At 37.5% G+C, this 57671-nt stretch carries 68 protein-coding genes, 1 rRNA gene and 2 other annotated features (1 of these 71 running past the window's edge); of the genes, 1 reads left to right on the top strand and 68 read right to left on the bottom strand.

Going from position 1 to position 57671, the window contains the following annotated elements:
* Together J5Y03_RS18190 and J5Y03_RS19915 are read right to left on the bottom strand one after the other, a co-directional pair.
* Positions 1-1025 carry the 5' end (the start) of a bifunctional YncE family protein/alkaline phosphatase family protein gene (locus J5Y03_RS18190; protein WP_322099601.1) on the bottom strand. It extends 1711 nt beyond the left edge of the window, so 1025 of the gene's 2736 nt are visible here — the first part of the coding sequence; its start codon is at positions 1023-1025; its stop codon lies off the left edge, out of view.
* A 243-nt stretch (positions 1026-1268) separates the two neighbouring features.
* On the bottom strand, positions 1269-4166 hold the full coding sequence (locus tag J5Y03_RS19915; RefSeq protein WP_245208959.1) for an alkaline phosphatase family protein: 2898 nt from the start codon (positions 4164-4166) through the stop codon (positions 1269-1271).
* A gap of 458 nt (positions 4167-4624) precedes the next feature.
* On the opposite strand from J5Y03_RS19915, the gene J5Y03_RS18180 reads away from it, so the two are divergent.
* Positions 4625-5512 (top strand): LysR family transcriptional regulator, encoded by an 888-nt coding sequence (locus J5Y03_RS18180; RefSeq protein WP_209407428.1) that lies wholly within the window; start codon positions 4625-4627, stop codon positions 5510-5512.
* Between the two features lie 355 nt (positions 5513-5867).
* On the opposite strand, the gene rpsI is transcribed toward J5Y03_RS18180, so the two are convergent.
* The 66 genes from rpsI to rrf form a co-directional block, all read right to left on the bottom strand.
* On the bottom strand, positions 5868-6260 hold the full coding sequence (rpsI, locus tag J5Y03_RS18175) for a 30S ribosomal protein S9 (RefSeq protein WP_209407427.1): 393 nt from the start codon (positions 6258-6260) through the stop codon (positions 5868-5870).
* Between the two features lie 21 nt (positions 6261-6281).
* Entirely contained in the window at positions 6282-6719 is a 438-nt protein-coding gene (gene rplM, locus J5Y03_RS18170) for a 50S ribosomal protein L13 (protein WP_209407426.1), read from the bottom strand.
* A 157-nt stretch (positions 6720-6876) separates the two neighbouring features.
* On the bottom strand, positions 6877-7620 hold the full coding sequence (gene truA, locus J5Y03_RS18165) for a tRNA pseudouridine(38-40) synthase TruA (protein WP_209407425.1): 744 nt from the start codon (positions 7618-7620) through the stop codon (positions 6877-6879).
* Between the two features lie 12 nt (positions 7621-7632).
* Positions 7633-8427, bottom strand: coding sequence for an energy-coupling factor transporter transmembrane component T family protein (locus tag J5Y03_RS18160; protein WP_209407424.1), 795 nt, complete (start codon positions 8425-8427; stop codon positions 7633-7635).
* Positions 8424-9290 carry an energy-coupling factor ABC transporter ATP-binding protein gene (locus J5Y03_RS18155; RefSeq protein WP_209407423.1) on the bottom strand — a complete coding sequence of 289 codons (867 nt, stop codon included), beginning with the start codon at positions 9288-9290 and terminating at the stop codon, positions 8424-8426. Before J5Y03_RS18155 ends, J5Y03_RS18160 begins: the two co-directional genes overlap by 4 nt.
* Positions 9266-10108, bottom strand: coding sequence for an energy-coupling factor ABC transporter ATP-binding protein (locus J5Y03_RS18150; protein WP_209407422.1), 843 nt, complete (start codon positions 10106-10108; stop codon positions 9266-9268). The genes J5Y03_RS18155 and J5Y03_RS18150 overlap by 25 nt, the downstream gene beginning before the upstream one ends.
* Positions 10109-10217: 109 nt before the next feature.
* A complete protein-coding gene (gene rplQ, locus J5Y03_RS18145) occupies positions 10218-10580 on the bottom strand; it encodes a 50S ribosomal protein L17 (protein WP_209407421.1) in 363 nt (120 codons plus the stop codon).
* Between the two features lie 85 nt (positions 10581-10665).
* Positions 10666-11610 (bottom strand): DNA-directed RNA polymerase subunit alpha, encoded by a 945-nt coding sequence (locus J5Y03_RS18140; protein WP_209407420.1) that lies wholly within the window; start codon positions 11608-11610, stop codon positions 10666-10668.
* A 168-nt stretch (positions 11611-11778) separates the two neighbouring features.
* The gene (rpsK, locus tag J5Y03_RS18135; protein ID WP_209407419.1) at positions 11779-12168 is read right to left on the bottom strand and encodes a 30S ribosomal protein S11; all 390 of its coding nucleotides are present in this window, start codon (positions 12166-12168) and stop codon (positions 11779-11781) included.
* A gap of 25 nt (positions 12169-12193) precedes the next feature.
* The gene (gene rpsM, locus J5Y03_RS18130; protein WP_209407418.1) at positions 12194-12559 is read right to left on the bottom strand and encodes a 30S ribosomal protein S13; all 366 of its coding nucleotides are present in this window, start codon (positions 12557-12559) and stop codon (positions 12194-12196) included.
* 21 nt (positions 12560-12580) lie between these two features.
* Positions 12581-12694: a 50S ribosomal protein L36 gene (gene rpmJ / locus J5Y03_RS18125; RefSeq protein ID WP_000868344.1), complete on the bottom strand. Its 114-nt coding sequence runs from the start codon at positions 12692-12694 to the stop codon at positions 12581-12583.
* A gap of 38 nt (positions 12695-12732) precedes the next feature.
* The gene (infA, locus tag J5Y03_RS18120) at positions 12733-12951 is read right to left on the bottom strand and encodes a translation initiation factor IF-1 (protein ID WP_056467475.1); all 219 of its coding nucleotides are present in this window, start codon (positions 12949-12951) and stop codon (positions 12733-12735) included.
* Positions 12952-13208: 257 nt separating this feature from the next.
* On the bottom strand, positions 13209-13859 hold the full coding sequence (locus J5Y03_RS18115; RefSeq protein WP_209407417.1) for an adenylate kinase: 651 nt from the start codon (positions 13857-13859) through the stop codon (positions 13209-13211).
* Positions 13860-13914: 55 nt separating this feature from the next.
* Complete coding sequence (gene secY / locus J5Y03_RS18110; protein WP_209407416.1) at positions 13915-15210, bottom strand: preprotein translocase subunit SecY; 1296 nt, start codon at positions 15208-15210, stop codon at positions 13915-13917.
* A complete protein-coding gene (gene rplO, locus J5Y03_RS18105; protein WP_209407415.1) occupies positions 15210-15650 on the bottom strand; it encodes a 50S ribosomal protein L15 in 441 nt (146 codons plus the stop codon). The genes secY and rplO overlap by 1 nt, the downstream gene beginning before the upstream one ends.
* Positions 15651-15681: 31 nt before the next feature.
* Positions 15682-15864, bottom strand: a complete 183-nt coding sequence (gene rpmD / locus J5Y03_RS18100; protein ID WP_209407414.1) for a 50S ribosomal protein L30 — start codon at positions 15862-15864, stop codon at positions 15682-15684.
* A gap of 12 nt (positions 15865-15876) precedes the next feature.
* A complete protein-coding gene (gene rpsE, locus J5Y03_RS18095) occupies positions 15877-16380 on the bottom strand; it encodes a 30S ribosomal protein S5 (RefSeq protein WP_209407413.1) in 504 nt (167 codons plus the stop codon).
* A gap of 20 nt (positions 16381-16400) precedes the next feature.
* Positions 16401-16763: a 50S ribosomal protein L18 gene (gene rplR, locus J5Y03_RS18090; RefSeq protein WP_209407412.1), complete on the bottom strand. Its 363-nt coding sequence runs from the start codon at positions 16761-16763 to the stop codon at positions 16401-16403.
* Positions 16764-16794: 31 nt separating this feature from the next.
* On the bottom strand, positions 16795-17331 hold the full coding sequence (rplF, locus tag J5Y03_RS18085) for a 50S ribosomal protein L6 (RefSeq protein ID WP_209407411.1): 537 nt from the start codon (positions 17329-17331) through the stop codon (positions 16795-16797).
* A 30-nt stretch (positions 17332-17361) separates the two neighbouring features.
* Positions 17362-17760, bottom strand: coding sequence for a 30S ribosomal protein S8 (gene rpsH / locus J5Y03_RS18080; protein ID WP_209407410.1), 399 nt, complete (start codon positions 17758-17760; stop codon positions 17362-17364).
* Positions 17761-17793: 33 nt separating this feature from the next.
* Complete coding sequence (locus J5Y03_RS18075; RefSeq protein ID WP_069716795.1) at positions 17794-17979, bottom strand: type Z 30S ribosomal protein S14; 186 nt, start codon at positions 17977-17979, stop codon at positions 17794-17796.
* Between the two features lie 34 nt (positions 17980-18013).
* A complete protein-coding gene (gene rplE / locus J5Y03_RS18070) occupies positions 18014-18553 on the bottom strand; it encodes a 50S ribosomal protein L5 (protein ID WP_209407409.1) in 540 nt (179 codons plus the stop codon).
* A gap of 28 nt (positions 18554-18581) precedes the next feature.
* The gene (gene rplX / locus J5Y03_RS18065) at positions 18582-18893 is read right to left on the bottom strand and encodes a 50S ribosomal protein L24 (protein WP_209407408.1); all 312 of its coding nucleotides are present in this window, start codon (positions 18891-18893) and stop codon (positions 18582-18584) included.
* Positions 18894-18936: 43 nt separating this feature from the next.
* Entirely contained in the window at positions 18937-19305 is a 369-nt protein-coding gene (rplN, locus tag J5Y03_RS18060; protein ID WP_209407407.1) for a 50S ribosomal protein L14, read from the bottom strand.
* A 48-nt stretch (positions 19306-19353) separates the two neighbouring features.
* On the bottom strand, positions 19354-19617 hold the full coding sequence (gene rpsQ, locus J5Y03_RS18055; protein WP_209407406.1) for a 30S ribosomal protein S17: 264 nt from the start codon (positions 19615-19617) through the stop codon (positions 19354-19356).
* A 22-nt stretch (positions 19618-19639) separates the two neighbouring features.
* Positions 19640-19840 (bottom strand): 50S ribosomal protein L29, encoded by a 201-nt coding sequence (gene rpmC / locus J5Y03_RS18050; protein WP_209407405.1) that lies wholly within the window; start codon positions 19838-19840, stop codon positions 19640-19642.
* Positions 19830-20264, bottom strand: a complete 435-nt coding sequence (rplP, locus tag J5Y03_RS18045; RefSeq protein WP_098809309.1) for a 50S ribosomal protein L16 — start codon at positions 20262-20264, stop codon at positions 19830-19832. Before rplP ends, rpmC begins: the two co-directional genes overlap by 11 nt.
* Positions 20265-20266: 2 nt before the next feature.
* Positions 20267-20926, bottom strand: a complete 660-nt coding sequence (gene rpsC, locus J5Y03_RS18040) for a 30S ribosomal protein S3 (protein WP_209407404.1) — start codon at positions 20924-20926, stop codon at positions 20267-20269.
* 3 nt (positions 20927-20929) lie between these two features.
* Positions 20930-21271 (bottom strand): 50S ribosomal protein L22, encoded by a 342-nt coding sequence (gene rplV, locus J5Y03_RS18035; protein WP_209407403.1) that lies wholly within the window; start codon positions 21269-21271, stop codon positions 20930-20932.
* 17 nt (positions 21272-21288) lie between these two features.
* Positions 21289-21567, bottom strand: a complete 279-nt coding sequence (gene rpsS, locus J5Y03_RS18030; protein WP_209407402.1) for a 30S ribosomal protein S19 — start codon at positions 21565-21567, stop codon at positions 21289-21291.
* A 57-nt stretch (positions 21568-21624) separates the two neighbouring features.
* Positions 21625-22455, bottom strand: coding sequence for a 50S ribosomal protein L2 (gene rplB / locus J5Y03_RS18025; protein ID WP_209407401.1), 831 nt, complete (start codon positions 22453-22455; stop codon positions 21625-21627).
* 26 nt (positions 22456-22481) lie between these two features.
* A complete protein-coding gene (gene rplW / locus J5Y03_RS18020; protein WP_209407400.1) occupies positions 22482-22772 on the bottom strand; it encodes a 50S ribosomal protein L23 in 291 nt (96 codons plus the stop codon).
* Positions 22772-23395: a 50S ribosomal protein L4 gene (rplD, locus tag J5Y03_RS18015; RefSeq protein WP_209407399.1), complete on the bottom strand. Its 624-nt coding sequence runs from the start codon at positions 23393-23395 to the stop codon at positions 22772-22774. Before rplD ends, rplW begins: the two co-directional genes overlap by 1 nt.
* 27 nt (positions 23396-23422) lie before the next feature.
* Positions 23423-24052 carry a 50S ribosomal protein L3 gene (gene rplC / locus J5Y03_RS18010; RefSeq protein WP_209407398.1) on the bottom strand — a complete coding sequence of 210 codons (630 nt, stop codon included), beginning with the start codon at positions 24050-24052 and terminating at the stop codon, positions 23423-23425.
* 34 nt (positions 24053-24086) lie between these two features.
* Positions 24087-24395, bottom strand: a complete 309-nt coding sequence (gene rpsJ, locus J5Y03_RS18005) for a 30S ribosomal protein S10 (protein WP_188389998.1) — start codon at positions 24393-24395, stop codon at positions 24087-24089.
* A 362-nt stretch (positions 24396-24757) separates the two neighbouring features.
* A complete protein-coding gene (gene tuf, locus J5Y03_RS18000; protein WP_209407397.1) occupies positions 24758-25945 on the bottom strand; it encodes an elongation factor Tu in 1188 nt (395 codons plus the stop codon).
* A 122-nt stretch (positions 25946-26067) separates the two neighbouring features.
* Positions 26068-28146, bottom strand: a complete 2079-nt coding sequence (fusA, locus tag J5Y03_RS17995) for an elongation factor G (protein WP_209407396.1) — start codon at positions 28144-28146, stop codon at positions 26068-26070.
* Positions 28147-28378: 232 nt separating this feature from the next.
* Positions 28379-28849 carry a 30S ribosomal protein S7 gene (rpsG, locus tag J5Y03_RS17990; RefSeq protein ID WP_209407395.1) on the bottom strand — a complete coding sequence of 157 codons (471 nt, stop codon included), beginning with the start codon at positions 28847-28849 and terminating at the stop codon, positions 28379-28381.
* Positions 28850-28881: 32 nt separating this feature from the next.
* Positions 28882-29304 (bottom strand): 30S ribosomal protein S12, encoded by a 423-nt coding sequence (rpsL, locus tag J5Y03_RS17985; RefSeq protein ID WP_209407394.1) that lies wholly within the window; start codon positions 29302-29304, stop codon positions 28882-28884.
* Between the two features lie 245 nt (positions 29305-29549).
* Complete coding sequence (gene rpoC, locus J5Y03_RS17980; RefSeq protein ID WP_209407393.1) at positions 29550-33158, bottom strand: DNA-directed RNA polymerase subunit beta'; 3609 nt, start codon at positions 33156-33158, stop codon at positions 29550-29552.
* 45 nt (positions 33159-33203) lie between these two features.
* Positions 33204-36737, bottom strand: a complete 3534-nt coding sequence (gene rpoB, locus J5Y03_RS17975; protein WP_209407392.1) for a DNA-directed RNA polymerase subunit beta — start codon at positions 36735-36737, stop codon at positions 33204-33206.
* Between the two features lie 239 nt (positions 36738-36976).
* A complete protein-coding gene (locus tag J5Y03_RS17970; protein WP_209407391.1) occupies positions 36977-37576 on the bottom strand; it encodes a class I SAM-dependent methyltransferase in 600 nt (199 codons plus the stop codon).
* Positions 37577-37691: 115 nt separating this feature from the next.
* Complete coding sequence (gene rplL, locus J5Y03_RS17965; protein ID WP_209407390.1) at positions 37692-38051, bottom strand: 50S ribosomal protein L7/L12; 360 nt, start codon at positions 38049-38051, stop codon at positions 37692-37694.
* A 49-nt stretch (positions 38052-38100) separates the two neighbouring features.
* A complete protein-coding gene (gene rplJ, locus J5Y03_RS17960; protein ID WP_209407389.1) occupies positions 38101-38601 on the bottom strand; it encodes a 50S ribosomal protein L10 in 501 nt (166 codons plus the stop codon).
* 44 nt (positions 38602-38645) lie between these two features.
* Positions 38646-38784: a sequence feature (ribosomal protein L10 leader region), on the bottom strand.
* A gap of 54 nt (positions 38785-38838) precedes the next feature.
* On the bottom strand, positions 38839-39528 hold the full coding sequence (gene rplA, locus J5Y03_RS17955; RefSeq protein WP_209407388.1) for a 50S ribosomal protein L1: 690 nt from the start codon (positions 39526-39528) through the stop codon (positions 38839-38841).
* A gap of 110 nt (positions 39529-39638) precedes the next feature.
* Positions 39639-40064, bottom strand: a complete 426-nt coding sequence (gene rplK, locus J5Y03_RS17950; RefSeq protein ID WP_142283142.1) for a 50S ribosomal protein L11 — start codon at positions 40062-40064, stop codon at positions 39639-39641.
* Positions 40065-40234: 170 nt separating this feature from the next.
* Positions 40235-40768, bottom strand: coding sequence for a transcription termination/antitermination protein NusG (nusG, locus tag J5Y03_RS17945; protein WP_209407387.1), 534 nt, complete (start codon positions 40766-40768; stop codon positions 40235-40237).
* Positions 40769-40905: 137 nt separating this feature from the next.
* Positions 40906-41088 carry a preprotein translocase subunit SecE gene (secE, locus tag J5Y03_RS17940; RefSeq protein ID WP_209407386.1) on the bottom strand — a complete coding sequence of 61 codons (183 nt, stop codon included), beginning with the start codon at positions 41086-41088 and terminating at the stop codon, positions 40906-40908.
* Positions 41089-41183: 95 nt separating this feature from the next.
* Positions 41184-41330: a 50S ribosomal protein L33 gene (gene rpmG, locus J5Y03_RS17935; RefSeq protein WP_209407385.1), complete on the bottom strand. Its 147-nt coding sequence runs from the start codon at positions 41328-41330 to the stop codon at positions 41184-41186.
* Positions 41331-41415: 85 nt separating this feature from the next.
* Positions 41416-42066 (bottom strand): RNA polymerase sporulation sigma factor SigH, encoded by a 651-nt coding sequence (gene sigH, locus J5Y03_RS17930; protein ID WP_209407384.1) that lies wholly within the window; start codon positions 42064-42066, stop codon positions 41416-41418.
* Between the two features lie 65 nt (positions 42067-42131).
* Positions 42132-42611 carry an NYN domain-containing protein gene (locus tag J5Y03_RS17925; protein WP_245208963.1) on the bottom strand — a complete coding sequence of 160 codons (480 nt, stop codon included), beginning with the start codon at positions 42609-42611 and terminating at the stop codon, positions 42132-42134.
* A 34-nt stretch (positions 42612-42645) separates the two neighbouring features.
* The gene (gene rlmB, locus J5Y03_RS17920) at positions 42646-43389 is read right to left on the bottom strand and encodes a 23S rRNA (guanosine(2251)-2'-O)-methyltransferase RlmB (RefSeq protein WP_209407382.1); all 744 of its coding nucleotides are present in this window, start codon (positions 43387-43389) and stop codon (positions 42646-42648) included.
* A 1-nt stretch (position 43390) separates the two neighbouring features.
* Positions 43391-43807, bottom strand: a complete 417-nt coding sequence (locus J5Y03_RS17915; RefSeq protein ID WP_209407381.1) for a Mini-ribonuclease 3 — start codon at positions 43805-43807, stop codon at positions 43391-43393.
* Positions 43808-43811: 4 nt separating this feature from the next.
* Positions 43812-45212 (bottom strand): cysteine--tRNA ligase, encoded by a 1401-nt coding sequence (gene cysS, locus J5Y03_RS17910; RefSeq protein ID WP_209407380.1) that lies wholly within the window; start codon positions 45210-45212, stop codon positions 43812-43814.
* A 4-nt stretch (positions 45213-45216) separates the two neighbouring features.
* A complete protein-coding gene (gene cysE, locus J5Y03_RS17905; protein ID WP_209407379.1) occupies positions 45217-45855 on the bottom strand; it encodes a serine O-acetyltransferase in 639 nt (212 codons plus the stop codon).
* 71 nt (positions 45856-45926) lie between these two features.
* Positions 45927-46151: a binding site (T-box leader), on the bottom strand.
* A 46-nt stretch (positions 46152-46197) separates the two neighbouring features.
* A complete protein-coding gene (gene gltX / locus J5Y03_RS17900; protein ID WP_209407378.1) occupies positions 46198-47658 on the bottom strand; it encodes a glutamate--tRNA ligase in 1461 nt (486 codons plus the stop codon).
* A 44-nt stretch (positions 47659-47702) separates the two neighbouring features.
* On the bottom strand, positions 47703-48182 hold the full coding sequence (ispF, locus tag J5Y03_RS17895) for a 2-C-methyl-D-erythritol 2,4-cyclodiphosphate synthase (protein WP_209407377.1): 480 nt from the start codon (positions 48180-48182) through the stop codon (positions 47703-47705).
* A gap of 13 nt (positions 48183-48195) precedes the next feature.
* A complete protein-coding gene (gene ispD, locus J5Y03_RS17890) occupies positions 48196-48882 on the bottom strand; it encodes a 2-C-methyl-D-erythritol 4-phosphate cytidylyltransferase (protein WP_209407376.1) in 687 nt (228 codons plus the stop codon).
* A 29-nt stretch (positions 48883-48911) separates the two neighbouring features.
* Positions 48912-49979, bottom strand: coding sequence for a PIN/TRAM domain-containing protein (locus J5Y03_RS17885; protein WP_209407375.1), 1068 nt, complete (start codon positions 49977-49979; stop codon positions 48912-48914).
* A gap of 78 nt (positions 49980-50057) precedes the next feature.
* Positions 50058-51131: a DNA integrity scanning diadenylate cyclase DisA gene (gene disA / locus J5Y03_RS17880; protein ID WP_209407374.1), complete on the bottom strand. Its 1074-nt coding sequence runs from the start codon at positions 51129-51131 to the stop codon at positions 50058-50060.
* Positions 51132-51133: 2 nt separating this feature from the next.
* Positions 51134-52510, bottom strand: coding sequence for a DNA repair protein RadA (gene radA, locus J5Y03_RS17875; RefSeq protein ID WP_209407373.1), 1377 nt, complete (start codon positions 52508-52510; stop codon positions 51134-51136).
* A gap of 180 nt (positions 52511-52690) precedes the next feature.
* Positions 52691-55129, bottom strand: coding sequence for an ATP-dependent protease ATP-binding subunit ClpC (clpC, locus tag J5Y03_RS17870; RefSeq protein WP_209407372.1), 2439 nt, complete (start codon positions 55127-55129; stop codon positions 52691-52693).
* A gap of 24 nt (positions 55130-55153) precedes the next feature.
* Positions 55154-56221 (bottom strand): protein arginine kinase, encoded by a 1068-nt coding sequence (locus tag J5Y03_RS17865; RefSeq protein ID WP_209407371.1) that lies wholly within the window; start codon positions 56219-56221, stop codon positions 55154-55156.
* A gap of 3 nt (positions 56222-56224) precedes the next feature.
* Positions 56225-56776: a UvrB/UvrC motif-containing protein gene (locus J5Y03_RS17860; protein WP_209407370.1), complete on the bottom strand. Its 552-nt coding sequence runs from the start codon at positions 56774-56776 to the stop codon at positions 56225-56227.
* 16 nt (positions 56777-56792) lie between these two features.
* A complete protein-coding gene (locus tag J5Y03_RS17855) occupies positions 56793-57254 on the bottom strand; it encodes a CtsR family transcriptional regulator (RefSeq protein ID WP_209407369.1) in 462 nt (153 codons plus the stop codon).
* A gap of 304 nt (positions 57255-57558) precedes the next feature.
* Positions 57559-57671 (bottom strand): 5S ribosomal RNA (rrf, locus tag J5Y03_RS17850); the annotation flags it as partial.

Here is a 57671-nt window from a genome sequence, read left to right as displayed (position 1 = left end):
ACTACTAATTGATTACCGTTAATCATTTTAACAGCGTTCGGTGCAGAACCAAGCGGTGCATCCGGGTATGGTTTAATATCGATCGTTTGTACGACGTCATTGGTTTCTGTGTCGATAACCGACACCGTATCACTGTTTGTATTTGTTACAAAGAGATACTTTCCAGAGAGCGTCATTCGCTCAGGCTGAAGCCCGACTGGAATTGTCTTCGTAACTGTATTCGTAGTAAGATCAACCACCGATACAGTTCCGGTAGTTGAAGTACCCAATTTAGGATCTACGACAACCGGCGTACCAGAGGAATTTATGGTGAAGTCTCCTGTAGTAGCTTTTCTACCACCTTTATTTGTCACGTATGCTGTATTACCATTAACCATTACACTTGTTGGAGCGTTTCCTACAGGTATTTGGGCAGAAAGTTTTCCCGATTGCAGGTCAATAATACCAAGACTATTGCTTCGGTTGAGAGCCACAAGGAGCGTATTCCCCTGAGGTCCAACAGCCATGTCTAACGGATTAATATTACCACCCACGCTAGCTGCTGGTAGTGACAAAGTCGATGTCACTGAGGGAATTCCGTCGGCAGCCACTGACATAGTGACAATTTTTCCTACTCCTCCATTTGAACCGGTTACATAGAGTGTATTACCATCAGGAGAATAAGCTAGTCCCCGCGCACTGGAAATACCCAGTGCGACATTCGATCCTATCAGCTTACCGGTTGTCAAATCCACAATGTGAAGAGCATTCCCACCACCTTGTCCAATTAAGGCTGCAGCAGTCTTTCCATTAGGATTAACCGCAACGGAAATTGGGCTTCCGGGAATTTCAATTTGCTTCCCAGCTGGTGTGAGCAGATGATTATCAGCAGTTTGAACTGACCCGTTAGGTTGTCTACCGACTAAGTTACTCCCAAATGCACCGTCCTTCGCTGCATAAGCACTAACAGAGCCAAGTAATACAGTGCTTACTGCAAGTCCAGCAATCAATTTTTTCTTCTTTTTAAATTTCCCCAAATTGTTCACTCCCTTTTTTAGTGAATCTAATTTTCCCCTTACAGCCCTTGAAATGACAGGAATCGTAGCACACAAACCATGGCAATTGGTGGAACAGCCCCAAAATTATGAAAATCAAAAGTTAAGGGCTATTGCATTGAACATCGCTTAGCATTTCTTCCCTTTTTGCAGTATCCTCCAGAAAGGTTTACCTTTGGGACATTCTCTTCGTTTTATTCGATATTCATGAAATGCTAATGTAAAAGAGAATTTTTATTTATGGCTTTCAGGTTGCTTTTCAACTTCATCTGGTGTTAAGACCTTATCTTCACCCGGATATGGTTTATCATATCCCTTTGTAGCGTACCAAACTGCATGGTCCATCTCGTTCGTGTTCGTGTCAATCTTCGAGTTTTGCCCGAAATCATCCTTATGCTGGTCGGACCAGGAATCCCAATCATTTTGCATCTGCTGCGTTGCAGGTGTTGCTGCTGGTGTCGCTGCTGATGTTGCTACCTGTGGTGCAGGCTGCCCGTTCATCCAATTTAACGGTATTTTATTTGGAACCAAATTATACGGAGTAAAGTCCGGTTGATCGGTAAAGATCTCGCTCATCGGATCAGCCGCAGCATCGTTCTGATTCATAGGCGGTAGGCCAAGTATTTGTTCCATACTTCTAATCATATTATTAGTGGTCCAGTAGTGGCTATCGATTACCCCTCTCTTTGCCCACGGACTAATGACAAATGCTGGTTCACGGTGACCATCTACGTGATCTGTACCATTTTGAGTATCATCTTCGGTAATGAAGATGGCTGAGTCTTTCCAGTATGGACTGTGAGAGATGGTGTCTACAATCTTTCCGACAGCCTGATCATTGTCCGCTACCATTGCCTGCGGTGTTGGGTACCCTTTGGTAATTCCAGATGTATGGTCGTCAGGTAAGTAAATGGTAGTGAATTGTGGTAAATCATTGTTCTTTACATACTCATTAAACTTGTCCTGGAAGATTTGAGCCCGGTACACATCAGGAATTGCTAGGGAGTCGTTAGGATACGACTTGTACATGATAGAATCCATTACTGGAAAATCACTCTTTGCTTTATAATCCCCAACAGGCACATGAGGTGAACCTTGCTTTTGGCCCGACAAGATCAAGTAATCGTTATACCAAGAAGTCCAGTTGCCAAATGGCTCAGGACCGCTAAAAACATTTGCGGTTTCTCCGAAATTAACAGTCGTTACATTATGTGCTAAGGCGTTATTCCAGATAGCCCCGGTTGGTGCATTCGACATAGGGTCATGCCAGTAGCTTCGAATGTCTCCTCCACCTGCAGTTTTCTCCTCATAGTCAGTGTCGGTAGCCTGTGTAACCCATTGATGCCCCTCAGCTGAATGAAAGCCAGGAGTATAGAGATTGTCCAACAACGGGAATGTATTGGCTAACTGATGGGCGTTTGGTGTAACATCCTGACCGAACGAAGTCAGAGTTGGATCGCTGTTGCCTCGACCAAGGTCTCCAAGTACCTGATCATACGTACGGTTTTCTTTGATGATGTAAAATACGTGTTTGATGGTAGAAGGCTCACCGATTCTCTCTGGCATTGCTACAGGCTTCTTATTGTGGCGAGGCTTGGCGTTTAGATCTTTCAACCCGAACCAGTTGTTATCTTTGTAAACTTGGTCCGTCCATTTCTCGAGATCTTGTTCCGTCCAAATCTCGAAATCTTTGTCCTGCCGTTTCTCAAGATCTTCGTCCGTCCATTTCTCGAGATCTATGTCCGTCTGTCTCTCGATATTTTTGTTCGAAGTGAACGGAATCATTGATATAGAGCCTACTTGTTGCCAATCTTGGCGACCTGATTTATCGTATCCCCCCCCTATATTAACCGGGCGATCTGGTCCGAGCGCGCCTACTCCATTCATATTTAAGACAATTAGTTGATTGTTAGCAGGATCAATTGCCATATCAACAGGGAACGAAGCAGTCGGTACAAGTCCCTTTAGGCGAGGTTCTTTATTCGGTCCGTTCCAGTCATATACGGCGAGGGCGTTATCTTGTCCCAAGCTAACTACTAATTGATTCCCGTTAATCATTTTAACAGCGTTCGGTTCAGAGCCAAGCTTTGCATTCGGGTATGGTTTGATATCAATCGTTTGCACACCCTCATTGGTTTGTGTGTCGATAACCGACACCGTGTCACTGTTTGTGTTTGTTACAAAGAGATATTTTCCAGATAGCGTCATTCGCTCTGGCTGAACTCCGACAGGAATTGTCTTCGTAACGGTATTCGTGGTGAGATCAACCACCGAGACGGTTCCAGTAGTTGTAGTACCCAATTTAGAGTCTGATACAACTTGCGTACCTGAGGAATTCATAGTGAAGTCTCCTGAATTAGCTTTTCCACCACCTTGATTTGTCACGTATGCAGTATTCCCATTAACCATTACACTTGCCGGAGCGTTTCCTACAGGTATTTGGGTAGAAAGTTTTCCCGATTGCAGGTCAATAACACCAAGACTATTGTTTCGATTGAGAGCTACAAGGAGCGTCTTTCCATCAGGTCCAAAAGCCATGTCTAGCGGGTTAATATTACCACCTACGCTAGCTCCTGGTAGTGACAAAGTCGAGGTCACTGTAGGAGTTCCGTCGTCAGCCACTGACATAGTGACAATTTTCCCTACTCCTCCTTTTGAACCTGTTGCATAGAGTGTTTTACCATCAGGAGAATAAGCAAGTCCCCACTCATTGGTAAGACCCAGGTCGACATTCGTGCCTATCAGCTTTCCGGTTGTCAGATCCACAATGTTAAGCCCATTTCCACCTACTTTTCCTCCATCTAAAGCTACAGCAGTCTTTCCGTTTGGATTAACGGCAACGGAAATTGGGTTTCCGGGAAATTCAACTTGCTTCCCGGCTGGTGTAAGCAAATGATTACTAGCAGTCATAACTGAGCCGTTGGGTTGTCTACCGACTAAGGTACTCCCAAATGCACCATCCTTTGCTGCATAAGCACTAACAGAACCAAGTAATACAGTGCTTAATGCAAGTCCTGTAATCAGTTTTTTCTTCTTTTTAAATTTCCCCAAATTGTTCACTCCCTTTTCTAGATGCATCGTTTTGTTAGCCGGTTTATTGGTGTGTGGATTACCATTTGTTACCTTTTCCATTTCACTCTTTTCATTTTTTCTCCCTCCCTTGTATAAACGTTGACTTCAAGTAAGGAGAAAGTGAACCTTGTCATAAAGAAGCTTATCATGGTTCGAAATCTTAATTAAATTCAAAAAACTGAATACCGTATTAAGTAAAACTTAAAATGGCCTTTAGGTACTACTCGCAATGCAATTTAATCTTTTTACCACAGAACCTAATTACAAAACTTTTACATTCGATTTACCCTCTATTAACATTTTTCACTTACAATTTAGACACAATCCAAATTTGATTTTGAAGGTTGTGATTTAAAATAAAGGTAGGCCGTTTGTAATAAAGTTGCACCATTTATCAACACCATCGATGGAACCCGGTTAAAATAATTGGAATTGATCAATTCCAAAGCATTGCATGGCTGGCTCCTGTAGAATGTATGAAGATATAATGATGTAATCAGCAAAGATGAGGCGACATGATGAACTTTGAACAAATGGAGTATATTGTAAATGTTGCAAACGAAATGTCAATTTCAAAGGCAGCGGAAAAATTATTTATTTCAACTTCAGGGATGAGTCAATCTATTACCCAGTTGGAAAATGAGCTTGGTATAAAAATCTTTAACCGCTCAAAACAAGGAGTCACTCCTACTTTTGAAGGTAAAATCGTTATTTCTAAAGCAATGAGTTTACTAAACACCATTAAAGAACTAAATACAGAAATTCTTGAGCATAAAAATAGTAATCAAACTCATTTAAAAATCTTAAATGCACCTTGCTTTACTTTTATACTCCAAGAAACAATGGTAAAGTTTAATTCGGAAAATAAAGATATTACCTTCGAATTAATAGAGCAAAACCCTACAGAAATTATGCAGAATTTCAACAAGGAAAATTATGACTTTGCTTTAATTCCCGCTTCATTAGAAGAGGTAAAAAAAGAAAAAAATATTCGTTTTGAACATATTCATACAGGGCATATTTGTATAGCGGTTGGTAAAAAATCACCTTTTTATCATCTTGATTATGTAACACTTAGTGAATTAAAAGATTCAAAATTATTGATGTATAATTCATCTGACTATAAAAAGGTATTAAAATTAACAAAACTGAATTTAAATCAAGTGTTAGTTAGATCAAATAGCAGCAGCCTTATTTATAAGCAGGTAAAAGAAAGTCAAGCCATCTTGTTTTTGCATGATTTTTCTATTAAAAAAAGTTTAATGGTTATGAATGGAGATGTAAAAATTATCCCAATAAAGGAAGAAAAGCATTTTCCTGTTGATTTCTGGCTTATTTATTTAGAAACGAAGAATTTAACGAAAGTAGCTAAGGAATTTATGGATGCCTTTTTAGATAATTTTTAAAAAGCATTTTATTTATAGAGTGCTAAAGAATCCTTATTACAGGCCTGAAGAAGTAATGTGTCGAAAGCAATATTTCCGATTCTATTATAACCACCGTTTTTTAGAGAAAAATTACCTCAAGTAAAAAGCCTAGCAATTATTGCTAGGCTTTTTAAAATTAAAGTATATGATTATGCCTCTTCCAAAGAGGGTTCAACAAAGTCAAAAGTTACTATACGCACGTAACAACCACTTTAGAAGAGCAAACTGCTACGAAGTTCCAACGGTACATTGAAATATGATTAGTGGTCAAAAGTTTTTTTGCATAAAAAAGACCCCCAGCCAAAATGACTGAGAGTCTTGAAACGTATAAAAATTAACGTTTTGAGAACTGAGGAGCTCTACGTGCACCTTTAAGACCGTATTTTTTACGTTCTTTCATACGTGCATCACGAGTTAATAAACCAGCGCGTTTTAAAGTACCGCGGAATTCTGGATCAGCTTGTAATAAAGCGCGAGCGATACCGTGACGAATTGCACCAGCTTGACCAGTGTATCCACCACCACCAACGTTTACTAATACATCATAACTACCTAAAGTTTCAGTTGCAACAAGAGGTTGTTTAACAACTTCTCTTAATGCTGCGAATGGAATGTAATCTTCAAAATCGCGACCATTGATGATCACGCGTCCTTCGCCAGGAACTAAACGTACACGAGCTGTTGAGCTTTTACGACGTCCTGTGCCATAGTATTGTACTTGTGCCATGTGAATGCCCTCCTTTTATAATTATCCGCGAAGTTCGTAAACTTCTGGTTTTTGTGCTTGATGTGGATGCTCGTTACCTGCATAAACATGTAACTTTTTGATTTGTTGACGACCAAGGCGCCCTTTTGGAAGCATACCTTTAACTGCTAATTCAAGCATTTTAACTGGGTAGTTTGTACGCATTTCAAGAGCAGTTCTTTCTTTTAAACCACCAGCATACATTGTGTGACGGTAGTAAATTTTGTTGTTTAATTTATTTCCTGTTAATTCAACTTTCTCAGCGTTGATGATGATTACGTTATCACCAGTGTCAATGTGTGGTGTGAAAGTTGGTTTGTGTTTTCCACGAAGTAATGTAGCTACTTCTGTTGCAAGACGACCTAAAGTTTTGCCTTCAGCGTCTACAACGAACCATTTACGGTCAACTTCGTTAGCTTTTGCCATATAAGTTGTGCGCATTTTATTTTCCTCCTAATACAATATACATAAAGTAAAATTGCTTTTATTGTTTATTTTTAACACGACTCGTTCCGGGGCTAATCGTGGTTCTTAAAACAATACCGTATTTAATATTAAACGTTATATACTCTAATGTCAAGCACATGTTACACCAGGATTAGTTGTTATAATTAACTTCCCATAAAACAAGACCATGAGGAGGTGCTGTCTTCCCTGCTAGCTTCCGATTAGCACCATTTAGTGCCTCTTTAATACTATGCATTTCTCTTCGTCCATTTCCTATTTCAACCAATGTTCCAATGATAATTCGAACCATATTGTGCAAAAAACCACTTCCAACAAGAGAAATCACAATCTCTTGATTCACTTCCTCTAAAGTAGCTGAGTAGATTGTGCGAACTTTATTTTCTTTTTCTGTTTTTGCTGAGCAAAATGATGTGAAATCATATGTTCCAACAAAATGCTGAAGAGCTTCCTTCATTAACTCAATATTTAGTTGATATGGATAATGGTAATGGTAATGGCGACGAAATACATCTTCATCCTTATGATTCCAGATTGCATATCGATACTCTTTTCTTTCAACATTGTAACGTGCATGGAAATCTTCGCTTACCTCTTCTACCTTTTTGATAAAAACATCTGAAGGCAGTTGCGTATTCAATGCTCTTTTCCATTGTTCACTTGTTAATGAAAGTGTCGTATCAAAATGAATCGCTTGTCCATTTGCATGAACGTTTGTATCCGTTCGACCTGAAGCTTGAATAATAATTTCTTCACCTTTATGCACTTTTTTTAAAGCTTTCTGAATTTCACCTTGAACAGTTCGCTGATTCTGTTGAATTTGAAATCCATTAAATTGAGTCCCATCATAAGCAACAATACATTTAAAACGTTTCATTCAATCTCTCCATTACGCACGTACCTTTAAAATAATTAAAAATGTTAAAAGTAAAAGGACTAAACTAATCGTATCTCTCATTTCCCATTTCGATATACGAAATTTCGTTCTACCTTCTCCTCCTTGATATCCTCTAGCTTCCATCGCAATTGCTAGATCTTCTGCACGCTTAAAAGAATGAATAAATAGCGGAACCAATAATGAGATAAGAGCTTGCAGACGTTCTTTCAAAGGACCAGAAGAAAAATCTACCCCACGTGAGGCCTGTGCCTTCATAATTTTTTCTGTCTCTTCCATTAGTGTTGGAATAAATCGTAATGAAATAGACATCATTAGTGCCATTTCATGCACTGGCAAGCCAATCTTCTTTAACGGATTAAATAAGCTCTCTAGTCCATCTGTAATTTCAATTGGATTAGTTGTCAGTGTAAGCATTGTTGTAATTGAAACTAATAATAAAAATCTCATAGAGATATAAAAACCTTCTACGATTCCACCGGTATGAATATCAATCCACCAAAAGTTTACAATCGTACTTCCTTGTTTATTTGTAAACACATGTAGGAAGAAGGTAAATAAGATTAAAAACCATAATGGTTTAAGACCTTTAAAAACGTAGGTTAAAGGCACTTTCGATAAACCGATCGCACACAATACAAAAAATAATAACGCACCATAGGAAAATAGATTGTTAGCGAAAAAAACAATAATGATAAATGAGAACATCATTAGTAATTTCGCTCTAGCATCAAGTCGATGAATGATTGATTCAATGGGAATATATTTTCCTAAAATTAATTCTTTCATATCTTTTCCTCACGATACAAGTTAACAATATAGTCTGCAAGCTGCTCATTTGTTAAACAAGTGGCTTCTTCATCGCGTCCTAGTTTCTTTAACAAGTTTTTTTGGAACTGTAATGCCATAGGGAGCTGTAATCCGATTGAGGCAAGCTCTTTCTCCCTAGAAAACACTTCTAATGGTTTTCCTTGTAAAAAAGTAGTCCCTTGTTGTAATACATGTATATAATCTGCGTAGCGTGCCGCATCTTCCATGCTATGTGTCACTAATATTGTAGTTAACCCTTTTTCTTTATGGAGCTCGTAAAACATCTCCATTAATGAACGTTGACCAATTGGATCTAATCCTGCAGTTGGTTCATCCAAAACAAGTACTTCAGGTTCCATTGCTAATACACCAGCAATGGCTACCCTTCTCATTTGGCCCCCACTTAATTCAAATGGAGATTTAGTAAGAATATCCTCAGATAATCCAACTAACTTAATCAAATCTCTGGCACGTTCCCTTGCAATGTCTTCTTTGACTCCAAAATTTATTGGGCCAAAACAGATATCTTTTTCAACCGTTTCTTCAAACAATTGCTGTTCAGGAAATTGAAAAACAAGCCCAACTTTTTTACGGAGTGGTTTTAATTGCTTAGCTTTTTTTAGACTGTTCAATTCGAAGTCACCAACCTGGATCTTTCCAGCTGTTGGTTGAATGAGTCCATTTAAATGCTGCAAAAAGGTAGACTTCCCACTTCCTGTATGACCTATTACAGCATAATAAGTTCCCTCTGCAATCTCTACATCAATATCATGCAAAGCACGGAAGGCAAATGGACTTTTCGACTGATAGGTATAGCCTACTTTTTCAAAAGTAATGTGCATAATTCATTCACCAAACTTTCTTGCATTAGATGATTATCATGTAGAGGAATCCCTTTTTCCAAGAGTTTAGAAGCAAGCTGAGTAGTAAAAGGGGATGCTAATCCAATCTCTTCTAAAGAGTTATTGCGTTTAAATACGTCTGATGGTTTTCCCGTTTGAATAAGCCTTCCATCATGCATAACAACAACACGGTCAGCATGAATCGCTTCTTCTATATCATGCGTAATTGAAATAACCGTCATTTTTAAGCTTTTATGTAAATTACGAATCGTTTCGATTACTTCTTTTCGTCCAATCGGATCTAGCATAGACGTTGCTTCATCAAGAATAAGTAAAGAGGGTTGTATTGCTAATGCCCCTGCAATAGCGACTCGTTGTTTTTGGCCACCAGAAAGAGAATGTGGCTCATGCAAAGTAAACTTCTCCATATCTACAATTTTAAGTACTTTAGCAATGCGCCGATCCATTTCTTGCTTTTCTATTCCATGATTCTCAAGACCAAAAGCGATGTCATCAATAACAGTCGTTCCTACAAATTGATTATCAGGATTTTGAAATACCATTGCTACTAGTTTTCGAACATCCCATACTGTATCTTCTTGAATACGGAGTTCTTCCTGAATCACAATTTCCCCTTCGTCAGGAAGAATAAGACCATTTAACAATTTAGCTAATGTTGATTTACCCGATCCATTCCGTCCAACAATCGCAATCCATTCTTCCTCGTAAACCGAAAATGTTAAGTCATTCAATGCGTTCGAATGAGCATTTGGATATTTATATGAAACTTGATTAACTTTCACTATTTCCTTTTGCATCTTTTCACCTTTACTTATTCATAAGAGTATATTTCTATTCTAGTCGAAAAGACGATATAAAAAAAGGGCATTGACCAGTTTGTAACTGTCATGCCCTTTTATTCAGTAATTAAACTAATTCAATTACAACCATTGGTGCAGCGTCGCCACGACGCGGACCAATTTTAGCAATACGAGTGTATCCACCTTGACGCTCAGCATAGCGAGGAGCGATGTCAGCAAATAACTTTTGTAAAGCATCTTGACCGTTTTCAACGTTTGCTACTTCCTTACGGATGTAAGCACCAGCTAAACGACGAGCGTGAATATCTCCACGTTTACCTAACGTAATCATTTTTTCAACAACTGAACGTAACTCTTTCGCACGAGTTTCAGTTGTTTGAATACGTTCGTTGATGATTAAGTCTGTAGCTAAGTCACGTAACATAGCTTTACGTTGTGAACTAGTACGTCCTAATTTTCTGTATCCCATTTCTAGTTCCCTCCTTTGTAGGTAGTATCAAAATTGGGTAATATGACTAGATGAAGAGAACGCCTCTCCCTTTAAAATGCTAAAATCAGTCTTCTTTACGTAGACCTAAGCCTAACTCATCTAACTTATTTTTAACTTCTTCTAAAGATTTACGTCCTAAGTTACGAACTTTCATCATGTCTTCTTCTGATTTATTTGCTAATTCTTGTACTGTATTAATTCCAGCACGTTTTAAGCAATTATAAGAACGAACAGAAAGGTCAAGTTCTTCAATAGTCATTTCAAGAACTTTATCTTTTTGATCTTCTTCTTTTTCATACATAATTTCTGCATTTTTAGCTTCATCCGTTAAACCAACGAAGATGTTTAAATGCTCAGTTAGAATTTTTGAACCTAGAGCGATTGCATCTTTTGGTCCAATGCTTCCATCTGTCCATACATCTAAAGTTAATTTATCGAAATTTGAAACCTGCCCTACACGTGTATTTTCCACTTGGTAAGTAACACGTGAAACCGGCGTGTAAATCGAGTCAATAGGAATAACACCTATCGCTTGATCCTCTCTTTTATTACCATCTGCAGGTACATATCCACGACCACGTTTAGCGATTAAACGCATACGAAGATGTGCATCTTTCGCAAGAGTTGCAATGTGAAGATCTGGATTTAGAACTTCAATATCGCTATCATGCGTAATATCTGCAGCAGTAATAGGGCCTTCACCACGAATATCAATTTCTAATGTTTTTTCTTCATCTGAATAAATTTTCAGAGCAAGTTTTTTCACATTAAGAATGATCGTTGTAACATCTTCTACTACACCATCAATTGTAGAGAATTCATGTAACACACCATCAACTTGAATTGCAGTTACAGCAGCACCAGGAAGTGAGGATAAAAGGATACGACGTAAGGAGTTACCTAGTGTTGTACCATATCCACGCTCAAGCGGTTCAATAACGAATTTTCCATACTTGGAATCGTCACTGATCTCAACCGTTTCGATTTTTGGCTTTTCGATTTCAATCATTTTATAAACCCTCCTTCAAAACGTCGAAACCTCGGTTAGACATCAGTCTAACCGAAAGTCCCCATTAGGCAGTTCCTAATTGTGCACAACTAAAGATGTCTGTTAATTTCTGTCAAACATTATATCATAAAACATTATAGACAAAATTTGAAAATTTATACAGACAAATTATACACGACGACGTTTTGGTGGACGGCATCCGTTATGTGGAACTGGAGTTACGTCTTTAATAGCAGTAACTTCAAGACCAGCAGCTTGAAGAGCACGGATTGCAGCTTCACGACCAGCACCAGGTCCTTTAACAGTTACATCTAAAGTTTTTAAACCGTGTTCCATAGAAGCTTTTGCAGCTGTTTCAGCAGCCATTTGCGCAGCAAAAGGAGTAGATTTACGAGAACCTTTGAACCCTAATGAACCAGCACTTGACCATGCAATTGCATTACCATGAACATCAGTAATAGTTACGATTGTGTTATTGAAAGTTGAACGAATATGAGCTGTACCAGCTTCAATATTCTTTTTCACACGACGTTTACGTACGTTTGTTTTACGTGCCATGTTGAATACCCTCCTTTACTTGATATTATTTCTTCTTATTCGCTACTGTACGGCGTGGGCCTTTACGAGTACGAGCGTTGTTTTTCGTATTTTGACCACGAACAGGTAAGCTACGGCGGTGGCGGATACCACGATAAGAACCGATTTCGATAAGACGTTTAATGTTTAATGATACTTCACGACGAAGATCACCTTCAACTTTTAATTTGTCTACTAATTCACGGATTTTACCTAATTCTTCTTCTGTTAAATCACGCACACGTGTGTCTTCAGAAACACCAGCTTCAGCTAAAATTTTCTCAGCAGTAGAACGGCCGATACCAAATACGTAAGTTAGAGAAATTACCACGCGTTTGTCGCGAGGAATATCTACACCAGCAATACGAGCCATTAGGGTGCACCTCCTTCTTTATTAACCTTGTTTTTGTTTATGTTTTGGATTTTCACAAATTACCATTACTTTACCACGTCTGCGGATAACTTTACATTTCTCACAGATAGGTTTTACAGATGGTCTCACTTTCATGATTTCAACCTCCTTATAGATTACGGAGTGCATAGTTATTATTTAAAACGGTACGTAATACGCCCACGAGTTAAATCATATGGAGATAGTTCAACAGTTACTTTGTCACCTGGAAGAATACGGATAAAGTTCATACGAATTTTACCAGATACATGTGCAAGAACAACATGACCATTTTCTAACTCAACTTTAAACATTGCATTAGGCAGTGTTTCGGTAACAGTACCTTCTATTTCAATTACATCATCTTTCGCCATTAGGGGCATTCTCCTTTCTTCAAATCAGCAGCTTGCTTGTTCGGCAGTTAGTACTCAATAGGAACATTGTGCCTAAGTGCTCTGAAATGTTGGAGATTAATTGAGGATCTAAGTAAGATTAGTCTCAATATTACTTGTATCCTATTTAAAAGCAATCGCTCCAAGCAAAGCTCTGTTCAAGCTTTATATTATAATAATCAGTTTTGACGAAACGACAAAACGTCATACACATGGAACGACTATCTTCTCGTTCGTTATTAAACTAACTCTTTCAAAAGATTATCAACGTCTTCAAAGACTTTGCCAATCTCTTGTTCACCATCTATTGTTCTAACATAACCAAGGTTATTATAGAAATCTAATAGAGGCTGAGTTTGTTTGATATTAACTTCTAAGCGATTTGCAACTGTCTCTTCATTGTCATCCGCACGTTGGTAAAGCTCTCCACCGCACTTCGGACATACGCCTTCTTCCTTTGGAGGATTATAGATCAGATGATAAGTTGCTCCACACTCTTTACAAATGCGACGACCTGTTAAACGATCAATTAAAAGTTGTTGGTCTACATGAATGTTTAACACGAAGTCAATTTTACGGTTCATACCTTTTAATGTTTCTTCCAAAGCTTCTGCCTGCGCAACAGTTCTTGGAAACCCATCAAGTAAGAAACCTTTTTGGCAATCATCTTTTGCTAATCGATCACGGACAATACCAATTGTTACTTCATCAGGAACAAGATGACCTTGATCCATAAAAGATTTCGCTTTAAGACCTAGTTCTGTGCCTTCTTTAATTGCAGCACGGAACATATCACCAGTTGAAATATGCGGAATATCGTATTTTGCAACGATTTTTTCTGCTTGTGTGCCTTTGCCTGCACCAGGAAGCCCCATTAATATTAAATTCATGGTTGTTCCTCCTTGAAGTTAAGTGAGCTAAGGGAAACTGAATTCCCTATGCCCGTTATTTTATAAAGCCTTTGTAGTGTCTTTTTACTAGTTGACTTTCTAATTGTTTCATTGTTTCAAGAGCAACGCCGACAACAATTAGTAAACTTGTTCCACCTATTTGTGCAGTAGGTGGTAAGTTAGCAACTTTACCGAATATAATCGGTAAAAGTGCGATCACTGCTAAAAAGATTGAACCTACAAAAGTTAATCGATATAAAACTTTTGTTATATACTCTTGTGTGCTCTTACCTGGACGAATACCAGGGATGTAGCCACCTTGCTTTTGCAAGTTTTCTGCCATTTGTTCTGGATTAACCTGAACAAATGTATAGAAATAAGAGAATGCAATGATTAAAGTCAAGTAAATAGCCATGCCCCAAGGATTGGAGTAGTTAAATACTTCTTTAATCCATGCTGTTACATCATTTTGTGGAAAAAATGATGCAATTGTCGAAGGAGTAACCAGGAATGACACAGCAAAGATTACTGGAATAACTCCCGCACTATTTACTTTTAAAGGTAAATGAGTAGATTCTCCTCCAACATAACTATTTCCACTGTTACGTTTTGCATATTGAATTGGAATCTTTCTATTTGCTTGTTGGATAAAGATTACCGCAACAATAACAACTATTAAGACTAATACAACTAAGCCAACTTTAACAGAGTTTAGAAATAACGCATCTCCAGCATCTTTAAATTGCTGCAGATATACTTGGTTAATTGTAGTTGGAATCGCAGCAATAATCCCTGCAAAAATGATAATTGATATACCGTTCCCAACACCTTTTGCAGTAATTTGCTCGCCTAACCACAATAAGAAAGCTGTACCAGCTGTTAGTACAGTAGCGATATATAAGTAAGTAGACCAACCTGGGCTTGTAATAAGTACACCACCAGTTGCATTGTTCATACTTACTGAAAGTCCAATTGCCTCAATAAACCCTAAACCAATGGTTACATAACGGGTTAATTGATTCAATTTACGTCGACCAATCTCACCTTGCTTCGACCATTCCGTTAGCTTTGGAACTACGTCCATTTGCAGTAACTGAATTACGATTGAAGCAGTAATGTAAGGCATTATACCCATTGCAAAAATCGAGAACTTTTTAAGAGCTCCTCCACCAAATGTATTTAACACACCGAAAGCACCTAAGGAGCTATCTTGTGACGCTAATACATCCGCGTTGACGTTTGGAACAGGTATAAACGTCCCAATACGAAATACAATTAACATTAATAATGTGAAGAAAATTTTCCTTCTTATATCTGCAACGCGCATAAAGTTGGAGATTGTCCGGAACATTAGATCACCTCAGTTTTTCCACCAGCTGCTTCGATAGCTTCTACCGCAGTAGCTGAGAACTTGTGAGCCTTAACAGTAAGTTTAACTTCTAACTTACCTTTTCCTAAGATTTTGATTCCAGCTAATTCTTTACGAACAATGCCAGTCTCGATTAGTAACTCAGGAGTTACTTCTGTTCCATTCTCGAAGCGATTTAATGTTTCAACATTAACGATTGCATATTCTTTGCGGTTAATGTTAGTGAAACCACGTTTTGGTAAACGACGGAATAAAGGAGTTTGACCACCTTCAAATCCAAGACGAACACCGCCGCCTGAACGAGCGTTTTGTCCTTTATGACCTTTACCAGCAGTTTTACCGGTACCAGAACCAATACCACGTCCGATACGTTTAGATACTTTACGAGAACCTTCTGTAGGTTTTAATTCATGAAGTTTCATCAGGGCACCTCCTTAACTTATTGATGTTTCATTAAATTTCTTTAACTGATACAAGGTGAGAAACTTTGTTAATCATCCCACGCATTGCAGCGTTATCTTCTTTCGTAACAGTTTGATTAGTTTTAGTTATTCCTAATGCGCGAACTGTTGCGATTTGATCTTGTTTACGACCAATAACACTACGAGTGAGGGTAATTTCTAACTTTTTCGCCATCGTTATCCCTCCTTATTTACCTAGTAACTCTTCAACAGATTTACCACGTAATTTTGCAACTTCATCAGCACGTTTTAAGTTGCTTAATCCTTCGATTGTAGCACGTACGATGTTAACCGGTGTGTTAGAACCTAGTGATTTAGATAAGATATCATGTACACCAGCAAGTTCTAATACCGCACGAACTGGACCTCCAGCGATAACCCCAGTACCTTCTGATGCAGGTTTTAAGAAAACTTCACCTGCTCCGAAACGACCTGTGATTTCATGAGGAATAGTTGTGCCAACGATTGGTACATTAATTAGGTTTTTCTTTGCATCTTCTACTGCTTTACGGATAGCATCTGGTACCTCTTGGGCTTTACCAGTTCCGAACCCTACATGACCGTTCTTGTCACCAACAACCACTAATGCTGCAAAGCGGAAACGACGTCCACCCTTAACAACCTTTGCAACACGGTTGATAGTAACTAGGCGTTCTTCAAGCTCTAATTTATTAGGATCAATGCGACGCATGTATGTCCCTCCTTCTTCGATTAAAATTGTAATCCAGCTTCACGAGCAGCTTCAGCTAAAGCTTTTACGCGACCATGATATAAGTAACCACCGCGGTCAAATACTACTTCAGTAACACCTTTTTCAGTTGCGCGTTTTGCAACTAAAAGGCCAACTTGTTTAGCAGCTTCAACGTTGCCAGTACCATTTAAAGATAAATCTTTATCTAAAGTTGATGCGCTTGCTAATGTTACACCATTAACATCATCAATTACTTGAGCATAGATATGTTGGCTAGAACGAAAAACGTTTAAACGTGGACGTTCTTGAGTACCAGATAATTTTGTACGTACACGACCATGTCTTTTCTTACGTACAGCATTTTTATCAGCTTTTGTGATCATCTTGGTCACTCCTTTCTGTTATCTAGTTAAATTACTTCGCAGTTTTACCTTCTTTACGACGAACAGTTTCGCCTTCGTAACGAATACCTTTACCTTTATAAGGCTCTGGTGGGCGTACTTGACGGATATTAGCTGCAACTGCACCTACACGCTCTTTATCGATACCTTTAACGATAACTTTTGTGTTTGCAGGAACCTCAATCTCAATACCTTCTTCTGGAGTAATCTCAACTGGGTGAGAGTATCCAACGTTTAGAACTAATTTATTACCAGCTTTAGAAGCACGGTAACCAACCCCGATTAAGTCAAGGCTACGAGTATAACCATTAGTTACACCTTCAACCATGTTTCCAAGGATTGCACGAGTAGTACCATGAAGAGCACGGTGCTCTTTGTTATCAGTTGGACGTGCAACTGTTAATACGTTCTCGTTAAGTTCGATTTGCATGTCAGCATGGAAAGTACGAGTTAACTCTCCTTTAGGACCTTTTACTGTTACAGTATTGTTGTTATTAGTGATTGTAACTCCAGCTGGAATTACAAGTTCTTTTTTACCAACACGAGACATTCATTACACCTCCATTCTCTCTGTCGTTTATTACCAAACGTATGCTAAGATTTCGCCACCAGTTTTAGCTTGGCGAGCTTCTTTATCTGTCATTAAACCTTTCGAAGTTGAAAGGATTGCAATACCTAAACCGTTCAGTACGCGAGGTACTTCATCAGTTTTAGCGTAAACACGTAAACCAGGTTTAGAAATTCTTTTTAGACCAGTGATAACACGTTCGTTGTTAACACCGTATTTTAAGAAGATACGAATAATACCTTGTTTGTTGTCTTCAATGTACTCCACGTCGCGGATGAAACCTTCACGTTTAAGGATTTCAGCAACTTCTTTTTTAAGGTTAGAACCTGGTAGTTCTAACTTCTCGTGACGTACCATGTTCGCATTACGAATGCGAGTAAGCATATCTGCAATAGGATCTGTCATGACCATGTTCAGATAACCTCCTTCCTAATTCTCAATATATTACCAACTAGCTTTTTTAACGCCAGGGATTTGTCCTTTATAAGCAAGTTCACGGAAACAAATACGGCAAAGTTTAAATTTGCGTAATACAGAGTGTGGACGTCCGCAACGTTCGCAACGTGTGTACTCTTGTACTTTAAACTTTTGTTCACGTTTTTGTTTCGCAATCATTGATTTTTTAGCCACGTTTTCGCCTCCTCTTCTTTAGCGCTGGCTTTCATTATTTTTGAAAAGGCATTCCGAATAATGTTAGCATTTCACGAGCTTCTTCATCAGTGTTTGCAGTAGTTACAATAACGATGTCCATACCACGTACTTTGTTCACTTTATCATAATCGATCTCTGGGAAGATTAATTGTTCTTTAACACCTAAAGTATAGTTACCACGACCATCGAATGATTTTTTAGAAATCCCACGGAAGTCACGTACACGAGGTAAAGTAACTGACACTAATTTATCAAAGAATTCATACATACGCTCACCACGTAATGTAACTTTCGCACCGATCGGCATTCCTTCACGAAGACGGAAACCAGCGATTGATTTTTTAGCTTTTGTTACTACAGGTTTTTGACCTGCGATTTTTGTTAATTCCTCAACTGCTGTATCTAGTGCTTTAGAGTTTGAAACAGCCTCACCAACACCCATGTTGATGACGATTTTTTCAATCTTAGGCACTTCCATAACTGATTTATAGTTAAACTTGCTCATTAGAGCAGGAGTAATTTCACTTTGATATTTCTCAACTAGGCGGTTCATTCAGAAGACCTCCTTTCATTTATTTCTATTATTTATCAAGTAATTCGCCTGATTTTTTTGCAACACGTACTTTTTTACCATCCACTAATTGGTAACCTACTCGGGTAGGTACGCCAGTTTTTGGATCTAATGCCATAACATTAGAAACATGGATTGGTGCTTCTTTTTCGATGATGCCACCTTGTGGGTTAGCTTGTGTTGGTTTCGCGTGTTTTTTAACGATGTTAACACCTTCAACTAGTACGCGGTTCTTCTTTGGAAAAGCAGCAAGGATAACGCCTTGTTTTCCTTTGTCTTTACCAGAGATAACTTGAACTTTATCACCTTTTTTTACATGCATCTTCTTCGTGCACCTCCTTAATAAGGCTTTTTGAAGTTTTTAATTAAAGAACTTCTGGAGCTAATGATACGATTTTCATGAAGTTGCTATCACGTAATTCACGTGCAACTGGTCCGAAAATACGAGTTCCACGAGGGCTCTTATCGTCTTTGATGATAACAGCTGCGTTTTCATCAAAACGGATATAAGAACCATCAGGACGACGCATACCACGTTTCGTACGAACGATAACGGCTTTAACTACGTCACCTTTTTTAACAACGCCACCTGGTGTTGCTTGTTTTACTGTACATACGATAATGTCACCGATATTAGCAGTTTTACGTCCTGAACCACCTAATACTTTAATAGTAAGTAATTCACGAGCACCTGAGTTATCTGCAACTTTCAAACGAGATTCTTGTTGGATCATATCTGTTGACCTCCCTTCGGAATATAAATATTATCCGAGCATATCTATTTAGATAATAACAGCTTCTTCTACAATTTCAATTAAACGGAAACGTTTTGTAGCTGATAATGGACGAGTCTCCATGATTTTTACGATATCGCCAACTTTTGCTTGGTTAAGCTCATCGTGCGCTTTATATTTTTTAGAATATCTAACGCGTTTTCCGTATAGTTTATGCTTTTTATAAGTTTCAACCACAACTGTGATTGTCTTATCCATTTTATCAGAAACTACACGTCCTGTGTAAACTTTACGTTGGTTACGTTCGCTCACTGTGCAAACCTCCCCTCAATGATTAGTTGTTAGAGCTGATTTCTCTTTCACGTACTACAGTTTTCATACGAGCAATAGCTTTACGTACCTCACGGATACGAGCAGTGTTCTCTAATTGTCCTGTAGCTAGTTGGAAACGAAGGTTAAATAACTCTTCTTTAAGAGATTTCACTTTTTGTTCAATTTCAGCAGTGGTAAGATCGCGAATCTCATTAGTTTTCATTAGAATCACCACCATTGTCTTCACGTTTTACAAACTTACATTTAACTGGTAATTTGTGTGCTGCTAAGCGTAATGCTTCGCGAGCGATTTCTTCAGAAACACCAGCGATTTCAAACATAATTTTACCTGGTTTAACGACTGCAACCCAACCCTCTGGAGCACCTTTACCGCTACCCATACGTACTTCTAATGGTTTAGCTGTGTAAGGTTTAGAAGGGAAGATTTTAATCCATACTTTACCGCCACGTTTCATGTAACGAGTCATCGCACGACGCGCTGCTTCGATTTGACGGTTAGTGATCCAAGAAGCTTCAGTTGATTGTAAACCGAATTCACCAAATGCGATTTCTGTGCCACCTTTAGCACGACCACGCATTTTTCCACGGTGTTCTCTACGATATTTAACACGTTTAGGCATTAACATAATTAATTTCCTCCTTCCTCAGAAGCTTTCTTTTTAGTAGGAAGAACTTCACCACGATAGATCCAAACTTTAACGCCTAGTTTACCGTATGTTGTATCTGCTTCTGCAGTTGCATAATCGATATCTGCACGTAAAGTGTGTAGTGGTACTGTACCTTCACTATAAGATTCAGCACGAGCAATATCTGCGCCGCCAAGACGACCAGAAACTTGCGTTTTAATTCCTTGTGCACCAGCACGCATTGAACGTTGTAATGATTGCTTTTGAGCACGACGGAAAGAAACACGGTTTTCTAATTGACGAGCAATATTCTCAGCTACTAATTTAGCATCTAAATCAGCTTTTTTAATTTCAATGATGTTGATATGAACGCGTTTGCCTGTTAGGTTGTTTAAAGCTTTACGAAGTGCTTCAACTTCGCTACCACCTTTACCGATTACCATACCAGGTTTAGCAGTGTGAACTGTAACGTTAACACGGTTTGCAGCTCTTTCAATTTCTACTTTAGAAACCGCAGAATCAGCAAGACGAGCGTTAATGTATTCACGAATTTTTAAATCTTCATGTAATAGATCAGCATAATCTTTTTCAGCGTACCATTTAGATTCCCAATCACGGATAATACCGACACGAAGTCCGACTGGATTTACCTTTTGACCCATCGATTATCCCTCCTTCTTCTCAGATACCACTAATGTAATGTGGCTTGTGCGTTTATTGATTGCGCTAGCACGTCCTTGAGCACGTGGGCGGAAACGTTTTAAAGTTGGACCTTCATCAACGAATACTTTTTCAACGTATAAGTTGTTGATATCCATATCATAGTTGTGTTCTGCGTTAGCAATAGCAGATTTTAATAGTTTTTCTACAACTGGAGAAGCAGTTTTAGGTGTATGACGAAGGATTGCGATCGCTTCACCAATTCCTTTTCCTCGGATTAAATCGACTACAAGACGAACTTTACGAGGAGCGATTCGAACTGTTCTTAATACAGCTTTAGCTTGCATTGGAGTGCCTCCTCTCATTATCTTCTAGTTTTTTTGTCATCCGCATCGTGACCTTTGTAAGTACGAGTTGGAGCAAATTCGCCAAGTTTGTGACCTACCATATCTTCTGTTACGTATACAGGTACGTGTTTACGTCCATCATACACTGCAATAGTATGTCCGATAAATTGTGGAAAAATTGTTGAACGACGTGACCAAGTTTTAACAACTTGTTTAGATTCAGTCTCGTTTAATTTCTCAACTTTTGCCAATAAATGATCATCAATAAATGGTCCTTTTTTCAGGCTGCGTCCCATTGTGGTACCTCCCTTCGTGATTGACCTACGGTTCTAGTGAACCGTAGCACAACCGCGTTATTTTTTACGACGACGTACGATAAACTTGTCTGACGCTTTGTTTTTCTTACGAGTTTTATAACCAAGAGTTGGTTTACCCCATGGAGACATTGGTGATTTACGTCCGATTGGAGAGCGTCCTTCACCACCACCGTGTGGGTGATCAACTGGGTTCATTACAGATCCACGTACAGTTGGACGTTTACCCATCCAACGAGAACGACCTGCTTTACCGATGTTAATAAGTTCGTGATGCTCGTTACCTACTTGACCTACAGTAGCGCGACAAGTAGCTAAGATCATACGTACTTCACCAGAGTTTAAGCGAACTAATACGTAACGGTCTTCTTTACCTAATACTTGAGCAGAAGTACCAGCAGAACGTACTAATTGTCCACCACGACCTGGTTTTAACTCGATATTGTGGATAGTAGTACCAACTGGAATGTTAACAAGTGGTAATGCATTACCGATTTTAATGTCAGCTTCTGGGCCAGACATAATTTCAGTTCCAACTTCTAAGTTTTTAGGAGCTAGGATGTAGCGTTTTTCACCATCAGCATAGTTAATTAACGCAATGTTAGCAGAACGGTTTGGATCGTACTCAATAGTAGCAACGCGTCCTGGTATACCGTCTTTATCACGTTTGAAGTCGATGATACGGTATTGACGTTTGTGTCCACCACCTTGGTGACGAACAGTAATTTTACCTTGGTTGTTACGGCCAGCTTTTTTGTTAAGTGGTGCTAATAACGATTTTTCTGGTTTATCAGTAGTGATTTCAGCAAAATCGTTAGTAGTCATATTACGGCGACCGTTAGTGGTTGGTTTATACTTTTTGATTGCCATCGTTGTTTCCCTCCTTTTCTACTAAATTATACGCCTTCGAATAATGTGATTTCTTGGCTATCAGCAGTTAATTTAACGATTGCTTTTCTACGACGGTTTGTATAACCAGCATGTTTACCCATGCGCTTAAACTTACCTTTGTAATTCATAACGTTAACTTTTTCTACTTTTACACCGAAGATTGCTTCAATAGCATCTTTCACTTCAGTTTTATTAGCTCTTACATCAACTTCGAAAGTATATTTTTTCTCAGCAACAGCTTCCATAGAAGCTTCAGTAATAACTGGGCGTTTGATAATATCACGAGGATCCTTCATTACGCAAGCACCTCCTCTACTTTTTCCACCGCTGCTTTAGTCATGATTAAAGTATCATGATGTAAAACATCTAGTACGTTAACTTCGTCAGCAGCAATAACAGTAATCCCTTGGATGTTACGAGCTGATAAAGCAACATTTTCATTTACGTCTGCTGTTACGATAAGAACTTTCTTTTGAACAGATAAGCCTTGTAGTACAGCAACCATATCTTTAGTTTTTGGTGCATTTAACATTAAATCTTCTAAAACAAGCATGTTTTGCTCTAATACTTTCGTAGATAAAGCAGATTTAATCGCTAAACGACGAACTTTTTTAGGTAATTTGTAAGCATATGATCTTGGAGATGGACCGAATACGATACCACCACCACGCCATTGTGGAGAACGGATCGAACCTTGACGAGCACGTCCAGTTCCTTTTTGACGCCATGGTTTACGACCACCACCGCGTACTTCAGAACGAGTTTTTACTTTATGTGTACCTTGACGTAAAGATGCACGTTGCATCATTACTGCGTCAAATAGTACGTGTTCATTTGGTGCAATACCGAATACTGACTCAGCTAATTCGATTTCACCAACTTGAGAACCTGTTTGGTTATACATAGTAACTTTAGGCATTTGGTTTCCTCCTTTCTTCTATGTTAATTAGTTAGATTTAACCGCAGAACGGATTGTAACGTAAGATTTTTTAGCACCTGGTACATTACCTTTTACTAATAGTAAGTTGCGTTCAACGTCAACTTTAACGATTTGTAGGTTTTGTACTGTGATTTGTTCTCCACCCATGCGTCCAGGTAATGCTTTATTTTTGAATACGCGGTTTGGAGCTACAGGACCCATTGAACCAGGACGACGGTGGTAACGAGAACCGTGAGACATTGGTCCGCGAGATTGTCCGTGGCGCTTAATGCTACCTTGGAAACCTTTACCTTTTGAAATTCCTGATACATCAACGATGTCACCATTTGCAAAAATATCAACTTTGACTTCTTGACCTACTTCGTAAGCTGCAACATCAGCATTACGAATTTCACGTACGAAGCGCTTAGGTGCAGTGTTTGCTTTTGATGCATGACCTTTTTCTGGTTTGTTAGCTAATTTCTCACGTTTGTCAGCAAAACCTAATTGGATTGCTTCATAACCGTCAGTTTCAGCAACTTTCTTTTGAAGAACTACGTTTGGAGTAGCTTCGATTACAGTAACCGGAATTAATTCACCGTTTTCTGCAAACACTTGTGTCATACCGATTTTTTTCCCTAAGATTCCTTTGGTCATAAGTCACACCTCCTAAATAATATATTGTAATTAATTAAAGTTTGATTTCAATATCAACGCCAGACGGTAAGTCTAGTCTCATAAGTGAATCAACAGTTTGTGGAGTTGGATTCACGATATCGATTAAACGTTTGTGTGTGCGCATTTCGAATTGCTCACGAGAATCTTTGTATTTATGAACCGCACGAAGAATTGTATAAACTGATCTCTCAGTTGGTAATGGAATCGGACCAGATACAGAAGCACCTGAACGTTTCGCTGTTTCAACAATTTTCTCAGCAGACTGATCTAAAATACGGTGATCGTAAGCTTTTAAACGAATACGAATTTTTTCTTTTGCCATAATTTTCCCTCCTTTTTCGCCTATTTCTAAAATAGACATACTCCATGGAAATTTTCCCTACACTCGCCATGGCAAAGCGGCCGGGTGTATCGGCAACCTTCCATTTCTACGCAGTTAAAGACCAACATCATTTATTATAACTAAAATAAATGCGGTTTGCAAGTGAATTCTAGTTATTTGTTTAATAAATAATGTTTAGCTCTGCCTTTCATTCACTTGGTTATTATATAATCTTTGAATAGCAAAATCAAGTTTCATCTAAAACGAAGTAATTATCAATTTATTCCATTATATATTCTAATAGAAAAATAAAAAAAGCTTAGAGAAAAATATTCTCTAAGCTTTTAATATACAATTATAAATTACTCAATGATTGAAGCTACAACGCCAGCTCCAACTGTACGTCCGCCTTCACGGATTGAGAATTTAGTTCCTTCTTCAACAGCGATTGCGTTGATTAGTTCAACAGTCATTTCGATGTTGTCGCCAGGCATAACCATTTCAGTTCCTTCTGGTAATTGGATGATTCCAGTTACGTCAGTAGTACGGAAATAGAATTGTGGGCGGTAGTTAGCGAAGAATGGAGTATGACGTCCACCTTCTTCTTTTGATAAAACATAAACTTCCGCTTTGAATTTAGCGTGTTGTTTAACTGAACCTGGTTTAGCTAATACTTGACCACGTTGGATATCATCACGTGCTACACCACGAAGAAGTGCACCGATGTTATCTCCTGCTTCAGCTTGATCAAGAAGCTTACGGAACATTTCAACACCTGTTACAGTTGTTGATTTTGGCTCTTCAACAAGACCGATAACTTCAACAACGTCACCAACTTTAACGATACCACGTTCTACACGACCAGTAGCAACTGTACCACGACCAGTGATTGAGAATACGTCCTCAACTGGCATTAAGAATGGTTTGTCAGTTTCACGTTGTGGAGTTGGGATGTAAGAATCAACAGCAGCCATTAATTCATGGATTTTGCCTTCCCACTCAGCATCTCCTTCAAGAGCTTTAAGAGCAGAACCTTTGATTACAGGGATATCATCACCTGGGAATTCATATTCAGAAAGTAGGTCACGGATTTCCATTTCTACTAATTCTAATAATTCTTCGTCATCAACCATATCACATTTGTTCATGAATACAACTAGGTAAGGAACACCTACTTGGCGTGATAATAAGATGTGCTCACGAGTTTGTGGCATTGGACCATCAGCAGCAGATACTACTAAGATACCGCCATCCATTTGAGCAGCACCAGTGATCATGTTTTTAACATAGTCAGCATGACCTGGGCAGTCAACGTGTGCATAGTGACGAGTTTCAGTTTCATACTCAACGTGTGCAGTAGAGATTGTGATACCACGTTCTCTTTCTTCTGGAGCACCATCGATTTGATCGTAAGCGCGAGCTTCTGCTCCACCTGTTTTAGCTAATACAGTTGTAATAGCAGCAGTTAATGTAGTTTTACCATGGTCAACGTGTCCGATTGTACCAACGTTAACGTGTGGTTTAGAACGTTCGAATTTAGCTTTACCCATTCTAAATTGCCTCCTTATTTTAAGAAAAAATTTTATTAGATTTATTGTTATGCTATAAAGAGTAACTCGTACTCTTTATAGCTTACATAACTAGTTATACATGATGAGAATTAAATAATCAATTACTCACCTTTATATTTTTTGATAATTTCTTCAGAAATTGATTTTGGTGTATCTTCATAATGGTCAAATACCATTGAGAACGTTCCACGACCTTGAGTGTTAGAACGTAATGAAGTTGCGTAACCAAACATTTCTGAAAGTGGTACCATAGCACGTACAACTTGTGCGTTACCACGAGCTTCCATACCTTCAACGCGACCACGACGAGAAGTAATATCACCCATGATATCTCCTAAGTATTCCTCAGGAATAACAACTTCTACTTTCATTAATGGTTCAAGTAGAACTGGGTTACATTTCTTAACAGCGTTTTTAAGAGCTAATGATGCAGCAACTTTAAACGCCATTTCGTTTGAGTCAACATCATGATATGAACCATCAAATAAACGAGCTTTAATGTCGATTAGTGGGAAACCAGCTAATACACCATTTTTAAGTGAATCTTCAAGTCCTGCTGCAACTGCTGGAATGTATTCACGAGGAACAACACCACCAACGATTCCATTTTCAAACTCAAAGCCTTTTCCTTCTTCGTTTGGAGAGAATTCAATCCAAACATGACCGAATTGACCACGTCCACCAGATTGGCGTACGAATTTACCTTCTACTTGTGCAGAAGAACGGAAAGTTTCACGGTATGCTACTTGAGGAGCACCAACGTTTGCTTCAACTTTGAATTCGCGACGTAAACGGTCAACGATGATATCAAGGTGAAGCTCACCCATACCCGCAATGATTGTTTGACCAGTTTCTTGGTCAGTATGCGTACGGAATGTAGGATCTTCCTCTGTTAATTTAGCTAATGCAGTACCCATTTTATCTTGGTCTGCTTTAGATTTTGGTTCGATTGCAATCGAGATAACTGGCTCAGGGAATTCCATTGATTCAAGAATTACTAAATTCTTTTCATCACAAAGAGTGTCACCTGTTGTAGTATCTTTTAAGCCTACAGCAGCCGCGATATCACCTGCATGTACTTTAGAAATCTCTTGACGAGAGTTCGCATGCATTTGTAGGATACGACCTACACGTTCGCGTTTACCTTTTGTAGAGTTTTGAACGTATGAACCAGATTCTAAAGTACCTGAGTACACACGGAAGAATGTTAATTTACCAACGTAAGGGTCAGTCATGATTTTGAATGCTAATGCAGAGAATGGCTCTTCATCACTAGAATGACGAATAAGTTCTTCTTCAGTATCAGGTACAATCCCTTTAATTGCTGGTACATCTAATGGTGATGGTAGGTAGTCAATTACTGTATCAAGTAATAATTGTACACCTTTGTTTTTGAATGCAGAACCACAAATAACTGGGTAGAATTGAACACTATTAGTAGCTTTACGGATAGCCGCTTTCAATTCTGGAATTGTGATTTCTTCACCTTCAAGGTATCTTTCCATTAACTCTTCATCAAGTTCAGCAACCGCTTCTACTAATCTTCCACGGTATTCTTCAGCTTGATCTTTATACTCATCTGGAATTTCAATTATTTCAAGATCAGTACCCAGGTCATTTACATATTTAGTAGCTTTCATTTCTACTAAGTCAATAATTCCCCAGAACTCATCTTCAGCACCCATAGGTAATTGAATTGGATGAGCGTTAGCTTGAAGACGATCATGTAAAGTGCCAACTGAATATAGGAAGTCTGCACCGATTTTATCCATTTTGTTTACGAATACCACGCGTGGTACACCGTAAGTTGTTGCCTGACGCCATACTGTTTCAGTTTGAGGCTCAACACCAGATTGAGCATCAAGTACTGCTACCGCACCGTCAAGTACACGTAATGAACGTTCAACTTCAACAGTGAAGTCTACGTGACCAGGAGTGTCGATAATATTTACACGGTGGTTATTCCATTGAGCTGTTGTCGCAGCAGAAGTAATTGTGATACCACGTTCTTGCTCTTGCTCCATCCAGTCCATTTGAGAAGCACCTTCGTGAGTTTCGCCGATTTTATGAATACGACCAGTATAATAAAGAATACGCTCTGTTGCTGTAGTTTTACCAGCATCGATATGAGCCATAATCCCGATATTACGAGTATTATTTAAGGAGAACTCTCTTGTCATATAGGGTTCTTTCTCCTTCCATTTATATAGTTGGATTTTTGTATAACAAAAAGTTATTCCCGAACACATGTTATGTTATTAAGTTGACCACATCAAGTTTAGAACCATCATGTCATCCTAAGTTATGTAAATCAGGACGTTCACCTAGGCCAATTAGCTAACTAATCTAAGTCTAGGAGAACGACTTAAACAACATACATTATGTGCAGAAATAACTAGATTACTTTCGATCTTACCAACGGTAGTGAGCAAACGCTTTGTTCGCTTCTGCCATTTTGTGAGTGTCTTCACGTTTCTTAACAGCTGCACCAGTGTTGTTAGCTGCATCAAGAATTTCGTTAGCTAAACGCTCTTCCATCGTTTTTTCTCCGCGAAGGCGAGAGTAGTTTACTAACCAACGAAGTCCTAAAGTAGTACGGCGTTCTGGACGCACCTCTACTGGTACTTGGTAGTTTGAACCACCAACACGACGAGCTCTAACTTCTAGAACTGGCATGATGTTTTTAAGTGCTGCTTCAAATACTTCCATTGGCTCTTTACCAGAGCGTTCTTGGATTAATTCGAAAGCACCGTATAAAATAGCTTGAGATTTTCCTCTTTTACCGTCAATCATCATTTTGTTGATTAGACGAGAAACTAATTTAGAATTGTAAAGTGGATCTGGTAACACGTCTCTTTTCGCAACAGGTCCTTTACGTGGCATGTGATTTCCTCCTTTCGACTAGTTGTGATTTATTACTTTTTAGCTGCTTTCGGTCTCTTAGAACCGTATTTAGAACGACTTTGCATACGTTTGTCAACACCCGCAGTATCTAATGCACCACGAACGATATGGTAACGTACCCCTGGTAAATCTTTTACACGTCCACCACGGATAAGAACAACACTGTGCTCTTGTAAGTTGTGTCCGATACCTGGGATATAAGCAGTTACTTCGATACCGTTTGTTAAACGTACACGAGCGTATTTACGTAACGCTGAGTTCGGTTTCTTTGGAGTCATAGTACCAACACGAGTACAAACACCACGTTTTTGTGGAGCTGATAAATCAGTTGATTTTTTCTTTAATGAGTTGAAACCTTTGTTTAACGCAGGTGATTTTGATTTCCATACTTTAGAAGTACGACCATTACGCACTAACTGGTTAATAGTAGGCATGAGTATTCCTCCCTTCACATATTTATAAGACCACACATCCAGGTGGTTCATTATAAGTTATAAACAAAGTTTTGCAAGAGAAAGGAAGACCTTTCTCCCGCAAAACAGTTTTAACTGTATATTCCTACATTAGCCCCGAATTCAATCTACTGTAACAGTAGAAGCTATTGTCTAGGAGCAACCTTGAATATCTTAACACTTTTTACAAAGAACTGTCAACTCAAGATAGGAATATTTTTTTAATTTTATTTTTCTACTAATACTTCTTCTGTCATGCTTGGAGATTCGTTTATTGGCTGAATTAATTCAACCTTACGATATCTGTTCATTCCTGTACCAGCAGGAACTAACTTACCAATAATAACATTTTCTTTTAGACCAAGCAACTCATCACGTTTTCCTTTAATAGCAGCATCAGTTAAGACACGAGTAGTTTCTTGGAATGATGCAGCTGATAAGAATGAATCCGTTTCAAGAGATGCTTTTGTAATACCTAATAGTAATGGGCGTGCAGTAGCCGGCTGTTTACCTGCAAATAACGCTTCTTTGTTAGCATCAGTAAACTGATGTAATTCAAGTAATGTTCCTGGTAGTAAATCAGTTTCTCCAGCGTCCATAACACGAACTTTTTTCAACATTTGTCGAACCATTACCTCTACGTGTTTGTCTCCAATTTCTACCCCTTGCATACGGTATACTTTTTGAACTTCACGTAATAGGTATTCTTGTACAGCGTTTGTACCCTTAACTTTTAAAAGTTCTTTAGGATCAATTGAACCTTCAGTCATAACTTGACCACGTTCAATTTTTTGTCCGTCATGAACTTTCAAACGAGCACCATAAGGTACTGGGTAATTACGAGTTTCAACTGTACCTTTGATAACAATCTCTTGTTTATCTTTTGCATCAGTTTGAATTTCAACAATACCATCGATTTCAGAAATAACCGCTTGACCTTTCGGATTACGCGCTTCAAATAGCTCTTGAATACGCGGTAAACCTTGAGTAATATCGTCTCCTGCAACCCCACCTGTATGGAATGTACGCATTGTTAACTGTGTACCTGGTTCACCGATTGATTGAGCTGCGATAATACCAACAGCTTCACCAACTTCAACCTCAGCACCTGTCGCAAGGTTGCGACCATAACATTTTTTACATACACCATGATGAGTGTTACAAGTAAACGCAGAGCGAATATTAACTTCTTCGATACCTGCATCGATAATTTCGTTTGCTAAGTCTTCAGTGATTAGTTCGTTTTCACCCATTAATAGATCACCTGTTTCAGGATGACGTACTTTCGCACGAGTGTAACGTCCAACTAAACGATCATATAAAGATTCAATAATTTCATTTCCTTCTTTAATTGCTTTTACATGTAATCCTCGATCAGTACCACAATCATCTTGACGAACAATTACATCTTGCGCAACATCAACTAGACGACGAGTTAAGTAACCTGAATCGGCCGTTTTAAGGGCTGTATCAGCAAGACCTTTACGCGCACCATGTGTTGAAATGAAGTACTCTAAAACTGTTAATCCTTCACGGAATGAAGATTTAATCGGTAATTCGATGATACGACCAGCCGGGTTGGCCATTAGACCACGCATACCAGCAAGCTGAGTGAAGTTGGACGCGTTACCACGGGCACCAGAGTCACTCATCATGAAGATTGGGTTACGTTTATTTAAGGAAGCCATCAGTTTTCCTTGGATTACATCTTTTGCGTCACTCCAAATAGAGATAACACGGTCGTAACGCTCATCCTCCGTGATTAAACCACGACGGAATTGCTTCAATACTTTATCTACTTTACCTTGTGCTTCGTCAATGATTTCCTGTTTATCAGGTAATACTAAGATATCAGCCACACCAACTGTAATACCAGCTTTTGTAGAATATTTAAATCCTAGGTCCTTCATGCGATCAAGCATTTTAGATGTTTCAGTAATTTTGAAACGTTTAAATACTTCTGCAATGATGTTTCCTAAAATTTTCTTGCTAAACGGAGCAATTTCTTCTCTACTTGCAATAATTTCTTTGACGTTTGCACCTTTTGGAACGAAATACAGTTTAGGTGTTTCGATCTCAAGGTTTGCACGAGTTGGTTCGTTTATATATGGGAAAGACTTCGGTAAGATTTCATTAAATGCTAACTTACCAACAGTTGTGATTAGTAGAGAGTTATTTTGTTCTTCTGTGAACGTTTCGTTATTTAAAGACCCTGCAGCAACTGCAATACGAGAATGTAAGTGTACATATCCGTTTTGGTATGCAAGTAACGCTTCATTAGTATCTTTAAACACCATTCCCTCACCTACAGCACCAGCACGCTCAAGCGTTAAGTAATAGTTTCCTAATACCATATCCTGAGATGGTGTAACAACTGGTTTTCCGTCTTTCGGGTTTAGAATGTTTTGAGCTGCAAGCATTAAGATACGAGCTTCTGCTTGTGCTTCACTAGAAAGTGGTACGTGAACCGCCATTTGGTCACCGTCGAAGTCCGCATTGTATGCAGTACATACAAGTGGGTGAAGACGGATTGCGCGACCTTCAACAAGTGTTGGTTCGAACGCCTGAATTCCTAGTCTGTGTAGAGTTGGGGCACGGTTTAATAACACCGGATGCTCACGAATAACTGATTCTAATACATCCCAAATTTCTGGGTGTAAACGTTCAATTTTACGTTTTGCACTCTTAATGTTGTGTGCTAATCCACGTTCTACTAATTCTTTCATCACGAAAGGTTTGAATAGCTCGATCGCCATTTCTTTCGGTAATCCACATTGATACATCTTTAAGTTTGGTCCTACAACGATAACCGAACGTCCTGAGTAGTCAACACGTTTACCAAGAAGGTTTTGACGGAAACGACCTTGTTTACCTTTTAGCATGTGAGAAAGAGATTTTAATGGACGGTTACCTGGTCCTGTTACAGGGCGACCACGACGACCGTTATCAATTAACGCATCAACAGCTTCTTGTAACATACGTTTTTCGTTTTGCACGATGATGCTAGGTGCACCAAGGTCTAATAAACGTTTTAAACGATTGTTTCTGTTGATTACACGACGATATAAATCGTTTAAGTCTGAAGTTGCAAAACGTCCACCATCTAATTGTACCATCGGGCGTAATTCTGGTGGAATTACTGGTAGTACATCTAAAATCATCCAAGATGGTTCATTACCTGAATTACGGAACGCTTCTAGAACTTCTAGACGTTTAATTGCTCTTGTACGACGTTGGCCTTGAGCAGTTTTTAATTCTTCTTTTAAAGAATCAACATCTTTCTCAAGATCAATATCTGAAAGAAGCTTTTTAATCGCTTCAGCTCCCATAGAAGCTTGGAATGTTTGACCATAACGCTCACGATATGCTCTGTATTCCTTCTCAGATAAAAGTTGTTTTTTCTCTAATGGAGTATCTCCAGTTTCAGTTACTACATAAGAGGCAAAATAAATTACTTCTTCCAAAGCTCGAGGGGACATGTCTAAAACAAGTCCCATTCGGCTTGGAATACCTTTAAAGTACCAAATATGTGATACAGGAGCTGCTAACTCAATGTGTCCCATACGTTCACGACGTACCTTTGCACGAGTTACCTCTACTCCACATCGGTCACATACTACACCTTTGTAACGTACACGTTTGTATTTTCCACAGTGACATTCCCAGTCTTTTGTAGGTCCGAAGATTCGTTCACAAAACAGACCATCTTTCTCTGGTTTAAGTGTGCGGTAGTTAATTGTTTCAGGTTTTTTAATTTCCCCGTATGACCACGAGCGAATTTTGTCAGGCGATGCAAGTCCGATTTTCATATACTCGAATTTATTTACATCTATCAAGGGGCCTACCTCCCTTTCTGTCCTAAGGTTTTACCCTAATAATACTTATTCCTTAACGTATTCCATATCCATAGCTAAATTTTCTGCTGATTGATCTTCATCATCTTCAGTATCACGCATTTCAATTTCTTGATCATCAATTGTCATCATTTTAACGTCCATACCAAGTGATTGTAATTCTTTGATTAATACCTTGAATGATTCAGGTACTCCTGGTTCTGGAACATTTTCACCTTTAACAATTGCTTCATATGTTTTCACACGACCAACAACATCGTCTGATTTAACAGTAAGAATTTCTTGAAGAGTGTATGCAGCACCGTATGCTTCAAGTGCCCATACCTCCATCTCACCGAAACGTTGTCCACCAAATTGTGCTTTACCACCAAGTGGTTGTTGAGTAACAAGTGAGTATGGTCCAGTTGAACGAGCATGTAGCTTATCGTCAACCATGTGAGCAAGTTTGATCATGTACATAACACCAACAGAAACACGGTTATCAAATGGTTCACCTGTACGTCCATCATATAGTACAGTTTTCGCATCTTTCGCCATACCAGCTTCTTCGATTGTTCCCCATACGTCTTCTTCACGAGCTCCGTCAAATACTGGAGAAGCAACATGAATACCTAGTGCTCTCGCAGCCATACCTAAGTGCAATTCTAACACCTGACCGATATTCATACGAGAAGGTACGCCTAATGGGTTTAACATGATATCAACTGGTGTTCCATCTGGCATAAATGGCATATCTTCTTCTGGTAAGATACGAGAGATAACCCCTTTATTACCATGTCGACCAGCCATTTTATCCCCTTCAGAAATTTTACGTTTCTGAACGATGTATACACGCACTAATTGGTTAACTCCTGGTGGTAATTCGTCACCGTTTTCACGAGTGAACACTTTTACATCCAGGATAATTCCTCCACCACCATGCGGTACACGTAGAGATGTATCACGAACTTCACGAGCTTTTTCACCGAAGATTGCATGAAGTAAACGTTCTTCAGCAGTTAACTCAGTAACCCCTTTAGGTGTTACTTTACCAACTAATAAATCACCATCTTTTACTTCAGCACCAATACGGATGATTCCACGCTCATCAAGATGTTTTAAAGCATCTTCACCAACGTTTGGAATATCACGCGTGATTTCTTCAGGTCCAAGTTTTGTATCGCGAGCTTCTGATTCATATTCTTCAATATGAACTGAAGTATAAACATCATCTTTTACTAAACGACGGTTCATGATGATCGCATCCTCGTAGTTATAACCGTCCCATGTCATGAAGGCAACAAGCACGTTACGTCCTAATGCTAACTCACCTTTTTCCATAGAAGGTCCATCTGCAAGAATTTCACCTTTTACAACCTCGTCACCAACGCTAACGATCGGACGTTGGTTATAACAAGTACCTTGGTTTGAACGTACGAATTTAAGCATACGATATTTATCAAGGTCACCTTTTACTTTTTGTCCATCAACATCGATATAACGACGAACCCAAACTTCTTTTGCCTCAACACATTCAACAATACCTGGATGTTTACAGATTACTGCAGCACCAGAGTCTTTTGCAGACACGTATTCCATACCTGTACCAACAATCGGAGATTCAGGATTTAATAACGGTACTGCCTGACGTTGCATGTTCGCACCCATTAGAGCACGGTTCGAGTCATCGTTTTCTAAGAACGGAATACATGCTGTCGCAGCAGACACAACCTGTTTTGGAGAGATATCCATATAGTCAATTCGTTCGCGTTTAACTACAACGTTCTCATCACGGAAACGAGCTACTACATCTTCATCAAGGAAATCCCCTTCATCAGATAAACGAGCGTTTGCTTGGGCAACAACATAGTTATCTTGTTCATCAGCTGTTAAGTAATCTACACGCGTAGTTACACGTCCAGTTTCTGGATCAACACGACGATATGGTGTTTCAATGAAACCAAATTCATTTACTTTTGCATATGATGATAATGAGTTGATCAAACCAATGTTCGGTCCCTCTGGAGTTTCAATCGGACACATACGACCATAGTGAGAATAGTGTACGTCACGTACTTCGAAACCAGCTCGTTCACGAGTTAATCCACCCGGTCCTAATGCTGATAGTCTTCGTTTGTGAGTTAATTCTGCTAGTGGGTTAGTTTGGTCCATGAATTGAGATAACTGAGAGCTACCAAAAAACTCTTTAATCGATGCAATAACCGGACGAATGTTAATTAACGCCTGCGGTGTAACTGCATTCGTATCTTGTATAGACATACGTTCACGAACAACACGTTCCATTCTAGATAAACCGATACGGAATTGGTTTTGTAATAACTCACCAACTGAACGTAAACGACGGTTTCCTAAATGGTCGATATCGTCTGTATCACCTACATTATGTAGCAGGTTAAAGAAGTAAGAAATCGAAGCAATAATGTCAGCAGGTGAAATATTCTTTACACTCTTACTAACATTGGCATTTCCAATTACTTGAATAATTTGTTCGCCTTCACCTTCAACAGGAGCATAAATTTTAATTGATTGAAGTAAAATATCTTCCTCAATTACACCACTCAATGGATGAGCTGCTTTTTCACCAATATTCTTTTCTAAGAATGGCAGAATACGGTCTAAAGTACGACGATCAAGCGTAGTGCCTTTTTCAACAATAATTTCTCCAGTTTCTGGATCAACTAATGTTTCAGCGATACGTTGATTAAACAAGCGATTTTTAATGTGTAACTTTTTATTTATTTTATAACGTCCTACACTCGCTAAGTCATAACGTTTTGGATCAAAGAAACGAGTAATTAATAGGTTTTTAGCATTTTCAACCGTTGGCGGTTCGCCAGGACGTAATCTTTCATAGATTTCAAGCAGTGCTTTTTCAGAGCTATCTGTATTGTCTTTTTCAAGAGTATTACGTAGATATTCATTTTCACCTAATAGGTCAAGAATTTCTTGATCACTTCCAAAACCTAATGAGCGAAGTAACACTGTAACTGGTAGTTTTCTAGTTCGGTCAATACGAACATAAACTACATCTTTTGCATCTGTTTCATATTCTAACCAAGCTCCACGATTTGGTATAACTGTCGCAGTATAGCCTTTTTTACCATTTTTATCGACTTTACCACTGAAGTATACACTTGGAGAACGAACTAATTGCGATACGATAACACGTTCAGCACCATTTATAATAAATGTGCCTGTATCTGTCATTAAAGGAAAATCTCCCATAAAGACATCTTGTTCTTTTACTTCGCCAGTTTCTTTATTTAATAATCGAACCTTCACACGAAGTGGCGCAGCGTAGTTTACGTCACGTTCTTTTGATTCTTCTACAACATACTTTGGATCACCTAAACTGTAATCAACGAATTCAAGTGATAGATTACCTGTAAAATCCTCAATTGGAGAAATATCTTGGAACATTTCTCTTAAACCTTCATCTAAGAACCACTGGTAAGATGCGGTTTGAATTTCAATTAAGTTAGGTAACTCTAGTACTTCACTGATACGAGCGTAACTTCTACGTTGGCGGTGTCGTCCATATTGAACTAGTTGACCTGACAACTTATTCACCCCTCAAATCAAGAGTATTTAAAACAATAATAGAAACAAGTATCAATTAATCTACTTGTTGAACAAAAAATAAAATGGTTTCACCTAAGAAAACCATTTATTTAACTTAACGACAGTCATTTTACTATCTTTTCCAAGTTGTATAGAAATATACTCACTTCCAAAAAAATGATTTTTGAAAATAAATATACATTGGCATTTAATAATGTTATCACAAGCAAAAATTAGAGTCAATCTTTTTTACTTTTTATGATATAATACCCTTTTTTCTTTTCGACTACCTCAACTTCACCAAATGTCTCCTTTAATAATTCAAGTGCAGAAGGAGCTCCTTGCTTTTTTTGAATGACAGCCCAAAGTTCTCCGCCTGGTAATAATTTCTCATAGGAATCTTTTAATATCGTATGCACAACCTTCTTGCCAGCTCTAATTGGTGGGTTTGTTAAAATGGCAGCATACTTCCCATTAACCGTTTCAAACATATCACTTCTATGAATATTTATATTTTCAATCTGGTTAATAGCAGCGTTTAACTTCGCTAACTCTAAAGCTCGCTCATTCACATCAACCATTTCAACTAACGTATCTTTTTTATCTTTTGCGATCGATAATCCAATCGGGCCATATCCACATCCAACGTCAAGAATATCCCCTTTTACTTCCGGAAATACAAAAGCTTCAATCAAAACTCTAGACCCAAAATCAACTTCATTTTTTGAAAATACACCTGAATCTGATGTGAATTTTAAATCGTTCCCTCTTAACTTGAACACAAAACTTTTCTGATCACTTTTACTTCCTGGTTGATATGTATAATAATGATCACTCACTCTGAAGCACCTTCCTTTATTATCAATTTCTATAAATATAGTTTTTCCAACTTTTCTGTTTTAGGTACAAAAAAAGCTCGCATTAGATGCGAGCTTTTCCTATATTCAATAGAAATTATTTAACTTCTACAGAAGCGCCAACTTCTTCAAGTTTAGCTTTCATTTCTTCAGCTTCTTCTTTAGATGCGCCTTCTTTGATTGCTTTTGGAGTGTTGTCAACTAATTCTTTAGCTTCTTTTAAGCCTAAACCAGTGATTTCACGTACTACTTTGATAACTTTGATCTTTTGATCTCCAGCACCAGCTAATACTACGTCAAATTCAGTTTTTTCAGCAGCAGCTTCGCCACCAGCAGCCATTACAGCTACAGGAGCAGCAGCAGTTACGCCAAACTCTTCTTCGATTGCTTTTACTAAGTCATTTAATTCTAATACAGTCATGTTTTTAACTGCTTCAATGATTTGTTCTTTAGTCATTGTAAATTTCCTCCTTATTTTACCTTAAATAATTTATGCAATTTTGGCATTATGCGCCTTGTTCTTCTTTTTGATCTGCAACAGCTTTTGTTGCAAGAGCAAGGTTGCGGATAGGTGCTTGTAGCACGCTAAGCAACATAGAAAGTAAACCTTCGCGAGATGGAAGTTCAGCAAGAGCTTTAACTTCATCAACCGTAGCGACGTTTCCTTCAATTACACCAGCTTTGATTTCTAACGCTTCGTGTTTTTTAGCGAAGTCGTTTAAAACTTTAGCAGGAGCAACAACATCTTCCATACTGAACGCGATTGCGTTTGGACCAGTTAAAGATTCGTTTAAACCAGCTAAGCCAGCTTCTTCAGCAGCACGACGAGTTAAAGTGTTTTTATAAACTTTGAACTCAACGCCAGCTTCACGTAATTGTTTACGTAATTCAGTAACTTCAGAAACATTTAAACCACGGTAGTCAACAACGATTGTTGATTTGCTATCACGTAATTTAGCAGCAACTTCAGAAACAACTTGTTTTTTAGCTTCTAATACAGCGCTCATATATTACACCTCCTGTAGGATTATGTGTATATACCGCAAAAGTGTAATTCATAACAAAACCTCCACGAATTTCCGAAAAAAGACATGGAGGTTGTATATGCAACAGAATTTATCAGTTATACACCTCGGTAGGAAATTAAGCTATCAAGCACCTACTGTCTACGGTACATCTATTTAATTAGCAAGACAAAACCTATTATAGTTCAGCCTTAACGAATTGTCAATTTTAATTTACAATTAGAATGATGCAGGGTCAACTTTGATACCAGGGCCCATAGTTGAAGTGATTGCAACATTTTTCATGTAAGTTCCTTTTGCTGCAGCAGGTTTAACTTTAACCATAGTTTCAAAGATTGTAGTGAAGTTTTCAACTAATTTCTCGTTTTCGAAAGAAATTTTACCGATTGGTACGTGGATGTTACCAGCTTTATCAACACGGTATTCAACTTTACCAGCTTTGATTTCGTTAACAGCTTTAGTTACGTCGAAAGTAACTGTACCTGTTTTAGGGTTTGGCATTAAACCTTTAGGTCCTAATACACGACCTAATTTACCAACTTCAGCCATCATGTCTGGAGTTGCTACTATTACATCAAAGTCAAACCAACCTTGTTGGATTTTGTTGATGTAATCAGCATCACCTACGAAGTCAGCACCAGCAGCTTCAGCTTCTTTTGCTTTTTCGCCTTTAGCGAATACTAATACACGTTGTACTTTACCAGTACCGTGTGGAAGAACTACTGCACCACGAATTTGTTGGTCAGCTTTCTTTGGATCTACTCCTAAACGGAATGCTACTTCAACTGTAGCGTCAAAGTTTACAGTTGATGTTTTCTTTACAAGCTCAACAGCTTCATTTACTGCATAAACAGCTGTACGATCTACTAATTTAATAGCTTCTTCGTATTTTTTACCTTTTTTAGCCATGTTCATTTCCTCCTAATGTGGTTTTAACGGATTTACCTCCCACGAATAAAGGTTGCGAAAAATCAACGCGTGATACTCGCAACCTCTCAATTCATCTATTGAAGATGGGATTAGTCTTCAATAACGATACCCATACTACGTGCAGTACCTTCTACCATACGCATTGCAGCTTCAACTGAAGCAGCATTTAAATCAGGCATTTTTGTTTCAGCAATTTCGCGAACTTTATCGCGTTTTACTGTCGCTACTTTTTTACGATTTGGTTCACCAGAACCTGACTCAATACCAGCCGCTACTTTAAGAAGAACAGCAGCAGGAGGAGTTTTCGTAATAAATGTAAACGAACGATCTTCAAATACCGTAATTTCAACAGGGATGATTAAACCAGCTTGATCTGCTGTACGAGCGTTAAACTCTTTACAGAAGCCCATGATGTTAACACCTGCTTGTCCTAATGCAGGACCAACTGGTGGTGCTGGGTTTGCTTTACCTGCAGGAATTTGTAATTTTACCATTTTAATTACTTTTTTAGCCACGAGACACACCTCCTTAAGTCCGTGATGTGGTAATAGGGATAAACCCTCCCACTCATATCGATTGCATGTAAATGCATATTCTAAAATACAGTTTCAAATATGCCATCTTAATCGAGGCATATTGACCTTAAAAATTCTATCACTTCCATCAAAAAAATGCAAGTTTAGAATTATAATTTTTCTACAAGATTTAAATCAAGTTCAACTGGCGTTTCTTTGTTGAAAAACTCAACAAGAACTGTAACTTTTTTCTTTTCATAGTCAATTTCCTTGATAGAACCAGTATAATTCGCAAACGGGCCATCTTTTAAGCGAACTACTTCGTTTAATTCTAAGTCAATATCTATCACTTGTTCGTCTAGTCCTAAGTGTTTAAGAATATGATCTATTTCTTCTTCAAGTAGAGGTGTTGGTTTTGAGCCTGCACCAGCAGAACCAACAAATCCCGTTACACCTGGAGTATTTCTTACCACGTACCATGAATCATCCGTCATTACTAACTCAACAAGAACATATCCAGGAAACACTTTACGTTTTGTTACTTTTTCTTTTCCGTTCTTCATTTCTACTTCAGATTCTTCCGGTACAATTACTCGGAAAATTTTATCTTGCATGCCCATTGTTTCAACACGCTTTTCTAAGTTTGCTTTTACCTTGTTTTCATATCCTGAGTAAGTATGAACTACATACCATCTTTTTTCCATTTTAGAGGACTCTTCGTCCTTCCCTCCCCGATCATTCAGCTAATGATTATAAATTTAGATTTTTTCAGCCAAATTAAAAAACCCGTCACCGGGTTTTTTAAGACATTATTTACTATTATAGCACAAACTAAGTATGCTTATTCAATAACAAGTCGAATAAGTTTTGAAAGTCCTAAATCAACAACGGCAAAGAATAAGATAAAAAATAGCATTGTGCCTAGAACTGTTACTGTTGAATTAACCATTTCTTTTCTTTTTGGCCAAGCAACTTTTTTCATTTCGATTTTTACATCACGAAAGAATTTTGAAATACGACCCATCGACGCAACCCCCGATTATCATCTTTTGTTTAGATTCATACGTGGTTCTCCTCTAAAGCTCTAAGAATTAAAATAAAATGGAACCCACATTTTAATTATTTTGTTTCTCTATGAATTGTGTGCTCATTACATGTTTTGCAAAATTTCTTTATTTCTAATCTCTCTTGTAAAGATGAATTTTTCATTGTTGTATAATTGCGATTATTGCACGTGCTACAAGAAAGAACAACTTTTTTTCTCATGTTGACACCAGCCTATACGGTCTATATCTATCCATTTAGAATGTAACATGGTATATACAAACTGTCAAACCAGGTAAATACTGCCTTAAACAGAAAGCTCTCTAATTTCCATGTATCTCTCAAGTTTTCTTTTTACGCGTTGTAAGGCATTATCAATCGATTTCACATGTCTTTTTAACTCCTCTGAAATCTCTTGATAAGATCGCCCTTCAAGATATAATGAAAGAACCTTTTTCTCTAAATCGCTCAATAATTCTGACATTTTAGACTCTATGTCCACATTTTCTTCTTGATTAATAATCAATTCTTCGGGATCCATCACTTTTGACTCAGATAAAACGTCGAGAAGCGTACGGTCTGATTCCTCATCATAGATAGGCTTGTCCAAAGATACGTATGAATTTAAAGGGATGTGTTTTTGTCTAGTTGCGGTTTTTATTGCAGTAATAATCTGGCGGGTTATACAAAGCTCAGCAAATGCTTTAAATGAAGAGAGTTTATCTTCCTTATAATCACGTATTGCTTTATAAAGTCCGATCATGCCTTCTTGGACTATGTCTTCACGGTCAGCACCTATTAAAAAATAGGATCTCGATTTCGCTTTCACGAAATTGCGGTACTTATGAATTATATAATCTAATGCTTCAAGGTCCCCATTATGTACAAACTCAACAATTGTTTCATCCTCTAAATGACAATAAAGCGTTATTACCTTATTATTATGGTCCGCAACCACTACTAACACCCCCAAACAAGCAATTTATCTTAATTATACAACAATTCAAAAAAGGAAACAACAAATCATTGTTTCCCTCTTCGCCATTTTTCTAAAATTTCTGTTTGTTTGCTAGTTAGCGTCTTACTAATCGAATTTTTTTTATCTGGTATTTCTTTTATTCGAGTTGAAATGGATTGTTTACTTAATGTAACTTCACGGTACAGCTCCATAGCTGGTTTCCGTAGTGCACCTTGTCCAAAAATTTGCCACTGCTCTGTAAAATCAGATGTAGCAACGTAAATTTGATGATTAACATGTTTAAGCTCAATTACCAGTTTTTCGATTTTTTCATCCGCTGTTTGATTTTTTCGTGTAAAGATGACTTCAACTTTCCACTTGGCATCAACTTTTTCAATTCCATTTACAAAATGGGCATCGAAGACAACAATGACTTTTGTCCCAGTAAAAGCTTGATAATCAGCCAACATTGAAACAAGCTGATCACGCGCTTTATCAAAATCTTCTTCGCGAATTTTCCGTAAAACCGGCCAAGCTCCGATCATGTTATATCCATCAACTACTAATATCTCTGTTTTTTTATGATCCAAGAGGATTTCTTTTGCGGTACACTTCATACATTAACAAACTTGCTGCAACTGAAGCATTTAAGGAAGTTACCTTCCCAACCATCGGTAGCTTAATAAGGAAATCACATTTTTCTTTTAAAATACGACTCATTCCTTTTCCTTCACTTCCAATAATTAAGCCGAGTGACATATTACCATCTAAATTTCGATAATCGTCAGCCCCTTTTGCATCCGTTCCTACAATCCAAAGGCCTCTTTGTTTCAAATCCTCTACTGTTCTTGCCAAGTTCGTAACGCGTGCAACAGGTATATATTCAATCGCTCCCGTTGAAGATTTTGCTACTGCTGCAGTTAATCCAACAGCTCTTCTTTTAGGAATAATAATACCATGTGCTCCAACAGCGTCTGCTGTACGCATAATTGACCCTAAGTTATGTGGATCTTCAATCTCATCTAGAATTAAAAAGAATGGTTGCTCATTTCTTTTTTCAGCTAAAGCAAATAGGTCATCTAACTCAGCATATTCGTAAGCTGCAACAGAAGCGACCACTCCTTGGTGATTACCTTCAACCATACTATCCAATTTTTTATTCGGTGCAGTTTGAATCAAAACTTTATTTTGATTAGCTAGTTCAAGCAATTTGTGAATTTGACCTTTGTTCGCACCCTCACTAACCCAAATTTTATTAATATCTCTTCCTGAACGAATAGCTTCCATAACAGGATTACGTCCAATAATATATTCTTCTGACATGTTATACTCCTTTTTCCGACTCAATGTGTTGAATTGAAAAAGCTATTAATTCTTGTAGTCGTTCTTCTTGTTTTAATAAATAATAATATCCAATTAATGCTTCAAATGCCGTTGCATAACGATAAGTTTGCACGTCCGTATTTTTAGGAACCGTACCAGATTTTGCATTACGTCCTCTTTTAACAACAGCTATTTCTTCTTCTGTTAGCATGTCATTTGTAAACATTTGCTTAATGATTTTCGCTTGTCCTTTTGCAGATACAAAAGAAGTTGCAGCCTTATGCAATTGATTCGGCCGCACAGTTCCTTTTGTTAACAGGTGATGGCGTACGTATATTTCGTACACCGCATCACCTATATAAGCAAGAGCCAAGCTATTTAATTGTCTTGCATCAACTGTCTTTTCTGAATGTAACAATTCATTACCCTCTTTTCCAGCGAATGCCTTGAGGAGTATCTTCTATGATAATGTTCAAAGCTTTTAGTTGATCACGAATTTCATCCGCTAATTTGAAATCGCGGGCTTTACGAGCTTCGTTTCGTTTCTCAATTAACGCTTCAATTTCTTCATCCAGTAATTCTTCTTCTTTTACAATATTAACCCCTAATACAGATGTTAATTCAGTAAATGTGTTTAAAATTTCTTGAAGAACAGCTGTAGAAGTGTGAGTTTCTAATAAGTATTGATTTGCAATACGAGCAACTTGATATAGTACCGAAATTGCATTTGCAGTATTGAAATCATCATCCATCGCTTTTACAAACTCTGCTTTTTGTTCAGCTAACTCAGAAATCCATTTATCGTCGTTCTCTGTTAAATTCGTACTACTTTCTATACGATGAGTAACGTTTTGATAAGCTGTTTGGATACGCTCAAAACCATTTTTTACATCCTGTAGTAATTCTTCACTATAGTTAATCGGATGGCGGTAATGAACTGATAACATGAAAAAGCGTAGTAGCATTGGATCAATTTGCTTTATAATGTCATGTACAAGGACAAAGTTACCAAGAGACTTAGACATTTTTTCATTATCAATGTTAATGTAACCATTATGCATCCAGTAATTTGCAAATGTTTGATCATTTAATGCTTCAGATTGTGCAATTTCATTCTCATGATGAGGGAAAGATAAATCTTGACCACCAGCATGAATATCAATTGTTTCGCCTAAATATTTTTTCGCCATGGCAGAGCATTCGATATGCCAGCCTGGGCGACCATTACCCCACGGGCTTTCCCAGTAGATTTCACCTGGTTTTGCCGCTTTCCATAAAGCAAAATCAAGAGGATCTTCTTTCTTTTCACCAACCTCAATTCTTTCACCTAAACGTAAATCTTCAATTGATTGTTGAGATAATTTACCATATGTTTTAAACTCTCTTGTCTTGAAGTATACGTCACCTTCAGATTCATATGCATATCCTTTATCAATCAATTTAACAATAAAATCAATAATAATATCCATGTTTTCCATTACACGTGGATGATGTGTCGCACTTTTGCAACCTAATGCATGCACATCTTCAAAGTATGCATTAATAAATTTATCTGCAATTGTTGGTACATCTGAATTCATTTCATTTGCAGCTTTAATCAACTTATCATCTACATCTGTAAAATTTGATACAAAGTTTACTTCAAAGCCTCGATACTCAAAATAACGTCTTACCGTGTCAAAAACGATTGCAGGACGTGAATTTCCAATATGAATATAGTTATAAACCGTAGGACCGCACACATACATTTTGACCTTACCTTCTTCTAAAGGTACAAAATTTTCTTTTTTACGTGACATTGTATTATAAATTTGAATACCCATCTTCTTACTTCCTTTCTGACATTAGTAATATTTGTTTTAATTCATTAAGTTCTGTCTCTAGCTGAACAAGTCGATCAGTAACAGGATCGGGCATTTCACAGTGGTCAAATTGATCTTTCACCCTAACACCATTCTGAACAACCACTTTCCCAGGAATACCAACAACTGTCGAATCATCTGGTACATCTTTTAGTACAACCGAATTGGCTCCAATTTTAGCATTCTCCCCAATTGTAATCGAACCTAAAACTTTTGCTCCAGTTGCAACAAGTACTCCGTCTTTAAGCGTTGGATGTCGTTTTCCTTTTTCTTTTCCCGTACCACCAAGGGTTACTCCTTGATATAGTGTCACGTCATCCCCAATTTCACACGTTTCACCAATCACGACTCCCGCACCGTGGTCAATAAAGAATCGACGACCAATTTTAGCTCCTGGATGGATTTCAATACCTGTGAAAAAACGTGCAATTTGGGAAATAGCTCTTGCAATGAAATACCATTTTCTCTTAAAGAAAAAATGTGCTACTCGGTAAAACCATAATGCGTGAAGACCAGAATAAGTTAACAATACTTCTAGATAACCAGTTGCAGCTGGATCACGTTCAAATATTGTTGCGACATCTTCCTTCATATGTCTAAACAAGTTTCTCTCCCCCCTAGGAGCTTAATCTTTATATATATGAAAATAAAAAAGGCGCCCCTGTGTTTTTATAACACAGAGACGCCTTATACGCGCGGTTCCACTCTGTTTAGGCAATAGATTGCTTATGCCTCAACTCATGTAATATAACGGTTTCCACCGCTTTAGCCTACTAGAATACTCGTTCAACTAAAGACTCAAGGGTGCACTTCCATTTATCCTGCTAAAATCACTCTCAGCTACTGTGATTCTCTCTGAATAGCATTCAATAATGTACTTTTCCCTCTCAACATTTTGTCTATATAAATGTGTTTCTTTATACTATATTACACATTTACCTAAATGTTAACCAATAATTTGATTTAAACGTGCAATTACTTTTTCTTTTCCTAATAAAGTCATAGAATTTGGTAATTCAGGGCCATGACATTGTCCAGTTGTTGCAACACGGATTGGCATAAATAATTTTTTACCTTTTTGACCAGTTGCTTTTTGAACATTTTTAATTGCAGCTTTGATTGAATCTACTGTAAATCCTTCGGCAGCTTCTAACTCAGCAACAAGAGCAGTTAAAACTTCTCTTACTTGTTCTTCGTTGATAACAGCTTGCTCTTCTTCACCAAATGTTAAAGTATCTTTAAAGAATAAGCTTGAAAGCTCAACGATTTCCGCTCCGTAGCTCATTTGATCTTGGTAAAGAGATACAAGATCAGTTAACCATTTATTTTCTTCTGCGTTACGTTCTTCCTTCACAAATCCAGCTTTCACTAAGTGTGGAAGAGAAATTTCAACTACTTTTTCTAATGGTAGTTCTTTAATATAGCGGTTGTTAATCCAAGTTAATTTTTGTTTATCAAACATTGCTGGAGCAGAGCTTAAACGACTTGGATCAAAGATTTTAATAAATTCTTCTTTACTGAAGATCTCTTCTTCACCCACTGGAGACCAGCCAAGTAAAGCGATAAAGTTAAATAACGCTTCTGGTAAGTAACCTAGATTTTGGTACTGTTCAATAAATTGAAGAACTGACTCATCACGTTTAGAAAGTTTTTTGCGATTTTCGTTCACAATAACTGCCATATGACCAAACTCAGGTGCTTCAAATCCTAATGCACGATATACCATCATTTGTTTTGGTGTATTTGAGATATGCTCTTCCCCACGAAGAACATGGCTAATTTCCATTAATGCGTCATCAATTACAACTGCATAGTTGTATGTTGCGATACCGTTCTTTTTCACAATTACCCAGTCACCGATGTCTTTTGATTCAAACTTGATATTACCACGAACAATATCTTCCCACTCATACGTGTCATTTTCTGGAACAGCAAATCGAATTGTATGCTCTGCACCAGCAGCTTCTTTTTCCGCACGTTGTTCTGCTGTTAAGTGACGACATTTCCCACTATAACGTGTTGTTGGAAGTCCCGCTGCCATCTGTGCTTCACGCTCTGCTGTTAATTCTTCCTCTGTACAATAACATTTATATGCATGGCCATTTTCGATCAATTGCTCAGCATATTGTTTGTAAAGATCTAGACGCTCTAATTGGCGATAAGGACCGAATTCTCCACCTTTATCTGGACCTTCATTCCAATCGATACCTAACCAATGTAAATAACGTGCTTGGCTTTCTTCTCCACCTTCTACATTTCGTTCGATATCTGTATCTTCAATACGTAGTACCATATCTCCATTAAAGTGTTTAGCAAATAAGTACACGTATAATGCTGTACGTGCATTTCCAATATGTAAATGCCCCGTTGGACTTGGAGCATAACGAACTCTTACGCGTTTAGACATGTATGACACTCTCCAAAATTTAAATTTTTTTTCAATATATTAGTTTAAGCCTTCTTTTGTAACAATACAACAGCTTGTGATGCAATTCCTTCTTTTCTGCCTGTGAAACCTAATTTTTCTGTTGTTGTCGCTTTAACGTTAATATTTTCTGGCGCAGTTTCCAACAGTTCAGCAATTCGATTTCTCATTGGCTCAATATAAGGAGCCATTTTAGGTGCTTGTGCAATAATTGTACAATCTGCATTCACGAGCATATATCCTTTTTCTTTCACAATCGAAAACACATGTGCAAGTAATTTTGCAGAGTCCGCATCTTTAAAAGCTGGATCAGTATCAGGAAAATGTTTACCAATATCTCCTTCTCCAACTGCACCTAGTAATGCATCCGCAACTGTGTGAAGTAAAACATCTGCATCTGAGTGCCCTAGTAACCCTAACTCATATGGAATTTCAATCCCACCAATAATTAACGGTCTATTTTGTGCAAAAGCATGTACATCAAAGCCCTGTCCTATTCTAAACATGTTTCTTCACCTTCTACTCATGTCTTCCTTGCAGAATTGCCTCTGCAAAAATTAAATCTTCTTTTGTTGTTACTTTTATATTAAAGTAATCACCCATAACAACTTTTATCTGCTTACCTTGCCATTCAAGTAAACTCGCATCATCAGTTCCAAAAAATCCTTTTTCTTCAGCTAGAGTATGCGATTCTATCAATACTTCTTGTGTAAAAGCCTGAGGTGTTTGTACTGCCCATAATGTTGAACGATCAATTGTTTCAGCTACTACCTCTTGCTCAATTTTTTTAATTGTATCCTTTACCGGTACAGCACATATCACACCATCAGAACTTTTACTGTTTTCTAGTAAAGCTGAGATAATTTTATCGGTTACAAATGGTCTAGCTCCATCATGCACTAATACAATTGATTTTTTATCATCAATTGCTCTTACTCCATTGAACACACTCTCTTGGCGTTCAGCTCCACCTTGTACAAAAGTAAGTTTTTCTTTGAACTCTTTTATACTAGGTAAGCTCTCAAACAACTTACGATCATCAGGATTGATTGGTAGGATAATTTCATTACAGCGTTTATCCCTTCCAAATACAGATAAGGTCATTTCAATGATCGTTTGATGACCGATTTTTAGGAATAATTTATTCATACCTGCACCCATTCTTTTTCCAGAGCCCGCTGCAGGTATAACGACTTTGTATTGCATAAATTCTATACTCCTTAAAAAATGCTACCTTACTTAACCTTCGCAAAAATCATTCGTCCAGCTGATGTTTGAAGCACACTTGTCACAATCGTATCAATTCGCTGACCGATCACATCTTTTCCGTCTTCAACGACAATCATTGTGCCATCATCTAGATAAGCAACACCTTGTTTATTTTCTTTACCTTCTTTAACGACAAAGGCTTGAATGACTTCCCCGGGTAATACGACAGGTTTAATAGCATTAGCCAGGTCATTAATATTAAGAACTTTAACTTGTTGAAGCTCACTTACTTTATTTAAATTAAAATCATTTGTAACAAGAATACCACTTCTAACTTTCGCTAATTTCACGAGTTTCGCATCTACTTCAGGGATATCTTCAAAATCACCTTCATAGATTTCAACTTTTACAGAGTTTTCTTTTTGAATTCGATTTAAAATATCGAGTCCACGTCGACCACGATTTCGTTTTAATGTATCTGAAGAATCTGCGATATATTGCAATTCTGCTAAAACAAACTGAGGAATCACAACAGTTCCTTCTATAAAGCCAGTTTGACAAATATCTGCAATACGCCCATCAATAATGACACTCGTATCTAATATTTTTACTGGTATATCTTGAAAATCCGGTTCTTCTATATTTTTTCGTTTATTTTTTCCTGGAAGAGAAAATAAGCTAACTAGTTCTTCACGCTTTTTAAAACCTACTTGGAAACCTAAGTATCCGAAAAGAATCGTTATAACGATTTGAAGAACTGTTGAAAGAGATTTTAAACCGATTGAATCAATTGGCAATAAAATTAAATACGCCACTATAAGTCCAAAAACTAACCCAAGACTGCCGAAAAGGATAACGGTTATTGGGGCCCTTAATAATTTTTCTTCAATATACTTTATAAACGAAACTGTATAATCAACTAACCAAAGTGATAAAATGAAAAAGATTATTGCTCCACAAATTGCTTGTACGTAAGATGATTGAAAGAATGTGGGTACATGCGCTTTAAAAAGGTGGAAAAAGATTGGAAATAGCAATACTCCTAATGAAGAACCAATCAAAACATAAATTATTTGTACAATTCTCTTTAACATTGTTACACCTCCTATCACATTATATATAAATTGGTATTACATTTTTATTTTACATACTACTATCTTAGTCTAAATACTTCAATTGTGTCTATTGATATACAATTGTTCTTGAATTCTTTTTAAACCCTCTTTAATTTTTTTCGCACGGACTTCCCCTATGCCTTCTACATCATCAAGGTCAGTTAAAGATGCACGGTTCACACCTTTTAGATTTTTAAAACGTACGATTAAATTTTCGATAACTAGTGGAGGTAGTCTCGATATTTTCCTTAATGTTCGATAACCTCTTGGTTCAACCATTTCTTCAAGATTTGTATTATTTGGATAACCAAGTAGCTTTATGATGACAGCATCCTCTAAGAGTTCTTCATTTGCTAGTTCTTGGAGTTTCTGAAGAACGACTTTTGGATCTACATCTTTATTATAGTGATAATCTTTAATTAATAGCAGCGATTCTTCCTCTAAATCAGAAATAATTTCAACTAATTGTAACTCTATTAGTCGGCCCTCTGCCCCAAGCTCAATGACATAGTTGCTAATTTCATTTTTAATTCTTAGAACCATCTCGACACTATGCAATACATTCACTACTTCAAATAACGTAACTAACTCTTCGAATTCAAGTATTCCCAATGATGTGATTCCTTGACTCCATACTAATTTATATTTTTCAAGTGTTTGAATTGCTTGGTTTGCTTTCGTTAAAATGACACCTATATCACGTAATGTATATCGTAAATTCCCTTTATATAATGTGATTACGTTCCTTCTCTGTGAAATAGCTATGACAAGATTTCCTGTTTGTCTCGCAACCCGCTCTGCAGTACGGTGGCGCATTCCTGTTTCAATGGTAAAAATTGATGAATCTGGTATAAGCTGTGCATTTGCAAACAATATTTTTGAACCAGTTTCATTTAAAATAATTGCACCATCCATTTTTGCTAATTCATATAGACTTGCTGGTGAGTAAGAATCGTTTATATGGAACCCACCATCAACCATTTCTTTCATTTCATCACTAAATCCCAAAACAATTAATCCACCTGTTTGGGCACGTAATACATTATCGATTCCGTCCCTTAAAGGTGTACCTGGTGAAATCATTTGTAGTACAGGGAGAATTGTTTTAGCTTTATTTTTTTGTTCTTCCATTCTTACCCTCCTAATACAATACGGAGTGCTTCTTGCACAGAATTTACCCCAATCACTTCCACACCTTCTGGAAACGTCCAACCACCTATATTTTTTGCTGGAATGATTGCACGATGGAAGCCTAATTTTGCTGCCTCTTGTACACGTTGTTCAATTCTTGAAACTCTTCTTACTTCTCCAGTTAAGCCGATCTCCCCAACAACTACATCAGTAGGCTGTGTCGGTTTGTCTTGGAAACTAGATGCAATACTGACTGCTACAGCCAAATCTACTGCAGGTTCATCTAGTTTTAAACCACCTGCAACTTTTAAATAGGCATCTTGGTTTTGCAGAAGTAATCCTACTCTTTTCTCGAGAACGGCCATAATCAATGAGACACGATTATGATCTATTCCCGTTGCCATTCGTCTAGCATTCCCAAAACTCGTCGGAGAAACTAGAGCCTGAAGCTCAACAAGAACTGGTCTTGTCCCTTCCATCGATGCTACTACAGTTGATCCAGCTACACCAAATGGACGTTCCTCAAGAAAAATTTCAGAAGGATTAAGTACTTCAACTAACCCTTGCTCTTTCATTTCAAATATTCCCATTTCATTTGTTGAACCAAAACGGTTTTTTACTGCTCGAAGTATACGATAAGTATGATGGCGTTCTCCTTCAAAGTAAAGTACTGCATCAACCATATGCTCTAGCATTCTTGGACCCGCAATAGCTCCTTCTTTTGTTACATGACCAACAATAAAAATTGGGATTCCTTTTGTTTTAGCTAATCTCATTAATTCCGATGTACATTCTCGAACCTGTGACACACTTCCTGGTGCTGATGTCACATCTGGCAAGTGAATTGTTTGAATTGAGTCGATAACCACAAAATCCGGATTCATATCTTCCATGTATTTTGCAACATAAGTAAGATCTGTTTCAGATAATACAAATAAATTTGGTGTTAGTATTCCAAGTCTTTCTGCTCTTAATTTAATTTGTTTTTGTGATTCCTCACCTGAAACATATAGTACACGATTATCATTTTTAGCAAGTTGAGATGAAACCTGAAGTAGCATTGTTGATTTTCCTATACCAGGATCTCCCCCAATTAATACTAGTGAGCCTAGTACTACTCCACCGCCTAGTACACGGTTAAATTCTTGAAAATCTGTTAAGATTCTTGTTTCAGTTCCTATTTCAACTTCCATAATAGATTTTGGACTAGCACCTTCCGCGCTAGCATTCGTTTGAAATGTTAATCTTCTTGAACTTGGAGGGGCTTCAATAAACTCTACCATTGTATTCCATTCATTACAGTTTGGACATTTTCCAACCCATTTAACCGATTCATAACCGCAGGACTGACAAACAAACTTTGTTTTTTTCTTAGCCATACTCACTAACTCCTCTATCTTTACCTAACAACTAAGTAGTGCATGTACATATATCCTACATTACTTAGTATATAAGAAAAAGGGCTTTGCGCCCTTTTTCTAAAATTAGAATTTAGAAAGAATTTTTCATTAATTTCTTTCTAAAAACTGAATATTTTTTAAGATTACTATGCAATAGCCCTATTGTTGTATTTTCTCTGCCGTTTTAACCACATATTCCCCATCTTTTACATCAAAAACAACTTTTTGGCCTTTTTCAATCGTACCTTTTAATAATTCTTCAGATAAGCGATCTTCAACTTGCTTTTGAATTGCTCGACGTAACGGTCTTGCACCGTACTCTAGGTCGATTCCTTCTTCCGCAATTTTTTCAATTGCTACTTCTGTTAATTCTAATTCAATATCTTGTTCTTTTAAACGTTTTACTAAACTATTTGCTAATAAATGAACGATTTCCTTAATATGTTTTTTCTCAAGTGAGTGGAAAACGATTGTTTCATCAATACGGTTAAGGAATTCTGGGCGGAATGCCTTTTTCAACTCTTCCATAACCTTTCCTTTCATATCTTGGTAATCTTTCTTATCATCATTTACGCTAAATCCAACATATTTATTTGTTTTTAAGGCACTTGCACCAACGTTTGATGTCATAATAACAATTGTATTTCGGAAATCAACAGTTCTACCTTTAGAATCCGTTAATCTTCCATCTTCTAATACTTGAAGAAGAATGTTAAAGACGTCAGGATGAGCTTTTTCGATTTCGTCTAATAAAACAACTGAATAAGGTTTTCTTCTAACCTTCTCTGTTAATTGTCCACCTTCATCGTATCCAACATATCCAGGAGGTGCTCCGACTAAACGTGATGTAGCATGTTTTTCCATGTACTCTGACATATCAACACGAATCATTGCATCTTCATCACCGAAAATAGATTCAGCTAATGCACGCGCTAATTCTGTTTTACCTACACCTGTTGGTCCAAGGAAGATAAATGAGCCAATTGGACGTTTAGGGTCTTTTAAACCTGCACGAGCTCTTCTGACAGCTTTTGAAACTGATACAACTGCTTCATCTTGCCCAATTACTCGTTTATGAAGAAGTTCTTCCATATTTAATAATTTATCAGCTTCTGTTTGTGCAAGTCTTGTAACTGGTATATTCGTCCATGAAGATACAACATTCGCAATATCTTCAACAGTTACCTCTGAATTCTCTTTTCCTTGTTTTTCTTTCCATTGACGTTTTGTTTCATCTAACTGTTCACGTAAACGTTGCTCAGAATCCCTTAGTGATGCAGCTTTTTCAAATTCTTGACTTTGTACTGCTGCATCTTTTTCTTTACGTACCTCTTCTAATTTTACTTCTAGTTCTTTTAAATTAGGCGGTGTCGTAAATGAACGTAAACGGACTTTTGATCCTGCTTCGTCAATTACATCAATTGCTTTATCTGGTAAGAAACGATCTGTAATATATCGTTCTGACATTTTAACTGCTTCAATAATTGCTTCATCTGAAATCGATACGCGGTGATGCGCTTCATAACGGTCACGTAAACCTTTTAAAATTTGAATCGATTCATCAACAGTTGGTTGATCTACTTGAATTGGTTGGAAACGTCTTTCTAAGGCTGCATCTTTTTCAATATATTTACGATATTCATCGATTGTCGTTGCACCAATACATTGTAGTTCTCCACGTGCTAATGATGGTTTTAAAATATTGGATGCATCAATTGCTCCTTCAGCTCCACCAGCACCAATCAATGTATGAAGTTCATCGATGAACAGAATAATATTACCAGCTTGGCGAATTTCATCCATTACTTTCTTTAGTCTGTCTTCAAATTCACCACGGTATTTCGTACCTGCAACAACCGTTCCCATATCCAGTGTCATAACACGTTTATCGCGTAAGATTTCTGGCACCTCATTATTAACGATTTGCTGTGCTAAGCCTTCTGCAATAGCTGTTTTACCTACACCAGGCTCACCGATTAACACTGGGTTATTTTTTGTTCTTCTACTCAACACTTCAATGACACGTTGAATCTCTTTGCTACGTCCAATAACTGGATCTAAACGGCCTTCACGTGCAATTGATGTTAAGTCACGAGCAAGACTATCTAAAGTTGGAGTATTTGCATGACTAGTAGTGCCATTTTGATGATTAGAAGAACTTTCATTACTTCCTAATAATTGGAGTACTTGTTGACGTGCTTTGTTTAAGCTAACCCCTAAATTATTTAATACCCTTGCTGCTACTCCTTCACCTTCACGAATTAGCCCAAGTAAAATGTGCTCTGTTCCAACATACGAATGTCCAAGTTTTCTTGCTTCATCCATTGATAATTCAATAACTTTTTTCGCACGAGGTGTATAGTGGACTGTTTGTGCAACTCCTTGGCCTCTACCAATTAAAGATTCTACTTCTTGTTGGACTTTTTCAGGACTTAAACCAAGCGCTAATAAAGCTTTGGCTGCAATACCTTCTCCTTCTCGTACAAGTCCTAATAAAATATGTTCTGTTCCAATATTAGAATGACCAATACGGATTGCCTCTTCTTGTGATAATGCTAAAACTTTCTGTGCACGTTCTGTAAAACGACCAAACATCATAATTGGTACCTCCCATATAAATAATTATTTATTTTCTAAATCTAATCGTTCTCTGATTAAAGTTGCTCTACGAATATCTCTTTCTACCGGTTGTAGTGGTTGACCAGCATATTGCTGTAAAATCCCTGGCTGGGTTAAAACCATTAATTCACTTAAAAGTCTTTTAGGTAGACCTTCAATTATTCCTAAATCAATTCCTAACTGTACATCTGATAGGCACTTAGCACTTTCTTTTGTTTCGATAATACGACTGAATTTTAAAATTCCTAAAGAGCGATACACACGATCTTCCAGTTGAATTGTTGAAGTTTTCATTAGTGCATCTCGTACAGATCGTTCTTGTTGGATTAATTGTTGAACGATGGTAATTAAATCATCTGTAATTTCTTCCTCAGATTTACCAAGCGTAATTTGATTCGAAATTTGAAAAATATTTCCTAAAGCTTCGCTACCTTCACCATAAATACCTCTAACGACTAATCCTAATTGATTGATAGACGGTATCATTCTACTTAGTTGATTTGTCATAACAAGTGCTGGTAAATGCATCATAACGGATGCTCTTAACCCTGTTCCAACATTCGTTGGACAACTGGTTAGATAACCGATATTTTCATCAAACGCATACTCTAATTGACTTTCAATATAATTATCTATGTCATTTGCTAGTTTTAATGCTTCTTTCAACTGTAGGCCAGGAAATAAGCTCTGAATTCGCAAATGATCTTCTTCATTTATCATAATACTCAATTGTTCATTTTCTGATAATATACATGCTCCATATATAGAGTCTTCTACAAGATTAGGAGAAATTAAATGTTTTTCAACTAATACCCTTTTTTCAATTGGCTCCATTTGTTCCATTTCAATGTATTCAAATGGTCCAAACGGAAGAGATGTATTACCTTCAAAGTAATTTTTCACTAAGCTACAGATTTCTTTTGCTTTTTCAGTGGATAGTAAGGTCGGAAATAAATAATTTTTCATATTTCTTGCTAATCGAACACGGCTACTTAATACAATATCATCATCAGGACCATCACACTTCATCCATGGGCTGATCGCTTGATTAATAACTGTTTGAAGTGACATAACTTAATTTGTCCCCCTCTCTTGAAGTAGTTGTAATTCACTCTCTAATTTTCGGATTGAATCTCTTACTTCAATTGCTTTTTCAAAATCCTCGTGTTCGATATGGGACTGAAGGATTGTCCTTAAGTCTTTTAATTCTCTCTTTATCGCAAGTGTACCTCCTACTCTTGAAGGAAGTTTTCCACCATGTACTAGATTCCCACTGTGAATTCTTTTTAAGATTGGATTAAGTTGGTTTTGAAATGACTGATAACAATGCGAACATCCAAATTTACCGATTTTTGTAAACTGAGTATAAGTCATTTTGCATCGCTCACATTGTATTTCATCTTGTGTAGAAAAAGGTCTCTTATTTGTTTCATATGTTCCAGTATTGCCCTTAAACAAACCAGCTAACAGATCATTTACCGAATAACCATTTAATCCAGAAAATAAATATTTATTTCCTGTTTCATGAGCACATTTATCGCATAAATGATACTCAGTTTTTTCTCCATTTATCACTTTTGAGTAATGCAATGTCGCTGGACGCTCTTTACACTCCTGACAAATCATAGCCAACCCCCCATAACTATTTGTATTTTAAACTCGTTAACATTGCCTTCAGCATTCTTGATCTCAATTCATCTCGATAGGGGAGATTTATCATTAGCACAGAACGATCGATTACACTTAACATCATTTTCGCTTCACGCTCTGAAATAACACTGTGTTCCAATAGAAGATAAATATAATCTACAGAACTTGATTGAGAAATTGAATGATTTAGCTTATTTAATATTTGCTCTATCACACTAGCTTTATCATGAAACTGTACTTTTGTTATTCGTATATATCCTCCTCCACCACGTTTACTTTCTACAATATATCCACGTTCCTGTGTAAATCGTGTATTAATAACATAGTTAATTTGAGACGGTACACAATCAAACTTAGTTGCAATTTCACTTCTCTTAATCTCGACATATTCTTTATTCGATATGTCAAAGTACTTAATCAAATACTGCTCTATAACATCTGAAATATTTCTCATACATCTTTCACCCTTATTAATATTGACTGACTTTGACTATCTTTGACTATTATTATATTCCTTCTGATAAAAATTTCAACTAATTTGTTTCCCATTTTATTTTTTCCAAATCACATATAAGCTATTCTTTAAAAAGAAGATTATATTGTATTATATGAAAAGTTATTTTTGATCAGAAGATCATTATTGATTTCTACAATTGAAATCGATAGATTAATAATGACGTAAGATGGCCTGAATTCATTAGTATTTTGTTTCAAATATACAAAAAAACTCTAGTCAATATGACTAGAGTTTTACAGTTACCAGGCAACGTCCTACTCTCACAGGGGGAAGCCCCCAACTACCATCGGCGCTAAAGAGCTTAACTTCCGTGTTCGGGATGGGAACGGGTGTGACCTCTTTGCCATAATTACC

It is taken from the genome of Gottfriedia endophytica (genome assembly GCF_017814275.1).
GTDB lineage: Bacteria > Bacillota > Bacilli > Bacillales > Bacillaceae_G > Gottfriedia > Gottfriedia endophytica.
The sequence above is the reverse complement of the archived record's forward strand: the minus strand, read 5'-3'. Positions and strand labels throughout refer to the sequence as shown.

What these genes read in the sequence shown, in the direction of transcription:
- ispD (WP_209407376.1), bottom strand. Translation starts at nt 48,882, where the DNA reads ATGCAATACAAAGTCGTTATACCTGCAGCGGGCTCTGGAAAAAGAATG.
- J5Y03_RS18155 (WP_209407423.1), bottom strand. Translation starts at nt 9,290, where the DNA reads ATGCACATTACTTTTGAAAAAGTAGGCTATACCTATCAGTCGAAAAGT.
- infA (WP_056467475.1), bottom strand. Translation starts at nt 12,951, where the DNA reads ATGGCGAAAGATGATGTAATTGAAATAGAAGGTACTGTTACCGAAACA.
- rpsG (WP_209407395.1), bottom strand. Translation starts at nt 28,849, where the DNA reads ATGCCACGTAAAGGACCTGTTGCGAAAAGAGACGTGTTACCAGATCCA.
- rplR (WP_209407412.1), bottom strand. Translation starts at nt 16,763, where the DNA reads ATGATCACAAAAGCTGATAAAAATGCTGTACGTAAGAAAAGACATGGT.
- rplE (WP_209407409.1), bottom strand. Translation starts at nt 18,553, where the DNA reads ATGAACCGCCTAGTTGAGAAATATCAAAGTGAAATTACTCCTGCTCTA.
- J5Y03_RS19915 (WP_245208959.1), bottom strand. Translation starts at nt 4,166, where the DNA reads ATGGAAAAGGTAACAAATGGTAATCCACACACCAATAAACCGGCTAAC.
- rplB (WP_209407401.1), bottom strand. Translation starts at nt 22,455, where the DNA reads ATGGCAATCAAAAAGTATAAACCAACCACTAACGGTCGCCGTAATATG.
- clpC (WP_209407372.1), bottom strand. Translation starts at nt 55,129, where the DNA reads ATGATGTTTGGTCGTTTTACAGAACGTGCACAGAAAGTTTTAGCATTA.
- gltX (WP_209407378.1), bottom strand. Translation starts at nt 47,658, where the DNA reads ATGTCTAAACGCGTAAGAGTTCGTTATGCTCCAAGTCCAACGGGGCAT.
- truA (WP_209407425.1), bottom strand. Translation starts at nt 7,620, where the DNA reads ATGAAACGTTTTAAATGTATTGTTGCTTATGATGGGACTCAATTTAAT.
- rplN (WP_209407407.1), bottom strand. Translation starts at nt 19,305, where the DNA reads ATGATCCAACAAGAATCTCGTTTGAAAGTTGCAGATAACTCAGGTGCT.
- cysS (WP_209407380.1), bottom strand. Translation starts at nt 45,212, where the DNA reads ATGGGTATTCAAATTTATAATACAATGTCACGTAAAAAAGAAAATTTT.
- radA (WP_209407373.1), bottom strand. Translation starts at nt 52,510, where the DNA reads ATGGCTAAGAAAAAAACAAAGTTTGTTTGTCAGTCCTGCGGTTATGAA.
- rpmC (WP_209407405.1), bottom strand. Translation starts at nt 19,840, where the DNA reads ATGAAAACTAATGAGATTCGCGATCTTACCACTGCTGAAATTGAACAA.
- J5Y03_RS17925 (WP_245208963.1), bottom strand. Translation starts at nt 42,611, where the DNA reads ATGATCGGAGCTTGGCCGGTTTTACGGAAAATTCGCGAAGAAGATTTT.
- J5Y03_RS18140 (WP_209407420.1), bottom strand. Translation starts at nt 11,610, where the DNA reads ATGATTGAAATCGAAAAGCCAAAAATCGAAACGGTTGAGATCAGTGAC.
- secY (WP_209407416.1), bottom strand. Translation starts at nt 15,210, where the DNA reads ATGTTCCGGACAATCTCCAACTTTATGCGCGTTGCAGATATAAGAAGG.
- rpmD (WP_209407414.1), bottom strand. Translation starts at nt 15,864, where the DNA reads ATGGCGAAAAAGTTAGAAATTACCCTCACTCGTAGTGTTATTGGTCGT.
- rpsI (WP_209407427.1), bottom strand. Translation starts at nt 6,260, where the DNA reads ATGGCACAAGTACAATACTATGGCACAGGACGTCGTAAAAGCTCAACA.
- rplP (WP_098809309.1), bottom strand. Translation starts at nt 20,264, where the DNA reads ATGTTAATGCCTAAACGTGTTAAATATCGTAGAGAACACCGTGGAAAA.
- rpmJ (WP_000868344.1), bottom strand. Translation starts at nt 12,694, where the DNA reads ATGAAAGTGAGACCATCTGTAAAACCTATCTGTGAGAAATGTAAAGTT.
- J5Y03_RS17855 (WP_209407369.1), bottom strand. Translation starts at nt 57,254, where the DNA reads ATGAGAAATATTTCAGATGTTATAGAGCAGTATTTGATTAAGTACTTT.
- rpsJ (WP_188389998.1), bottom strand. Translation starts at nt 24,395, where the DNA reads ATGGCAAAAGAAAAAATTCGTATTCGTTTAAAAGCTTACGATCACCGT.
- J5Y03_RS17860 (WP_209407370.1), bottom strand. Translation starts at nt 56,776, where the DNA reads ATGATTTGTCAGGAGTGTAAAGAGCGTCCAGCGACATTGCATTACTCA.
- rplA (WP_209407388.1), bottom strand. Translation starts at nt 39,528, where the DNA reads ATGGCTAAAAAAGGTAAAAAATACGAAGAAGCTATTAAATTAGTAGAT.
- rlmB (WP_209407382.1), bottom strand. Translation starts at nt 43,389, where the DNA reads ATGTCAGAAGAATATATTATTGGACGTAATCCTGTTATGGAAGCTATT.
- rplM (WP_209407426.1), bottom strand. Translation starts at nt 6,719, where the DNA reads ATGCGCACAACTTATATGGCAAAAGCTAACGAAGTTGACCGTAAATGG.
- J5Y03_RS17865 (WP_209407371.1), bottom strand. Translation starts at nt 56,221, where the DNA reads ATGTCACTTCAAACAGTTATTAATCAAGCGATCAGCCCATGGATGAAG.
- rpmG (WP_209407385.1), bottom strand. Translation starts at nt 41,330, where the DNA reads ATGAGAAAAAAAGTTGTTCTTTCTTGTAGCACGTGCAATAATCGCAAT.
- rplX (WP_209407408.1), bottom strand. Translation starts at nt 18,893, where the DNA reads ATGCATGTAAAAAAAGGTGATAAAGTTCAAGTTATCTCTGGTAAAGAC.
- disA (WP_209407374.1), bottom strand. Translation starts at nt 51,131, where the DNA reads ATGGAAGAACAAAAAAATAAAGCTAAAACAATTCTCCCTGTACTACAA.
- rpsE (WP_209407413.1), bottom strand. Translation starts at nt 16,380, where the DNA reads ATGCGTCGCATTGATCCTAATAAATTAGAGCTTGAAGAACGCCTAGTT.
- rpsL (WP_209407394.1), bottom strand. Translation starts at nt 29,304, where the DNA reads ATGCCTACTATTAACCAGTTAGTGCGTAATGGTCGTACTTCTAAAGTA.
- ispF (WP_209407377.1), bottom strand. Translation starts at nt 48,182, where the DNA reads ATGTTTAGAATAGGACAGGGCTTTGATGTACATGCTTTTGCACAAAAT.
- rplC (WP_209407398.1), bottom strand. Translation starts at nt 24,052, where the DNA reads ATGACCAAAGGAATCTTAGGGAAAAAAATCGGTATGACACAAGTGTTT.
- rpsC (WP_209407404.1), bottom strand. Translation starts at nt 20,926, where the DNA reads ATGGGTCAAAAGGTAAATCCAGTCGGACTTCGTGTCGGTATTATCCGT.
- secE (WP_209407386.1), bottom strand. Translation starts at nt 41,088, where the DNA reads ATGGGTCGTATTTCAAAATTCTTTCGTGATGTAAAAATCGAAATGAAA.
- rplV (WP_209407403.1), bottom strand. Translation starts at nt 21,271, where the DNA reads ATGCAAGCTAAAGCTGTATTAAGAACAGTTCGAATCGCTCCTCGTAAA.
- J5Y03_RS18160 (WP_209407424.1), bottom strand. Translation starts at nt 8,427, where the DNA reads ATGAAAGAATTAATTTTAGGAAAATATATTCCCATTGAATCAATCATT.
- rplW (WP_209407400.1), bottom strand. Translation starts at nt 22,772, where the DNA reads ATGAAGGATCCTCGTGATATTATCAAACGCCCAGTTATTACTGAAGCT.
- rpsK (WP_209407419.1), bottom strand. Translation starts at nt 12,168, where the DNA reads ATGGCACGTAAAACAAACGTACGTAAACGTCGTGTGAAAAAGAATATT.
- J5Y03_RS18180 (WP_209407428.1), top strand. Translation starts at nt 4,625, where the DNA reads ATGAACTTTGAACAAATGGAGTATATTGTAAATGTTGCAAACGAAATG.
- J5Y03_RS18150 (WP_209407422.1), bottom strand. Translation starts at nt 10,108, where the DNA reads ATGCAAAAGGAAATAGTGAAAGTTAATCAAGTTTCATATAAATATCCA.
- rpsS (WP_209407402.1), bottom strand. Translation starts at nt 21,567, where the DNA reads ATGGGACGCAGCCTGAAAAAAGGACCATTTATTGATGATCATTTATTG.
- J5Y03_RS18115 (WP_209407417.1), bottom strand. Translation starts at nt 13,859, where the DNA reads ATGAATTTAATATTAATGGGGCTTCCTGGTGCAGGCAAAGGCACACAA.
- rpsM (WP_209407418.1), bottom strand. Translation starts at nt 12,559, where the DNA reads ATGGCTCGTATTGCTGGTGTAGATATTCCTCGCGACAAACGCGTGGTA.
- rplD (WP_209407399.1), bottom strand. Translation starts at nt 23,395, where the DNA reads ATGCCTAAAGTTACTATGTATAACCAAACAGGTTCTCAAGTTGGTGAA.
- nusG (WP_209407387.1), bottom strand. Translation starts at nt 40,768, where the DNA reads ATGGAAAAAAGATGGTATGTAGTTCATACTTACTCAGGATATGAAAAC.
- rplL (WP_209407390.1), bottom strand. Translation starts at nt 38,051, where the DNA reads ATGACTAAAGAACAAATCATTGAAGCAGTTAAAAACATGACTGTATTA.
- tuf (WP_209407397.1), bottom strand. Translation starts at nt 25,945, where the DNA reads ATGGGTAAAGCTAAATTCGAACGTTCTAAACCACACGTTAACGTTGGT.
- rplF (WP_209407411.1), bottom strand. Translation starts at nt 17,331, where the DNA reads ATGTCTCGTGTTGGTAAAAAAGAACTTGTAATTCCAGCTGGAGTTACA.
- rplQ (WP_209407421.1), bottom strand. Translation starts at nt 10,580, where the DNA reads ATGGGATACAGAAAATTAGGACGTACTAGTTCACAACGTAAAGCTATG.
- rplO (WP_209407415.1), bottom strand. Translation starts at nt 15,650, where the DNA reads ATGAAACTTCATGAATTAAAACCTACAGAAGGTTCTCGTAAAGTATCT.
- rpsH (WP_209407410.1), bottom strand. Translation starts at nt 17,760, where the DNA reads ATGGTCATGACAGATCCTATTGCAGATATGCTTACTCGCATTCGTAAT.
- rplJ (WP_209407389.1), bottom strand. Translation starts at nt 38,601, where the DNA reads ATGAGCGCTGTATTAGAAGCTAAAAAACAAGTTGTTTCTGAAGTTGCT.
- J5Y03_RS17885 (WP_209407375.1), bottom strand. Translation starts at nt 49,979, where the DNA reads ATGTTAAAGAGAATTGTACAAATAATTTATGTTTTGATTGGTTCTTCA.
- fusA (WP_209407396.1), bottom strand. Translation starts at nt 28,146, where the DNA reads ATGACAAGAGAGTTCTCCTTAAATAATACTCGTAATATCGGGATTATG.